This window comes from Pseudomonas sp. AC112, assembly GCF_979253545.1.
In genome coordinates this window covers 3,920,327-3,977,670 of record NZ_CEEDCM010000001.1, presented here as the reverse complement: position 1 = coordinate 3,977,670, position 57,344 = coordinate 3,920,327, and the positions used below count along the sequence as shown (strand labels likewise).

The window sequence follows — 57,344 nt, the reverse complement described above, 5'->3', positions numbered from 1 at the left end:
CGTGATCGCGGTTTCGATGCCGCGCAGTTGCAACGCATGCGCTGCCCCATGGGCCTCACCGAGGTGAAGGGCAAGTTGCCCGTGGAGATCGCCATCTCCATCGCCGGGGAAATCATCGCCACCTATAACGCCAATTTCGGCCAGCACACTGCGAGCGCCGAACCTATTGCCAAACTGCTGCCGGCTTCACGTCGCAGCCAAGCCCTTTGAATTGAGATCACCATGCCTTTGACTCGCAAAGCCTACCGTGCCGCCATCCTGCACAGCATCGCCGACCCTGCTGAAGTGGGGATAGAAGCCTCCTACGAATATTTCGAAGACGGCCTGCTGGTGATCGAAAACGGTCAGATCAGTGCCCTTGGCCATGCCAGCGATTTGCTGCCAACCCTGCCTGCCGACATCGAAATCACCCACTACCAAGACGCGCTGATCACACCCGGCCTGATCGACACCCACATCCACCTGCCGCAAACCGGCATGGTCGGCGCGTATGGCGAGCAGTTGCTGGACTGGCTCAACACCTACACCTTCCCGTGCGAAAGCCAGTTCGCCGACAAGGCCCACGCCGAAGAAGTCGCGGACATTTTCATCAAGGAACTGCTGCGCAACGGCACCACCACCGCGCTGGTGTTTGGCAGCGTGCACCCGCAGTCGGTGAATTCGTTCTTTGAAGCCGCCGAGAAACTCGACCTGCGCATGATCGCCGGCAAGGTGATGATGGACCGCAACGCGCCGGACTACCTGACCGACACCGCCGAATCCGGCTACCAGGAAAGCAAGGCGCTGATCGAGCGCTGGCACGGCAAGGGCCGCCTGCACTACGCGGTGACGCCACGCTTTGCGCCCACCAGCACGCCGGAGCAACTGGCGCTGGCCGGGCAACTGCTGGGCGAATACCCGGACCTGTACATGCAGACGCACATCAGCGAGAACAAGCAGGAAGTCGAGTGGGTGAAGGAGCTGTTTGCGGAGCGCAAGGGCTACCTGGATGTGTACGACCACTACAAACTGCTGGGCGAGCGCTCGGTGTTTGCCCATGGCGTGCATTTGTGTGATGACGAGTGCGCACGGTTGGCAGAGACGGGTTCGGCGGTCGCGTTCTGCCCGACTTCGAACTTCTTCCTCGGCAGCGGCTTGTTCAACCTGCCGATGGCCGAGAAGCACAAGCTGAACGTCGGCCTGGGCACCGACGTGGGCGGCGGCACCAGTTTCTCACTGCTGCAAACCCTGAACGAAGCCTACAAGGTCATGCAGTTGCAGGGTGCGCGGTTGAGCCCGTTCAAGTCGCTGTACCTGGCGACGTTGGGTGGTGCGCGTGCATTGCGCTTGGAAGACAAGATCGGCACGTTGCAACCGGGCACCGATGCGGACTTCCTGGTATTGGACTACAACGCCACGCCGCTGCTGAGCTATCGCTTGAAGCAGGCGAAGAACATTGCCGAGACGTTGTTTGTATTGATGACGCTGGGGGATGATCGAACGGTGTTGCAGACCTATGCAGCCGGGCAGTTGGTGCACCAGCGCTAACCCCAAAAAATCCCCGGCTATCAACCGGGGATTTTTATATGCACCCTCTCTGTAGGAGCCCGGCTTGCCGGCGATGGCGTTATCAGCTTCGGCGCAGGACTTGAGCGCCTCATCGCCGGCAAGCCAGCTCCTACAAGGAAGAGGGTCAGAGTTTGATCGAGGAGCGACCCGGCTTCTTGGTCTGCAACAAATGCGAGAACACCGCATGCAAATCATCCGACGCGCTCTCTTCATCGAGGTTGAGCTTGCTGTCGATATGGTCCATGTGATGCATCATCAGGTTCACCGCCAGCGCCGCGTCCCGTGCTTCGATCGCGTCGATCAACTGGGTGTGCTCATCGTAGGAACAGTGCGAGCGGTTGCCGCTTTCGTACTGGGCGATGATCAATGAGGTCTGGGACACCAGGCTGCGCTGGAAGCTGATCAGCGGGGCGTTCTTCGCCGCTTCGGCCAGCTTGAGGTGGAACTCGCCAGAGAGGCGGATGCCCGCACCGCGATCGCCACGGGAGAAGCTGTCGCGCTCGTCGTTGACCATCTGGCGCAGCTCGGCCAACTGTTCAGCCGTGGCGTGCTGCACCGCCAATTCAGTGATCGCCCGCTCCACCAGACGCCGCGCAAGGAAGACCTGGCGTGCTTCCTCGACGCTGGGGCTGGCCACCACCGCACCGCGATTGGGGCGCAGCAGCACCACGCCTTCATGGGCCAGCCGCGACAGGGCACGGCGAATGATGGTGCGGCTCACGCCAAAGATTTCGCCCAGTGCCTCTTCACTCAACTTGGTACCGGGTGCCAGGCGTTGTTCGAGGATCGCCTCGAAGATATGCGCGTAGACGATATCGTCCTGGGTTCCGCTGCGACCAGCCTTGCCGGCACGCGGTTGTTTCTTGAGAGGTTGCAACTGTTCGTTCATGGGCACTCGGGTTTGGAGAACGGCGGCGAATTAACGGTAATACGGCAACAACGTGTCGCTGGCAAGTATCACCTAAAATCAGGGCACATTGTACACAACCGGATGCGCCAACACACTGTACGGCTGTTTGCGCCGTCGGCTGTATTGCAATGAGTCGTTACGTTTAAGTTTAGGCTTGAATCCGTGCCGACAACGGCAAAAATCCAGGTAAAAGGAACACCTTCCATGAACGACGCCACCCAAGCGCCTTTGCGCCCGCTGGCCGACACGTCTGCGTCGGCCGTAGTCGCCGGCTTCATCGCCATGATGACCGGCTATACCAGCTCCCTGGTCCTGATGTTTCAGGCCGGGCAAGCCGCCGGTTTGACCACGGCGCAGATTTCTTCATGGATCTGGGCGATTTCCATCGGCATGGCGGTGTGCAGTATCGGCCTGTCGTTGCGCTATCGCACCCCCATCACCATTGCCTGGTCGACGCCAGGCGCCGCGCTGCTGATCACCAGCCTGGGCGGTGTGAGTTATGGCGAGGCCATCGGTGCCTACATCACCTGCGCGGTGCTGGTGACGATTTGCGGGTTGACCGGCAGCTTTGAAAAACTGGTCAAGCGCATCCCGGCGTCGCTGGCCGCCGCTTTGCTGGCAGGGATTCTGTTCAAGATCGGCAGCGAGATCTTCGTCGCCGCGCAGCATCGCACCGGGCTGGTGCTGGGGATGTTCTTCACGTACCTGGTGATCAAGCGCCTGTCGCCGCGTTATGCGGTGCTGGCGGCATTGGTGATCGGCACCGTATTGTCCGGTTTGATGGGGTTGCTGGACTTCAGTGGTTTTCACCTGGAAGTGGCGACGCCGGTGTGGACCACGCCGCACTTCTCGCTGGCCGCCACCATCAGCATCGGCATCCCGCTGTTCGTCGTGGCGATGACATCCCAGAACATGCCCGGCGTCGCCGTGCTCAGGGCCGACGGTTACAACGTACCCGCTTCGCCGCTGATCACCGCCACCGGCCTGGCCTCATTGGTGCTGTCGCCCTTCGGCTCCCACGGCATCAACCTGGCAGCGATCAGCGCGGCGATCTGCACCGGGCCTCATGCCCATGAAGACCGTAACAAGCGCTATACCGCAGCGGTGTGGTGCGGGGTGTTCTACGGGATCGCCGGGGTGTTCGGCGCGACCTTGGCGGCGTTGTTCGCAGCCTTGCCCAAGGAACTGGTGCTGTCGATTGCGGCATTGGCACTGTTTGGCTCGATCATCAATGGCCTGAGCATCGCCATGAATGAGCCGAAGGAACGTGAAGCGGCGCTGATCACCTTTATGGTCACGGCGTCTGGCTTGACGCTATTTTCCATCGGCTCGGCGTTCTGGGGAATTGTGGCGGGGGTGTTGACGCTGCTGATTCTGAACGGGCGCAAGGCATAAAAAAACGGCGACCTTCAGGTCGCCGTTTTTTCAGTATCACTTAGCCGCGTTGATCGGCTTTTCCGGATACCACACGTCCAGCAGCGGGCTGACTTCAGCCTTGGTCAGCTCGGAACGGGTTTTCAGCCAGGCTTCAACAGCAGCACGCTGCTCTTCGGAGACCGAGCCGCGCTTCTGCAGGCAAACCAGACCGTAGTCATCGCCGCCGACATAGCCCAGACCGTTGGCTTCCATGGCTTCTTTGATGAATGCTTCGAGGAAAGCGTCGATAGCTTCTTCACTCAGGCCTTCGTTGAAGTCCAGGTTCAGTTCGAAACCCAGCTCTTGAAATTCATCAACGCACAGTTTTTTGCGCAGACGCTGGGAACGGTTAGTCGCCATTGGAACAATCCTCATAAGTAATAACGGGCGGCACTTTAGCAGTTTAAGGCGGCGATTGCCCGACTCTCTGGGACAGGCGGCACAATGGCGCTAAAAAAAACGCGCAATACCAGCTATCGTTCAGCTACAAGTGGATCCACCTTGGGGCATAATGCCGACACTTTCATGACCATTGAGGGATTTTTCTTATTTACCCCTCGCCTTTTTCACCCTCCTCAGCAGTAGGGTTTTACTTCTTATGATCAAATCTTTGCGTTCCGTCTTGCTCGCCGGTCTTCTCCTTCCGCTGGCCTTTTCCACCTCCGCTGCTCCCGTCAACAATACCCTGCCACCGAATGTTCAGCAGGCACTCGCCAAAGCCAAGCTGCAAAACACCGCGCTGTCCCTGGTGATGATCCCCCTGAACGGCCCCGGTACACCGACCGTTTTCAACGCCGATGTCTCAGTGAACCCGGCCTCGACCATGAAGTTGGTCACCACCTATGCGGCCCTGGAAATGCTCGGCCCCAACCACCAGTGGAAAACCGAGTTCTACACCGACGGTACCCTCAGCGGTGGCGTGTTGCACGGCAACCTGTACCTCAAGGGTGGCGGCGACCCCAAGCTGAACATGGAAAAACTCTGGCTGCTGATGCGCGACCTGCGCGCCAACGGTGTGCAGCAAGTCACCGGCGACCTGGTGCTGGACCGCAGTTTCTTCAACCAGCCGCTGTTGCCGGAATTCAACGACGATGGCAACGACGAGAACAAGCCCTTCCTGGTCAAGCCGGACGCGCTGCTGGTCAACCTCAAGGCGCTGCGTTTCGTCACCCGCAATGACTCCGGCCGGGTGCTGGTGTCGGTCGAGCCGCCAATTGCGAGCATCCGCATCGACAATCAGGTCAAGGTGTCCAACGCCAAGCAGTGCACTGGCGATGTGCGCTACAACCCGGTGACCGCCGCCGATGGCAGCGTGACAGTGACGGTCAGCGGCCAGTTGGCCGATGGCTGCAGCTCGCAGACTTATCTGTCCTTGCTTGATCACGCCACCTACACCGCCGGCGCCGTGCGGGCGATCTGGCAGGAGTTGGGCGGTACCATCCAGGGCCGTGACATCCAGGCACCCGTGCCCAAGGATGCCAAGGTGCTGGCCCGGGCGTTCTCACCGGACCTGGCGGAAATCATCCGCGACATCAACAAATACAGTAACAACACCATGGCCCAGCAACTGTTCCTGAGCCTGGGCGCGCAGTTCCGCAACGATGCCGACGGCGATGATGCCAAGGCGGCGCAACGTGTGGTACGCCAGTGGCTGGCGAAAAAAGGCATTACCGCGCCGCACCTGGTGATGGAAAACGGCTCCGGCCTGTCGCGTGCCGAACGGGTCAGCGCCCGCGAGATGGCGGCCATGCTGCAAGCGGCTTGGAAAAGCCCTTACGCTGCCGAGTACATCAGCTCGATGCCGATTGCCGGCACTGACGGCACCATGCGCAAACGCCTGAAGACCACCGCCATGCGCGGCGAAGCCCACGTCAAGACCGGCACCTTGAACACCGTGCGCGCCATCGCTGGGTTCAGCCGCGACAACAATGGCAACACCTGGGCCGTGGTGGCGATCCTCAACGATCCAAAACCCTGGGGCGCTTCGTCGGTGCTGGATCAGGTGCTGCTGGATCTGTATCGCCAGCCTAAGGCAGTGGCGGCCGCTCCCGTCCTTTGAATCTGTACCCTGTAGGAGCCGGCTTGCCGGCGATGACATCCGAAGGAGCACCACTGAACATTCGGTCCACATCGCCGGCAAGCCAGCTCCTACGGGGTTGATCAGGCACGCAGCCTTTCGGCCTCCACCCGGTCCCTGCCCGCCTGCTTGGCGACGTACACCGCCGAGTCTGCGCGCAGCAACAGCCCGTCGATGCCTTCATCCACGCGCCAACTGGCCACGCCAAAGCTGGCGGTGACTACGCCGACCGGCTCCATCGGCGCACTGCGCAGCGACTCCCACAAGTCCATCGCCAGGCGGTAGGCCTGATCACCATCGGTGTGGGGACACAGCACCATGAATTCTTCACCGCCCAGACGGCAGAACACATCGGTACGGCGCAGGCGCTGGCTGATGCGTTTGCACAGTTCCTGCAAGACCCCATCGCCCACCGCATGCCCATGTTGGTCGTTGATGCGCTTGAAGTGATCGATATCAAGCATGATCACCGACAAAGCCCCCGAGGTGCGGTTGAGCCGCACCATCTCGGCCTTGAGACGATCCTGGAAGTAGCGGCGGTTGTGGATCCCGGTCAGGGAATCGGTGATCGAGAGTGCACGCAGCTCCTCTTCCACCCGCTTGAGGTCGGAAATGTCCGACACGTAGCCATGCCACAACGTGCCGCCCGCGGGTAATTCTTCAGGCGTCGCCTCGCCACGAATCCAGCGCAGGCCCCGTTGTGGCAACAGCACGCGGTACTCCTCGCGCCAATGGCTCAACTGCAACGCCGACAAGCGAATCGAGGCGCGCACCCGCTCCGCGTCCAGCGGGTGGATACGCTCGAAGACCTTCTTTGCATCCTGCTGCAGCACGCCGGGCTCGATTTCATAGATATCGCGCATGCCGTCGCTGGCGTAGATGAATTTCCAGTTGTCCTGGGGCTCCAGGGTGAACTGGAAGATCCCCCCGGGCACATGGGCGCTGAGTTTCTTGAGCAGGCGGTCCCGGGCTGCCAGGGCCTCGTAGGCACGCTTTTGTTCGGTGACGTCCAGGTAGATCGCCAGGTGGCCGATCCACAGTCCGTGGTCGTCCAGCAACACCGTGGCCAGCATGTTCACGGTCAGTTGGCTGGCGTCTTCGCGAACCAGGGTCCACTCACGGGCTTCGTGCAGTGTGTCAGGACTTTCCACCAGCATGGCCTGGCTCGCCGGGATGCGCTTGCCCAAGGCCACGCTCAGGCTGGCGGAGCGCGCTTCCAGTTCCGGCGCCAGGTGCAGGCTTTCCAGGGTGTGGGTGCCCACCACCTGCTCGGCCCTGAAACCCAGCATCTGCTCGGCACCGGCGTTGAAGGTGTTGATGACACCGCGCAGGTCGGTGGCGATGATCGCGACCTGGGTCGCGGCATTCAGCACGCTGCGCAATTGGCCATGAGCACCGCGCAACTCCTGCTCGCGCAGACGTAACTGCGCCGTGCGCTGCTCGACCAGTTTCAACGCACGTTGGCGCTGGCTCACCAGCACATAGAGCAAGGCGCTGAGCAACAGGCTGAGCAGGCCACCCATGGTCAGGACCGTAGACAGCGAAGAGTGGTTGGCCTGGTCGAACACCTGGCTTGGGCGCAGTTTCAGCGCATACCCATGGTCGCCTAACGTGAGGCGGCGCGCGCCGACGAGGTCGCTGCTGCCCACCTCATTGCTGGACTCGAAAAGCACGCGTTTCTGCAGGTCAGAGGTGTCGACAATCTGCATCACCAGGTTGTCCCGGTCCGGCTTGGGCAAACCATCGGCCACCAACTGGCGCATGCTGATCACCGCCATCACATAACCATAGGGCTCATTCTGGGATTGCTCGGAAGTGGGCAGATGGCTCACCGGCGCGACCAATAGCACCCCGGTGGCATAGGCCGGCTCTACCCCGACCAATTGCATCGGCTGGGAGACCGCGAGCTTACCGGTCTTCTGCGCGCGCTCAAGCGCTGAACGCCGCAGCGGCTGGGCCAACAAATCGAAGCCCAGTGGTGCGCCAAGCAGGCTCTGGGTCTGGCTGTACAGCACCGGCACGTACTCATCGCGCTCGGGCGCTGGGGCCAGCTCGCCGGCTGAATTCAGTTCACGGATAACAAAGGGTGTGCCGCGCTGTTCGGACACAGTCTGTTCAAATTGACTGCGCTGCTCGCGGTACACCCGTGGCGCCCAAGAATAGGCGCGAGCGCGCAACAACAGGGGCTGGGCAAAGCCGTCGAACTCCTCGCGGGACACATCATCGGAATTGACGAAGAAACGCCGCAAGCTGTTCAGGCGCTGCTCCTGGTCTTCGAAGCGTTCCTGCAGGCGCGTATAGCGCTCGTTGACCAACAACTGGAAGCGTTGGCGCACCTGTTGCTGATAGAGGTCGGAGGCTGCCCAGGCAACGATCGCCGTCAAGGCTAAACCTGCCAGTAACACCACCAATGCCACCAGCCAAGCCGACGCCTGCTCACTGATAAAGCCTAGGATTTTCGGGCGAACGGCTTGTAACGGCATAGGCAACACTCACAACGCCAGCGTGCGGGGGGTGTCACTTTGGCTAGGCCTTAAGTTATAGCCACCGGCCTTGAATTTGACCAGCGCAAAAAAGCCGCAAGCCCGGAATATTCCAGGCTTGCGGCTCTTTTAGTGGCAGCGATCAGCGCGCGGTGATTTTCCACGCCCGGTGGATCTTCGCATTACGCGCGAAATCCGGGTCGATGGTCTTGTCGCTGATTTCCTCGACCACATAGCGCTCGCTGAGGTTGTCCTCCAGCGCGAACTTGCGGAAGTTGTTCGAGAAGTACAACACGCCGCCCGGCGCCAGGCGCGCCATGGCCAGGTCGAGCAATTGCACGTGGTCGCGCTGCACGTCGAAGATGCCTTCCATGCGCTTGGAGTTGGAAAAGGTCGGCGGGTCGATGAAGATCAGGTCGAACTCATCGCGGCTGGCCTCCAGCCACGCCATCACATCACCCTGCTCCAGGCGGTTCTTGTCAGAGAAACCGTTGAGGGAGAAGTTGCGACGCGCCCAGTCCAGGTAAGTCTTGGACAGGTCGACACTGGTGGTGCTGCGCGCACCGCCCTTGGCGGCGTGCACACTGGCGGTGGCGGTGTAGCAATACAAGTTGAGGAAGCGCTTGCCGGCGGCCTCTTTCTGGATACGCAGGCGCATCGGACGGTGGTCGAGGAACAGGCCGGTGTCCAGGTAGTCGGTAAGGTTGACCAGCAGCTTCACGCCGCCTTCGCTGACTTCGGTGAACTTGCCCTGGGCGCTCTGGCGCTCGTACTGCTTGGTGCCGCTCTGACGCTCGCGGCGCTTGACCACCACGCGGCTCTTGTCGATGTTCAGCGCCTGTGGAATGGCTGCCAGGGCATCGAACATGCGCGCGGAGGCTTTTTCAGGGTCGATGGACTTCGGCGCAGCGTACTCCTGCACGTGGACCCAGTCGTGGTACAGGTCGATGGCCATGGAGTATTCCGGCATGTCGGCATCGTACACGCGGTAGCAATCCACGCCTTCGCGCTTGGCCCACTTGCCCAGCAGCTTGAGGTTCTTCTGCAGGCGGTTGGCAAACATCTGCCCGCCTTCGCTCAAGCGCGCCTGCTCGACCACAGGGGCCGGGGCGGGTTTGATCGGGTTGCCGTTCTTGTTGTACTGGCGCTCTTGCGGCTCGGCCGGGGCTTGATCGTAAGCGGCTTGCTCACGCTCGGCCTGGCGCTGTTCGGGGGTACGACGCTCGCCGGTGACGAACTGATCCGGGTTGACCTTGATCAGCAGCAACTTGCACGGCAACGCGCCGTTCCAGAACGAATACTGCTTGTGGCTGCGAATGCCCATGCGCTTGCCCAGGTCCGGCGCGCCGGTAAACACCGCCGCCTCCCAACCCATGCAGGCCTGGCGCAGACGCTCGCCGAGGTTTTGGTAGAGGTACAACAGGCTGGCTTCGTCACCCAGGCGCTCGCCGTACGGCGGGTTGCAGATGACCAGGCCTTTCTGGTTCTGGTCCGGACGCGGCTCGAAGGTGCCGACTTCGCCCTGGTACACCTTGATCCAGTGGCTCAGGCCGGCACGTTCGATGTTGTTGCGCGCGGGTTGGATCAGGCGTGGGTCAGCTTCGTAGCCTCGGATCCACAGTGGCGGCTTGTTCATGCCGATGGCGGCACGTTCAGCAGCTTCTGTGTGCAGCTTCTTCCACAGCGCCGGGACGTGACCCAGCCAGGTGGTGAAGCCCCACAGTTCACGATTCAGGTTCGGCGCCATGTCGGCGGCGATCATCGCGCCTTCTACCAGGAAGGTGCCCACACCGCACATCGGGTCGCTCAGCGCACCGCCTTCAGCGGCGATACGTGGCCAACCGGAACGGATCAAGATCGCGGCCGCCAGGTTTTCCTTCAACGGTGCCGCGCCCTGCTGCAGGCGATAACCGCGCTGGTGCAGGCTGTGGCCGGACAGATCGAGGGACAGGATGGCTTCGCCACGGTCCAGGCGCAGGTGAATGCGCAGGTCCGGGTTGATCTTGTCGATGGACGGCCGTTCACCGGTCGGGGTGCGCAATTTGTCGACGATTGCGTCCTTGACCTTCAGCGCGCCGAAGTGGGTGTTGTCGATACCCGAGCCGTGGCCGCTGAACTCAACGGCCAGGCTGCCGTCGGGCACCATGTGGTCTGCCCACTCGATATCCAATACGCCGTGGTAGAGGTCTTCGGCGTCCTTCATCGGGAAACGCTTGAGTACCAACAGCACGCGGTTGGCCAGTCGCGACCAGAGGCACAGGCGGTAGGCGGTTTCCATGTCGGCCATGCCGCGCACGGCCGAGGTGTGCTCGCGGGCTTCCTCAAGGCCAAGCCCGACGGCTTCCTCGATCAGCAGGCCTTCGAGGCCCTTGGGGCAGGTGAGGAAGAGTTCAAAACGGTCCGACATGGGGCATTCCAGGCTTTTCAGCAATAAATGAACGAGCGACGCATCGCCGGTTCGGTTTTCAATCAAGCACTTTTCTTGAAGAGTGCTCGCGTGGCACGAATGTGCCGTCCCACCCCGTCTAATGAGCCCGTGGGCCTTGATTGACGGGGCAGATAAAGAATTTGCAGCAACAAAAAGAAATATCTCGACCCTTCGTCGAATAATAACCGACTGCAACGGGCGGACATTCTCACTAAAGGATTAAACCCATCCTCTTTGCAGGGTGCATCATAGCTGGCTTTGCCAGATAAATGGGGCTAAAAGCCATCCCAGCTTATGGCTATAGCATCGTTATCGTTACGTGCTTATGACAAAACGATCATTGAATCCATGTGACCTATTGGTTAGAACTCAACACAGGTTGGCGCCGTAACGACGCCGACACATTGGCTCGCCACGCCGGCAGCGAGCCCACCAACGGCAGAAAAACTCTGCCCGGCCTCGGACGAGGCCGAAGGATATCAAGACAGTCAACAAGTGAGGGAAACACCCTATGAGAAGACTTAAGCGTGATCCGTTGGAAAGAGCATTTTTACGCGGATATCAATATGGCGTTCATGGCAAATCCCGTGAGCTTTGCCCATTTACTCTACCGTCGGTACGCCAAGCCTGGATCAACGGCTGGCGAGAAGGACGCGGCGACAACTGGGACGGTATGACTGGCACTGCGGGCATCCACAGACTCAACGAACTTCACGCCGTCGGCTAATCAAGGGCTTTTAATTCCGACACCACCTTTGAATTTGTAACGACTTACCATGCACGCCCCATCCGGGCGGCGGGCTTCGGCCCAGGGGGCTCCTTTTGAGGAGCCCTTTTTATTGCCTGGGCGATGGCGCTTTCGCAATGGCGATTGATCTTTCTTACCCCATCGCCGGCAAGCCAGCGCCTACCGTTTCGGCAGTGCAGCGATTGCATCCACCGACTGGCGGATCAGCGCCGGTCCCTTGTAGATGAAGCCGGAGTACAACTGCACCAGGCTGGCACCCGCGGCAATCTTCTCGGCGGCATGCTTGCCTTCGGTGATACCACCCACCGCGATGATCGGCAAACGCCCAGCCAGCTCAGCAGCCAGCACCTTGACGATGTGGGTGCTCTTATCGCGCACCGGCGCACCCGACAGGCCGCCCGCTTCGTCGCCATGGGACAAGCCTTCGACGCCTGCACGGCTGAGGGTGGTGTTGGTTGCGATCACCGCGTCCATACCCGAATCCACCAGGGCCTGGGCCACCAGCACGGTTTCTTCGTCGCTCATGTCCGGGGCAATCTTGATCGCCAACGGCACGCGCTTGCCATAACGCACGGCCAGGTCTTCCTGGCGCTGGCGCAAGGCTTCGAGCAGTTGCTTGAGGGAGTCGCCAAACTGCAGGCTGCGCAGGCCCGGGGTGTTCGGCGAGCTGACGTTGACCGTGACATAGCTGGCGTGGGCGTAGACCTTGTCCAGGCAGATCAGGTAGTCATCCACCGCACGCTCAACCGGTGTGTCGAAGTTCTTGCCGATATTGATACCCAGGATGCCCTTGTACTTCGCGGCTTGAACCCGCGACAGCAAGTGATCGACGCCCAGGTTGTTGAAGCCCATGCGGTTGATGATCGCCTCGGCTTCCGGCAGGCGAAAAATACGCGGCTTGGGGTTGCCTGGCTGTGGGCGCGGGGTCACGGTTCCGATTTCGACAAAGCCGAAACCCAACTGTGCGAAACCATCGATGGCCGCGCCGTTCTTATCGAGGCCCGCCGCCAGCCCGACCGGGTTGGGGAAATCGAGCCCCATCACCGAGACCGGCATTTTTGCCGGTGCCTTGCATACCAGGCCATTGAGCCCCAGGCGGCCACCGGCACCGATCAGGTCCAGGGACAGATCGTGGGAAGTTTCCGGGGAGAGTTTGAACAACAACTGGCGGGCCAGGGTATACATGGGCGGGCTAGACTCGGATGGCGGCGAAAGGTGGCGGCGATTATAGCCGGGGTCACGGGTAGCGCGCGAGGCGTGAACCTCAATCGTCAGTTGCGATGCGCCACCAATTGCTCGTAGTACGCCCAGATTTTCTCGGCATATTGCCTGCGCAACGCCTCACGCTCTGGCCCGGAACCCGGGCCCACGTTGTAGGCCCCTACCGCCGTCCAGTTGTAGCCAAAGCGCTGTATGAACTCGGCGAGAATCGAAGCGCCCACCTCAACCGACAGGCAGGGCTCATTGAGCAACCGATCCTCGGTTATGCCTTGCTTGAGCAAGCGCGGCAAGTGGATGCTGTTGATCTGCATCAGGCCGATGTCTCGGGTGCCATTGCGGTTGGTGTGATTCATCGCCTGCGCACGGAAGCCCGACTCCACGGCGGCGATCGCTTGCAGCAGTTCTGGCTCGATATTGTGTTGGCTGGCAGCCTGCTCCCAGCAAAATGCCATGGCGTGATTGCTGGCCATCGCCACGCTCAACACCAGGGCCTTGTTCCAGAACCTAGCCATGTTTTACCAAGCCATGCATCACCGAGCCGTGGCTGACCTGGCCGCAGGACGAGCACACATGTTCCATACGATCCAGCGCCTGGCCCGCGCCTCGCACCGGGCAGGTAAAGCGGTAGCCCCGACCGTAGATCGTCTTGATAAACCCCTTGTCGGCTCCCAGGTACTTGCGCAGCGAGTAGATACAGCGAGTCAGCGACTCCTCGGCAACCTCGCCCTGGGGCCAGGCCTGCTCCAGCAGCCGATCCTTGGTCATCAACACGCCGCCAGACACCAACAGCAGCCGCAACACCTGCCACTCCTTGGGCGGTAGCTGAACGTCCGCCCCCGCCCCCGTCAGCCGACCATCGCCATGCAGGGCCCAGCACGCGAAAAACAGGGGAGTCGTCGTCCCTCCGTCACTCACCACAGCCATTAGTACCTCGGCATCCGACTACTGACATTAAAGTCCTCATTTTCATTACTTGGCTCAGGTATCCATGCCACGACTATAAGAACCCGCTTCACGACTCACCCTAGGAAAAAGCCCATACCTCCACCGGCTTTGGACACGCAGATGTAGGACGCTTCACTACCCACCCTCGCCTGGCAGCCAGGCCTCATACACCTCATGCAACTCAACCCCTAGCCGGTCCTCCAATTGCACCAACTCGCCCAAGGCCATCAAGTGCCCATTAACCCGAACCTCCACGCAGTGGATGACCTGCGGCGCCAACGGTAAGACCTTCCCTGGGGCAAAGGCTGCCAGGCGCCTGCGGCTGATCAGTTGTTCCTGTAGAAGTATTTCCAGATGCATGGGTTAAAACCTTGTTCACTGTGAGACATCGCGCTCCTGCCGAACAAATGCACGCTGGACACGCTCGTATTGCGTAGCCGTCAACGGCGGTGGCCCTAAGCCCCCGAACGCGTGATTCAACTCACCGCCCACCGCCTTTGCCTGGATCACAAACAGCCGCACCTGCGTCGAGCCCCCCGTCCGCTCTCGATGAAAGGCGCCCAGCCATAGCCGTCTGCCTTGGGGTACACGCACTACACTGTTGACGTTCACCTGTCCCACCGCCGTGTTTTTTTCCCGCCGCCCCGCCTCACTCACTTGGCGCCCCTCTTCAACCTCAAGGCGCATCTCGATCTGGTTAGCCTCGACAAATCGCGGTAATACGCTGACCTCGGTGCCATAGCGCACAGGTTTCCAATCAGTCCGGTCACTGCCAGGAGTGGGCAGATAGAACGTGTGGTTGTCCTGAAACACCGCAGGCACATTCTCCTGGGTAAGAATGACCGGCAACGTCGCCACCTTCGCTCGCCGTCGACGCTCCAATGCGCCGATCTTGGCCATCAGTTGGCTATCCTCCAGTGGGGTCAGGACTCGCGTGGACGACGCGTTGGTTTCCCCATCCCCTTCCAGGCCCAGCCTCTTCAGTTCAGCGCGCTCCACATCCACCAGCCACAACGAGACTTCGATGGGCCGCTTGGGTATGTCGAGTTCCGCTACCAGTTTCTGGATGAAACTCACCTGCGCCGGCGTGCCCTTGATCAGCAGGCTGTTGCTGTCCGCGTAGGCGATCACGCCCACACGCTTGTCGGCCAACATGCCCTTGTGCTCGCTGGCCAGCAGGGTCTCAACCATCGACGCCATACCCGGTACGGTGACCGGTTTGTCGCGCGTGCCGTACTGGCGGTCAGCTACATCGGTGTTGAACACTTGCATGACGGCAAAGGCCTGCTTGCCCACCCGCAGGTCGGCTCTTTGCCGGTCCATCAATTGGGCCAGGCGCAGTACCTGGTCGACATAATTCGGAGGCCCCGACACATAAAATGTTCGCCCTCCACTTTCGCGCAAGGGATGGCGAGACTCATCGATGCCCGCGCGGCGCATGAGGCTGCGCAATCGGTCGACGGATATATGCCGCAAGGTCACCGCCGAGCTCTTTGCCTCGTCAGCGTCATAGACATAGAGCGCTTGCCCGTCGCCGTACCAGATCAGCCCCTGTTGCCGCGCAAGATGCTCCAGGGCCTGTTGCGGTGCTGCGAAATCCAGCGTGGCGCTGAGGCGTTTACGGGCCACTGCCTGGCTGACAACGATGGGCAAGCCCAGTGGCTCCGAGAGCGCGGTAAATACGGTATGCAGGCTTTCGTCCTGTGCGGGATAGGGCTTGCCCGAGGCAAGCGCACCTGCCGACACCAGCGCGGCAAATAGCGCGGCGAACCATAACCACCGGCAAAACCGTAGGCGGGGCATCGTTGCAGGGACGTCGGCATACACCGTGGGGTTTCCTGGGCGGTCTGGCAGTGAAAGTGTCGCCATACTGAAAGGCCGCCCGGTTTCAATCTTGATGGAAAGTTGACGGCTGCCCGGCCGCGTCGCCCGTGGCATGTGCCTTGCTATGAACTCGGTATCAGAGCCCGCGCCAACGGCGGAGCGTGCTTACGGACAAAGGCGTCGTTACCCGCACTGGCTTGCATCGCCATCTGAGGGAACGACGCTTTTTTTTGAGTGAAAAGGTAGGTGTTGATGAACGATTCGGCAGGCAACAGCCCAATGAGCGACCCGCTGGCCTGGGTCAACGGCAGCGATGCGCCGGAAAAGAGCAGCCTCGACCTGGGTTTCATGGCATTGAGCGACTGCGCCTCGATGGTGGTGGCAGCCACCCAGGGCTTCGCCCAACCCTACGGACTGACCCTGAACCTCAAGCGCCAATCGTCCTGGGCCAACCTGCGCGACAAACTGGTCAGCGGCGAACTGGACGCTGCCCACAGCCTGTACGGGCTGATTTATGCGGTGCACCTGGGCATCGGCGGCGTCGCGCCCACCGACATGGCGGTGCTGATGGGGCTCAACCAGAACGGCCAGAGCATCAACCTGTCCCACGGCTTGCAGCAACAAGGCGTGATCACTCCTGAGGCGCTCGACCGCCACGTGCACCAAAGCCGAACAAAACTGACCTTCGCCCAGACCTTTCCCACCGGTACCCATGCGATGTGGCTGTATTACTGGCTGGCGAGCCAAGGTATCCACCCGTTGCAGGATGTGGACAGCGTGGTGGTCCCGCCGCCGCAAATGGTTGCGCACCTGCAAGCCGGGCGTATCGATGGCTTCTGTGTCGGCGAACCCTGGTGCGCCAGCGCGGTGAAGCAAAACCAGGGCTTCACCCTGGCAACAACCCAAGCGATCTGGCCCGACCATCCGGAAAAGGTGCTCGGCTGCACCCAGGCATTTGTCGACCAGTACCCCAACACGGCGCGCGTGCTGGTGATGGCGATTCTGGAAGCCAGCCGGTTTATCGAAGAAAGCAGCGAAAACCGCCGCTCCACCGCGCAATTGCTCAGTGGCCGCGAGTACCTCGACGCCCCACTCGACTGCATCGAGCCGCGCCTGCTGGGGGTCTATGACGATGGCCTGGGTAACCAGTGGCAGGATCCCCACGCCCTGCGCTTTTTTGCCGGTGGAGAGGTGAACCTGCCGTACCTTTCCGACGGCATGTGGTTCATGACCCAGTTCCGGCGCTGGGGCCTGCTGCGCGAGGACCCCGACTACCTGGGCGTTGCCCGCCAGGTGCAGCAACTGGCGCTTTACCGCCAAGCAGCCGACGCCCTGGGTATGAGCGACAACGGCCAAGACATGCGCAGCAGTCAGCTGATCGACGGCAAGGTCTGGGACGGCTCCGACCCCGACACCTACGCGCGTAGCTTCCGCCTGCATGCCCTGGCTGCCACGTCCAACCGCCATGCCTTGCGCTGACAGGAGGCTCCCGATGCTGCGAATCCTGTTGATCAACGACACCCCGCGCAAGGTCGGCCGCCTCAGGGCGGCGCTGATCGAGGCCGGTTTTGAAGTGATCGATGAGTCCGGCCTGACCATCGACCTGCCCGCGCGCGTCGAAACGGTGCGCCCGGACGTCATCCTGATCGATACCGAGTCACCGGGCCGCGACGTGATGGAGCAAGTGGTCTTGGTCAGCCGCGACCAACCCCGCCCCATCGTGATGTTTACCGACGAACATGACCCGAACGTGATGCGCCAGGCGATCAAGTCTGGCGTCAGCGCCTACATTGTCGAAGGCATCCAGGCCCAGCGCCTGCAGCCGATTCTGGACGTGGCCATGGCCCGCTTCGAAAGCGACCAGGCCTTGCGTGCCCAGCTCCAGGCGCGGGACCAGCAACTGGCCGAGCGCAAGCGTATCGAGCTGGCCAAGGGCATGTTGATGAAAATGAAGGACTGCAACGAGGAAGAGGCCTACACCCTAATGCGCCGCCAGGCCATGAGCCGCCAGCAGAAGCTGATCCAAGTGGCGGAGCAGATCATCGCCATGAGTGAGTTGCTGGGCTGATTTGGCGCAGCTCTTGCTAAGGATTCATCACAGGTAGCCAACGGCGGTTGCCCCTCCACGACAAAGACGTCGCACACCCGGTTTGCCCTCGCGAACCCGGTGGCGGCGTTTTTTCGTTTTGGCCCCGGAGACGGGGCCGGTGGGGCGGCCTTAGCCGGCTGTTCCATCACCAGGCCTTCTTACAAGACTCCCAACCGTTGAGGTGCGTGATGAAATCAAGCTTCTGGAAATCCGGGCACACCCCGACCCTGTTTGCCGCGTTCCTGTATTTCGACCTGAGCTTCATGGTCTGGTACCTGTTGGGCCCGTTGGCGGTGCAAATTGCTGCCGACCTGCACCTGACCACCCAACAGCGCGGCCTGGTGGTGGCGACGCCGATCCTCGCGGGTGCCGTGCTGCGTTTCCTGATGGGCATGCTGGCGGACAAGCTGTCGCCCAAGACCGCCGGCCTGATTGGCCAGGTGATAGTGATCTGCGCCCTGTTCGGCGCCTGGAAACTGGGCATCCACAGTTATGAGCAAGCCTTGCTGCTGGGCATGTTCCTCGGCATGGCCGGCGCATCGTTTGCGGTTGCACTGCCACTGGCGTCCCAATGGTACCCGGCCGAACACCAGGGCAAAGCCATGGGCATCGCCGGCGCGGGCAATTCCGGTACGGTGTTCGCTGCGTTGCTGGCGCCGGTACTGGCTGCGGCATTCGGTTGGAGCAACGTCTTCGGCTTCGCCTTGATCCCGCTGGTGCTGACCCTGATCGTGTTTGCCTGGTTAGCGCGCAATGCGCCTGAACGGCCCAAAGCCAAGTCCATGGCCGACTACTTCAAAGCCCTGGGCGACCGTGACAGCTGGTGGTTCATGTTTTTCTACAGTGTGACGTTCGGCGGCTTTATCGGCCTGGCAAGTGCCCTGCCCGGTTACTTCAACGACCAGTACGGCCTCAGCCCGGTGACTGCCGGCTACTACACCGCCGCCTGTGTGTTCGGCGGCAGCCTGATGCGCCCGTTGGGCGGCGCCCTGGCAGACCGCTTCGGCGGGATTCGTACCCTGTTGGGCATGTACAGCGTGGCGGCGATCTGCATCGCGGCGGTGGGTTTCAACTTGCCGAGTTCCTACGCGGCGCTGGCCCTGTTCGTCTGCACCATGCTCGGCCTGGGTGCCGGCAATGGCGCGGTGTTCCAATTGGTGCCACAGCGTTTCCGCCGCGAGATCGGCGTGATGACCGGCCTGATCGGCATGGCCGGTGGCATCGGCGGCTTCGCCCTGGCGGCCGGCATGGGGGCGATCAAACAAAGCACCGGCAGTTATCAGATGGCGCTTTGGCTGTTTGCCAGCCTGGGCGTGTTGGCCTGGTTCGGCCTGCATGGCGTGAAGCGCCGTTGGAGGACCACCTGGGGCTCGGCCGCCGTGACGGCTGCACGGGTCTGATGAGCCTGCAACTGAGCGTCGCCCATGCCAGTGCCATCGGCCCACGCGCGGAAAACCAGGACGCGCTGCGGGTGGTGACGCCCGTGCCCGAACTGGCAGCGAGCAAAGGCTACCTGTGCGCCATCGCCGACGGCGTGAGCCAGTGCGCCGACGGTGGCCTGGCGGCGCGCTCGACCTTGCAGGCGCTGGCCATGGATTACTACGCCACGCCGCAGACATGGGGCGTGGCCCAGGCGCTGGAACGTTTGCTGCTGGCCCAGAATCGCTGGTTGCAAGCCAACGGCGGCGGCCAGCCCTTGCTGACCACCCTGAGCGCCCTAGTGTTTCGCGGCCAGCGCTTTACCCTGGCGCATGTCGGCGATTGCCGGGCCTATCGCTGGCTGGATGGCGAATTGCAGTGCCTCACCGAAGATCACGTATGGGAACAGCCGGGCATGCAGCATGTGCTCAAGCGCGCCCTTGGCCTGGATCAGCACCTGGTGCTGGATTTTCTCGACGGCCAGCTGCGCGAAGGCGAATGTTTCCTGCTGCTCAGTGATGGCGTGTGGGCAACGTTGGGTGATCACAGCATCCGGGCGATTCTGCGCGAACAAGCGGACTTGGAGCGGGCGGTAAACACCTTGGTGAGCGCCGCACACCTGGCCGGCAGCCAGGACAATGCCAGCGCCCTGTTGGTACGCGTCGACACCCTCGGCGCGGCGACTCTCGGCGATGCCCTGGTGCAGTTGCAGCAATGGCCACTGCCACCGCCCTTGAAAGCCGGGCAACCTTTTGAAGGCTGGCAGGTGGAAAGCGTCTTGGCGCAAAGCCGGCAGTCATTGCTGTACCGGGTGCGGGATGCCCAGCAGCAGCCCTGGCTGCTGAAAACCCTGCCGCTGAGCCGCGACGATGACAGCGACGCCGGCCAGGCCTTGCTGTCGGAGGAATGGTTTCTGCGCCGGGTTGCCGGGCGGGCATTTCCTGAAGTCCACTCCGGCAGCGGGCGCCAACATTTGTACTATGTGATGCGGGAATATACCGGCCAGACCCTGGCCGAACTGTTCCAGCATCAAGGCCCCCTGCCCCTGGCACAATGGCAATCGATAGCCGAACGTTTGCTGCGAGCGGTGGGCATGCTGCATCGGCGGCAGATCCTGCACCGCGATATCAAGCCGGAAAACCTGCTGTTGGCGGACGACGGCGAACTGCGCGTGTTGGACTTCGGCCTGGCGTACTGTCCTGGCCTGTCGGAAGATCGCGCCCATGCGCTGCCGGGCACGCCAAGCTTCATTGCACCCGAGGCGTTCAGTGGCGACCGCCCTACGGCCCAGCAGGATTTATACAGTGTTGGCGTCTGCCTGTATTACCTGCTGACCGGACACTACCCCTACGGCGAAATCGAAGCCTTCCAACGGCCGCGGTTTACCCACCCTGTAAGCGCCAGTCGCTACCGCCCCGACCTGCCGGATTGGCTGCCCCTGAGCCTGGAACGGGCCGTGGCTGCTCAGCCAGCCCACCGCTATGAAACCGCCGAAGAGTGGCTGCGCGTGCTCGAGCAAGCGGATCGCCAGGAACTGAGCATACGCCCCAGGCCTTTGCTGGAGCGGGAACCCCTGAAGGTCTGGCGCACCCTGGCACTGCTGTCGATGCTGATCAACCTGGTGCTGTTGTACTCACTCTTTCACCGCTGACGTCATCCCTGGACGAGGAACACCTTATGAATGCAAAAGTCTGGCTGGTAGGCGCAGGCCCCGGCGACCCGGAACTGTTGACCCTCAAGGCCGTGCGGGCCCTGCGCGAAGCCGATGTGGTACTGATCGATGACCTGGTCAACCCGGCGGTGCTGGGGCACTGCGACGGAGCGCGAGTGATCACCGTGGGCAAACGCGGTGGCTGCCGATCGACCCCGCAGGCATTTATCCATCGCCTGATGTGGCGCTATGTACGCCAGGGCAAATGCGTGGTGCGGCTCAAAGGCGGTGACCCGTGCATTTTCGGGCGCGGCGGTGAAGAAGCCCTGTGGCTGCGTGATCGGGGCGTCGAGGTGGAACTGGTCAACGGAATCACGGCGGGGCTGGCAGGCGCGACGAATTGCGCGGTGCCGCTGACGTTGCGTGGGGTGAGTCGTGGCGTGACCTTGGTCACGGCGCATACCCAGGACGACAGCCGCCTGAATTGGCGGGCCCTGGCCGAGGGCGGGACTACGTTGGTGGTGTACATGGGCGTGGCGAAGCTGGAGGAGATCCGCCAGCAATTGCTGGACGGCGGGATGGCGGCGGATATGCCAGTGGCGATGATCGAAAACGCATCGCTGCCCCAGCAACGCGAATGTCGCAGCGAGCTGGCACGTATGCATGAGGATGCACAGGCATTTGCCTTGAAGAGCCCGGCAATCCTGGTGATCGGCCGTGTCGCCGGCAGCGAACAGGCCGCATACCTTGCAGCGGCCAGCGCCTGAGGCAAATTCCAGGCGAAAAAAAGCCCGGCCTGAGCCGGGCTTTTTTCTACCACTCAGTAATTACTGAGCTTGAGCTTCTACCGACGCTTCTACGCGACGGTTAACAGCACGACCAGCTTCAGTTGCGTTGTCAGCAACTGGGCGGGATTCGCCGTAACCTACTGCGGTGATGCGGCTAGGAGCAACGCCGTCTTTAACCAGGACTTGCTTAACAGCGTCAGCACGACGCTGGGACAGCTTCTGGTTGTAAGCGTCTGGACCTACGGAGTCAGTGTGACCAGCAACTTCTACGTTGGTAGCTGGGTACTGAGCCATGAAGTCGGCCAGGTTTTTCACGTCGCCGTAGCTGTTAGGCTTAACAACCGACTTGTCGAAGTCGAACTTAACGTCCAGCTCAACACGAACAACCTGAGCAACTGGAGCTTCTGGCTCTGGAGTTGGCTCTGGAGCTGGTGCTGGGGTAGGAGCTGGAGCAGCTGCGCCAGCGTTACCGCCGAAGTTCACGCCCAGGCCGACCAGTGCGGAGTAGTCCCACTTGCCGTTGTCCAGACCGTAGTCAGCTTCAACACCGGCACGAGCGTACAGGTTGTTGGTGAAGTAGTACTTCACGCCAGTACCAACGGTAGCGAAGGTAGTCTGGTCGCGACCGCTGTGGCCGTCAGCCTGAACGTTGGTACGGCTCTGGTGACCGAAACCGCCTTCTACGTATGGACGCAGGCTGTCTACGCCAGCTTGACCGAAGTGATACTGGGCAACCAGGCTGCCGGTATCGCCTTTGATCTTCTGGTTACCAGTACCGTCGTTCGAACGGGTGTGGTTGGTCTTGTCGTAGGACAGGTTCAAGGACAGGTCGTCGGTCAGGAAGTAACCGATGCGAGCGCCAGGATTGAAGCCGTCTTCGATGTGCTTGACGCTATCGTTGTACTGCTTCTTGTAGAACAGCTCGCCTTCAACTGCGCCTTGGCCTTGTGCCAGAACGCCGAAAGAAGTAGCGGCAATAAGAGAACCAATGGCCAAGCCCAAGGTGTTTTTCAGTTTCATCCGTTAAATCCCCATCTGGTGATTGTAAAGCAGTCCCACAAACCGGGGGACAACTCGGCGACAAGTCTAACAGAACTTGCCTACACGTAAGAGATATTTGCCACGCACTAAGTTTCAGTCTCGCCCGCAAATTTCTCACGTAATTTATCAAGAGCACGTTTGTAACGCATTTTTGTAGCACTCAAACCCATGTGCATGATGTCAGCGATTTCCTGGAATTCCAGCTCTGCGACAAATCGTAGCACCAGAATTTCCCGGTCAATCGGGTTCACATACACCAACCAGCGATCAAGTCCGCCCTTCTCCTCGGGTGCCGGCGCCTTTTCTTCAGACGCCTCCTCAAGGGGGTCAAGACTCAATGCGTCCATCAAGCGACGCTTTCGCCGTTCCTTCCGATACTGCGTGATGCACTCGTTGTACGTGATGCTGTACAGCCACGTCTTGAACTTCGATTTGCCCTCGAAGTTCTTCAGGCCGTACAGCACCTTGAGCATCACTTCCTGACAGACATCATCCGCATCTCTATCGTTCCCTAAATACCTTGAACAAACGTTGAACAAAGTGCGTTGATATCTGCGCATCAATTCTTCGTACGCGCGAGTTACGTGAAACAGCTCCGTGTGTGCGCGCGCGACCAACTCCTCATCAGAGAGCTCACGGGGGTCATAGCGCGTGGACAGCGTTTGGGCTTTATTCAAAACAAGTCGTGCCGACAGTCAGGTCAATGTCCGCCACAACCCGGTCACCCGGGCCAGCGGCGGCGTACATTAGCAGGGTTTGCCGGATTAGCGGCTACTGACCTGCTGCTCCAGGAGAATCCGATTAGACAGCGACACCAGGTCGCCGTCATCGGTCAGCACCGTCGTCTTGACGGTACCGATCTCCTCGATTTGCCCTTCGACCTCGCCCACACGCACCTGTTGCCCAACCTGATACAACTCACGCACGTAGATTCCCGCAAGAATCTGACCGGCAATTTCCCGGCTTCCCAAGCCCATGGCCAGCGCAACGGCCAGACCAACGGTAATCAAAACGATCACAATCACATGGTTGAGCAGGTCAGTCTTGACCTCCAACTGGCTGATCGCGACCGAAATACTGATGATGATCACCAGGCCCTGGGCAATTCGTCCCAGGCCGGCAGCATAGTCCAGCCCCACGCCTTCGGCGGCGCCGCGCACCAGCCCATTGGCCAGTTGCGCCAGCAAAACGCCTACCAGCAGTACCAGCGCGCCGCCGAAAACCTTCGGCAAATACAGCGCCAGCATGTCGAGCGTAGCTGAAACTCGCTCAAGTCCAAGGGATTGAGCCGCAGAAACCAGAAAAATCAGCAAAACAAACCAATAAACGATCTTGCCGATCAATGTCGAGATCGGTACTTGCAGGCCCGCACGCCCCAGCAGCTTGGTCAGGCCGGTGCCTGCCATCAGGCGATCAAGGCCCAGTTTTGCGAGCAGTTTGGACAGCAGGGTGTCGAGCAGCTTGGCCACGACAAAGCCCAGCAACACCAATACCAGGGCACCAAACAGGTTAGGAATGAAATTCGCCACCTTGGTCCACAATGCGGTCATCGCGGTGACCAGGCTCTGGGTCCAGAGATCAAGTTCCATATTCAATCAGCCTTATCAGCAGTGCGAGCAAGAGGTTTACGACGGGAAACCGGCGATACATGGGCCGAACCGTTGTTCAGGGCCATCATCAGCGCCGGTACCCAGCGGCCGAGCAGACCGAACAGGTCTCCCGCACCGACCTGGCGGTTGGCGGTTTTCAACACGCGGCCCAGGCAGGCATCGTCGTCGCGGTTGGACGGCGAAGCATTGAGCATGTCACGCAAAGACTGTTCGAACGGATCGTGCATAAAGACCTCTCGCAAGTGATTTAAAAGACGAGGGTAAAATTCTTGGGGTCACATAGGACCTTTCCTACGTTCAGGTCATATTCAGCTCAAACCCAGCGCAATCGTCGAAAAAGCCACCATTGTCCCAGCGCGACCGAGACCATCAGCAGGCACGCCACGAGGAATCCATAGGGGCTGGCTGAGAACGGAATACCGCCCACATTTATACCCAGCAGGCCGGTGAGAAAACTCATCGGCAGGAAGATCCCGGTGATGATCCCGAAGCGGTACATGGTGCGGTTCATGCGCACGCTCAAGCGCCGGTCTTCGGCCTCAAGCACAAGCCCCACGCGCTCTCGAGTCAATTCGAGTTCTTCCAGATAGCGCGTCAGGCTGTTGTTCAATTCGTTCCAATAGTCGGCATCGTCATCACAGAACCACGGCAGTTTGATCCGCGTAAGCTGGGCAAAAATATCCCGCTGCGGGGCGAGGAAACGCTTCAGCCCGGCCGCTCGCCGACGGATCTGCAAGACGCTGCCATGTTCCGGAGTATACCGTTCGTCGGTATCGAGTTTTTCTTCCTCTGTATCGACGATTTCAGACAGGTCACTGACCAGATCCTGCACTTTATTGGTCAGGTACTGAGCCATATAAAGGATGAGTTCGGAGGCGGTCTTCGGCCCCTTGCCGTCCGCCAGCTGTACCAGCAATTCATCGGTGGCGCGCAACGGGCGCAGGCGCAGGGATATCACCCGGCTGGCGGCGGCGAAGATGCGCACGGACACCATGTCTTCCGGCTCAGCCCCCGGGTTGAGGTTGACCCCGCGCAGGAACAACAGCAATTCCGCGTCCGGCAGTGGCAACAGGCGCGGGCGGGTGTTTTCCTCCAGCAGCAGGTCACAGGCGAATTCGCTCAAGCCGCTGGATTTGCGCAGCCAGGTCTGGGTCTGCGGGTGGCTGCGATCCCAGTGCAGCCACAGGCTTTCCTGGGGCTGCAGTTGCAAGTCGTCGAACTCTGTCCGGGCAATCGAACGCGCACCGCCTTTACCGTCCAGCACCAGGGCATGCACCAGCCCCCATTGCGCGTTTTCTTCCTCGAACATCCTCACCCCGTCGGTTACAGCAGTTTATTCAGGCATTTTCAGCGGGCTGGGCGACACAATAACGCCGTTATTGTCGGCGTAAATGTACTCACCCGGGCGGAACGTCACGCCTGCAAAGGTGACCACCACGTTCAGGTCGCCGATACCACGCTTGTCGGTCTTCATCGGGTGACTGGCCAGGGCCTGCACGCCAAGGTCGGTCTGGGCGATGACGTCCACATCACGAATGCAGCCGTAGATCACCAGCCCTTCCCAGCCGTTTTTCGCGGCTTTCTCGGCGATCATGTCGCCCAGCAACGCGCGGCGCAGGGAACCCCCACCGTCGACCACCAGCACCTTGCCAGCGCCAGGCTGGTCGGCTTGTTCCTTGACCAGCGAGTTATCTTCGAAGCATTTGACGGTGACAATCTCACCGCCGAAGGAGTCTCGGCCGCCGAAGTTGCTGAACATCGGTTCGAGCACCTGCACCAGGTCCGGGTAGGCGTCGCACAGGTCGGGGGTCACGTAATGGTTCATTGAAAAATTCCTTTCTGTCAAAGAAGTGTCTTTCGAAAGAAGCGCCAGCTCAGGCAGGTGCGAAACATCCCATCCGCCTCGTCGCAACGCAACAGCCATTGCGCGACTGAATATGACCAGAAGCGTTTAACGCGTCATATCTTAGCCGCAACCACACACGAGTGAAACGCCCTTGGCAGAGCACTGCCTCAAACCGTGGCCAACACCTCGGCCTGTGCGCCGAACAGCGGTGTGAGCGGGTCTTTCAGCCATTGCGCCACCAGCGGCCACACTTCGGCCTGGGCAGCTTTGCTGACGAGCATTTCAACGTGCCCGAAATCCTCGGTAAAACCCTGCTGGCGGCCGAGGCACAAGTATTGACGGTGCTCGGAGCCGACCTGCTCGAACAGCTTGCGACACGCCCAATCGGGGTCCTGATGGTCGCCGGCAGCACTGACCGCCAACAACGGCACATCAACGCTTGCCAGGCCTTTCCACCAGTCGTTTTTCCCTTCGCCAAAACGGCCAAACAGGCCATTCCAGCGCATGGCTTCGATCAGCACGCCTGCAGGCTCGTCTTCCGGGCCACGCTTGAACCGCGAGCCGGATAATTCGCCGAAGCGCTTCAGGAGCAAGCGGCCCGTCCATTCCACTGGCGGTACTTTCAACGGCCAGTGGGTGCGACTGACCTGGCAGCCAAACAGGGCCACCGACGCCACGGCAGGCGCGCCAAGGTGCTGCCCGCCCAGTGCCGCAGCCAGGCTCGTGCCGCCCAGGGAATGGCCGATCCAGTGGGGGATCTGCGCGCTTTGTTCACGCACAAATGCGCCGATGGCCGGCAAGTCATAGCGCGCATAGTCGGCGACGCGATTGCGGGCGTAGTCGTGATTGCGCTTGGACAACCCATGGCCACGCATTTCCGGGATCCACACATCAAACCCCTGGCGCGTCAGGTAGGCACCCAGGCCGATCCCTTTGGGCGAATACCAGAAGCGCCGATTGGAAAAACTGCCGTGCAACAAAATAACCGGTATGCCCCGGTTTTCCGGGACATCGGCCAGGCCCAAGCGGGTAACGGCCAGTTCGACGGTGCCGTCGGGGCTGTTACCGGGCTTGAGGCGGTACACATCTTCACTCAGGTCGCCACGACGTTCAGCGCTGATCAGGGCGACGGGAAACAGGTTGCTGCTGCTTTGCATAATGCTCTTGCACAAAAAAGGGCGGCGTCCGGAAGGAGTTCCGCCCTGCACAGATAAGAATGCCGGTCACCCTCGACAGGTGACCGGCACTTTTGACGTCACGATCTTAGGCGGACGCTTGGCCTTCCGCCAGGAAGAACCAGGTTTCCAGCACGGAATCGGGGTTCAGCGAGACGCTTTCGATGCCCTGTTCCATCAGCCATTTGGCCAGGTCAGGGTGGTCGGAAGGGCCTTGGCCGCAGATACCGATGTACTTGCCGGCCTTGTTACAGGCCTGGATGGCGTTGGCCAGCAGCTTCTTGACCGCTGGGTTACGCTCGTCGAACAGGTGCGCAATGATCCCGGAGTCACGGTCCAGGCCCAGGGTGAGCTGGGTCAGGTCGTTGGAGCCGATGGAGAAACCGTCGAAGAACTCCAGGAATTCTTCCGCCAGGATGGCGTTGGACGGCAGTTCGCACATCATGATGACGCGCAGGCCGTTGTCGCCACGGGACAGGCCGTTTTCAGCCAGCAGGTCGACCACTTGGCTCGCCTCGCCCAGGGTGCGCACGAACGGCACCATGATCTCGACGTTGGTCAGGCCCATCTCGTTGCGCACGCGCTTGAGGGCGCGGCATTCAAGCTCAAAGCAGTCGCGGAACGCTTCGCTGATGTAGCGCGAGGCGCCACGGAAGCCCAGCATCGGGTTTTCTTCTTCCGGCTCGTAGAGCTTGCCGCCGATCAGGTTGGCGTATTCGTTGGACTTGAAGTCCGACAGGCGCACGATGACCTTTTTCGGGTAGAACGCCGCCGCCAGGGTGCTGATGCCTTCCACCAGCTTCTCGACGTAGAAGCCCACTGGGTCGTTGTAGCCGGCGATGCGCTTGTCGACGCTTTCCTTGATGTCCAGCGGCAGGCCGTCGTAGTTCAACAGGGCCTTGGGGTGCACGCCGATCATGCGGTTGATGATGAACTCCAGGCGGGCCAGGCCCACGCCGGCGTTCGGCAACTGCGCGAAGTCGAAGGCACGGTCCGGGTTGCCGACGTTCATCATGATCTTGAACGGCAGGTCCGGCATGGCATCGATGGAGTTCTGCTTGATGTCGAAGCCCAGCTCGCCTTCAAAGATGAAGCCGGTGTCGCCTTCGGCACAGGACACGGTCACGCCCTGGCCGTCCTTGAGCAGTTGGGTGGCGTTGCCGCAGCCCACTACCGCAGGGATCCCCAGTTCACGGGCGATGATCGCCGCGTGGCAGGTACGCCCGCCACGGTTGGTGACGATGGCGCTGGCGCGTTTCATCACCGGTTCCCAGTCCGGGTCGGTCATGTCGGAGACCAGCACGTCGCCTGGCTGGACTTTGTCCATTTCGGACACGTCCTTGATGATCCGCACCTTGCCTGCGCCGATGCGCTGGCCAATGGCACGGCCTTCCACCAGCACGGTGCCGGTTTCTTTCAGCAGGTAGCGTTCCATGACATTGGCCGACGTGCGGCTTTTCACGGTTTCCGGACGGGCCTGCACGATGTAGAGCTTGCCGTCGTCACCGTCCTTGGCCCATTCGATGTCCATCGGGCACTTGTAGTGCTTTTCGATGATCATCGCTTGCTTGGCCAACTCGCTGACCTCGGCGTCGGTCAGGCAGAAACGCGCGCGCTCGGCCTTGTCGACTTCGACGGTTTTAACCGAACGACCGGCCTTGGCCTCGTCGCCGTAGATCATCTTGATAGCCTTGCTGCCCAGGTTGCGGCGCAAAATGGCCGGGCGACCGGCTTCAAGGGTGTGTTTGTGCACGTAGAATTCGTCGGGGTTGACCGCACCTTGTACGACGGTTTCACCCAGGCCGTAGGCGCCGGTGATAAACACCACGTCACGGAAGCCCGATTCGGTATCGAGGGTGAACATTACGCCGGCGGTGCCGGTTTCCGAACGCACCATGCGCTGCACGCCGGCAGACAGGGCCACCAGCTTGTGGTCGAAACCCTGGTGCACACGGTAGGAAATTGCACGGTCGTTAAACAGCGAGGCAAACACTTCCTTGGCCGCGCGGATCACGTTTTCCACGCCGCGGATGTTCAGGAAGGTTTCTTGCTGGCCGGCGAAGGAGGCATCCGGCAAGTCTTCGGCAGTGGCCGAAGAGCGCACGGCAACGGCCATGTCCGGGTTGCCGGCCGACAGGGTGGCGAAGGCGGTACGAATTTCTTCGTTGAGCTTCTCGGGGAACTCGGCTTCCATGATCCATTGGCGGATCTGGGCACCGGTCTTGGCCAGGGCATTGACGTCATCGACGTCCAGGGCGTCCAGCGCGGCGTGGATCTGAGCGTTGAGGCCGCTCAGTTCGAGGAAATCGCGGTAAGCCTGGGCAGTGGTGGCGAAACCACCGGGCACCGACACACCAGCGCCTGCAAGATTACTGATCATCTCGCCGAGGGATGCGTTCTTGCCCCCCACGTGCTCTACATCATGGACGCCGAGCTTATCGAGGGAAACTACGTACTCTACCAAGGTGATCTCTCCACTTTCTGTGTTGGAAAAGCTCAGGACGCCGGCTGCTCAGTAGGAGCGTTCGCCAGCGCTTGTGGCCTGGACCTGGAAAATAAGTGAGAATGCGGCCCACTGCGGGACGGCAAAATCGCGCCTATCATATCCAAGATTCGCCATCAGCTTAAGGCCCAGGGCTCAAATGAAACGATCTGCTTTCTTTATCTCCGACGGCACCGGCATCACAGCCGAAACACTGGGTCAAAGCCTGCTCGCGCAGTTCGAAAACATTACCTTCGCCAAATTCACGCGGCCCTATATCGACAGCGTGGATAAAGCGCGGGCCATGGTACAACAAATCAATCTGGCGGCTGAAAAAGACGGTTTTCGACCGATCATTTTCGACACCATCGTCAATCAAGACATCCGTGAGATTCTCGCAACGTCGAATGGTTTCATGATCGACATTTTCTCGACCTTCCTGGCACCGCTGGAGCAGGAGTTGAGTGAACACTCGTCCTATTCGGTCGGAAAGTCCCATTCCATTGGCCATAACTCCAATTATATGGAGCGTATCGAGGCGGTGAACTTCGCCCTCGACAACGACGACGGCGCCCGCACCCACTACTACGACAAGGCCGACTTGATCCTGGTCGGCGTGTCGCGCTGCGGCAAAACGCCCACCTGCCTGTACATGGCCATGCAATTCGGTATCCGCGCGGCCAACTATCCGCTGACCGAGGACGACATGGAGCATTTGACGCTGCCGGCCGCCCTGCGGGCGCATTCGCACAAGCTGTTCGGGCTGACCATTGATCCGGATCGGCTGACGGCGATCCGCAATGAACGCAAGCCCAACAGCCGCTATTCCAGCTATGCGCAGTGCGAGTTCGAAGTGCGTGAGGTAGAAAATCTGTTCCGTCGCGAGAATATTGCGCACATCAATTCCACGCATTTTTCGGTGGAGGAGATTTCGGCGAAGATTCTGGTGGAGAAGGGCGTGGAGCGGCGCTTCAAATAATGTTGTCGCCTATTACTTTGTGGTGAGCGAGCTTGCCTCGCGCGGGGCAAGCCCGCTCACCACAAGGATCAAGGCCTACAACTGAAACCTCCCTCCCCCCTGCCCCAACGCCGTCGCCAACGCATCAAACCCCGCCCGCAACAACTGATCATCCCCCGAGGTGTTGCAGATACTCGCCCGAATAAACTGCGGCACCGCCGTCTGCCCCACGGCAAAGGCTTCAGCAGTGGCGATCAGGTAATTATTCTGCTTGAGCTCCGCCTCGATTTCCGACGCACGCCACGGCTCCGGCACTTCAATCCAGAAATGCGGGCTGTTGAGATGGGTGCGGTACTCCAGCCCTGTCAGCAGGTCGCGCACCAGGGCCTTGCGTCGACTGATCTCATTGATCTGCTGGCGCAGCAGGTATTCCGCCGTGCCGTTTTCGATCCACTGGGTGGCCAACTCAAGGGTGACGGGCGTGGCCATCCAGCAGGTCGAACGCAGGGCCGCCGAAATACGGCTGACTAACGCCGGCGGCGCATGTACATAACCCACGCGCAGCCCGGCGGACACCGCCTTGCTCAGGCTGCTGATCAGAATCGTACGCTCAGGGGCGAAATGGCTGAGGGGCGGCGGCCGGTCTTCCACCAATACACCGTGGGCTTCATCCTCAAGAATCAGCAGGTTGTGTTCGCGACACACTTTGACCAGCGCTTCGCGACGCGCCACCGAGAGCACGGCGGTAGTGGGGTTCTGGATGGTCGGCGTGCAGTACAGCGCTGAAATTCGGTGATTACGACAGACTTCGTCCAGCGCGCTCGGCAGCACGCCCTCCTCGTCCATCTCCAGGCCGATCAGGCGGATGCCCAACATGCGCGCGGCCGTTATCAGGCCAGGGTAAGTCAGTTGCTCGGTGACCACCGTATCGCCCGCCCGCAACAGCGCCATCATCGCGCACAGCAAGCCATGCTGGCCGCCATTGACGCAGATGACCTGCTCGGGAATCGGATGAAAATCGCGCTGCACCAGCCATTGCGCGCCCGCTTCACGGTAGCGCGGCAAACCAGCGTCCGGGGTGTAGGCACTGATGTCCTGGAGGAACTTGGCGTTGGTCGACAGGGTTTGGAAGCTCTGGGCCAGGAATACCGTCTCCTGCCCCGGGATGTGCATGTTTCGGCTCATGTCGAAGTACTGGCGCGGCTCTTCGCTGAAGTTGCGAAAACCTTCATCGCGCTGGCGCTCCATCCCACGCTTGCGCACGAAAGTGCCGTCACCGACCCGCGCCACAACCAACCCCAGGCGTTCCAGTTCGCCGTAGGCCCGGCTGATGGTGCCAATCGTCACACCCAGGTTGTCGGAAAGCACCCGATGAGGCGGCAGTTTTCTTCCCGGTTCAATCAAGCCTTCGAGGATGCCCCGTTCCATGACATCGGACAGGCGCTTGTACTTCACGCCCTGCCCGTTGGACAACCCCTCACGCATAATTGACACCATGTCAATATTTGTTTTGACAGCCATCTTTCGCCCTAATAGTGTGCTTTTACGGGTTCAATCGCCGAATTTTACAACTCATTACAAGCTCAATATAGAGTTCAATTCCGGCTCAGGGAAGCAATAAACGATGCCAATGTCCGCCGTTCTCGAAAATACCGCCAAGACAAAAACCCAAAAACAGTGGCTGGCCGGGCTGATCACCAGTGTGATGTTCCTGATCGTGTGCCTGAGTTGGGGCACCACGTGGCTGGGGATCAAGATTGCCGTGGAAAGCGTGCCGCCCTTGACGTCCGCTGGCCTGCGCTTCCTCATCGCCTTCCCGCTGTTCCTGTGTTTTGCCATGGTGCGCCGCGAGCCGATCCTGTTTCCCCGCGAGAGCCGCTGGTTCTTCGTGTTCGTGACCCTGTCCTACTTCAGCGTGCCCTACTACCTGCTCAACTATGGCGAGATGCATGTCTCGTCCGGCCTGACCGCACTGCTGTTCAGCTGTATGCCGGTATTCATCCTGATTTTCTCCGCGCTGTTCCTGCGCGAACGCATCTACTTTTCCCAAGTGGTTGGCATCGGTATCGGCTTCGGCAGCCTCTACATGATCATCAGGAGCCAGGGCCTGCACCTGGACCACGCCGAGTTCTTCGGGGTGCTGGCGATTCTGACCGCCGCGATCATGCATGCCTTGTGCTATGTCATTACCAAGCAGAAAGGCAGCGCCATCAGTGTGATCACCTACAACACCCTGCCCATCGGCATTGCCGGGCTGATGCTGTTCGTCGCCGGGCTGTGGTTTGAAGCGCCAACCTTCGACGCCATCACCCTGCGCTCCTGGGGCGCACTGTTCTACCTGGGGCTGGTGGCCTCTGTGGGCGGGTTCATCGTGTACTTCATGCTGCTCAAGCGCTTGAGCCCGATCATCCTGTCATTCGTGTTCATCATCTTCCCGGTGTTCGCGGTGATCATTGGCGCCTGGTACGAAGGCGTATCGATTTCCCGCGACCTGATGCTGTACTCGGCCATCCTGCTGGCCGGCTTTGCGATCACCAAGTTGCCGGTTGAAAAACTCCTGGCGAAGAAAAATTGACCTCTTTACAACAACGCGAGAGCCACATGGACGTCCTCCGCCCCTCCGCCCTAGAACAGATCTACGCCCACGCCAGCCGCAGCTACCCCGAGGAATGCTGCGGTTTTATCTTCGCCGACGGCAGCGTGTACCTGGGCAGCAATATCCAGAATGAACTGCACCGCAAGAACCCCGAGATGTACCCGCGCAGCGCGGCCAACGGCTACACGTTCTCGGTGGCCGACACCCTGCTGATGAACAAGGCGTTTCGCAGCGACAACCCGGTGGTGGTGATCTACCACTCCCACCCGGATGTCGGTGCCTATTTCAGCGACGAAGACCAGGACAAGGCGCTGTTCATGGGCGAGCCGATCTACCCCGTCAGCTACCTGGTGGTAGACGTTCGCCAGGGCCAGGCCCTGGGCTCCAAGCTGTTTGCCTGGGATGGCAAGCATTTCGCCCTTAACCCTTTCAACGACCTGCACACGGAGTTGTCCATGAACGCTGTCTCTTTCCCCGACATTCTGGTTCGCGTGGCCAAGCTGCCGGAATCGACCCTCGAGGGCACCGGATCGACATTGCGCGAAGTCATTGAAAACCTCTGCAGCAGCCACCCGCAATTGCGCCCGCACCTGTTCCACGAGAAGAACAACCAGCTCAAGGAACACTTCCTGTTTACCGCCGAGGAAGCGCTGATCGACGCCGACGAACCCTTGCCGCAAAAAGCCAGAATCGAAGTTTTGCTCGCTACCTCCGGCGGCATGGATGTCGACACATTGAGCAATGAAGAAGTACAACGCTACGTGCGCCACATCACCCTCCCCGGGGTGGGTCGCGAAGGTCAGCTGAACCTCAAGAAAGCCAAGGTGCTGATCATCGGCACTGGCGGTCTGGGCTCGCCGATCAGCCTGTATCTGGCGGCTGCCGGGGTGGGCACCCTGGGGCTGGTGGACTTTGACGTGGTGGAAAGCAGCAACCTGCAACGCCAGATCGTCCACGGCAACAGCACCCTCGGCATGCCCAAGGTAGAGTCCGCCAAGCAGCGCCTGCAAGACCTCAACCGACATATCCAGATCAACGCCCACGACACCGCGCTGAATGCCGACAACGCCTTGGAACTGGTAGGCGCCTACGACCTGGTGATCGACGGCACCGACAATTTCGATACTCGCTACCTGGTCAACGATGCTTGCGTGCAACTCGGCAAGCCCTTGGTGTACGGCGCCATCTACCGCTTCGACGGGCAGATCAGCGTGCTCAACTATCAAGGTGGGCCGTGCTACCGCTGCCTGTTTCCGAGCGCGCCGCCCGCCGAGCTGGCGCCCAATTGCAGCGCCGGTGGCGTGATCGGCGTGCTGCCCGGTGTGGTCGGGATGATCCAGGCCACCGAGGCGATCAAGTTGCTGATTGGCATCGGCGAACCGCTGTCAGGCCGCTTGATGCGCTTCGATGCACTGGCGATGAAGTTCAGCGAGATCCGCTTCAAGCGCCGCGCCGATTGCCCCTGCTGTTCTGAAGCGCGCCACGACGAGACCCTGGCGCCCGCCGTGTGCGCAGATGCCGTGCCGACCCAACCGTCCCTGGCCGAAGAGCGCTACATCAAGCCCCGGGTGCTCAAGCAGGTTCTGGAACACCACAGCAGCGCCGATGTGCTGCTGGATGTGCGCGACGCCAGCGAACTGGAAGTGTGCAAATTACCGGGCGTCGTGCATATCCCCCTCGCCGAACTGGACGGCCACCTCGACAGCCTCAGCCGGGACAACACCCACTACCTGATCTGCTACGCCGGCACCCGCGCCGAGCAAGCCGCCAGTACCTTGCTGGCGGCCGGGTTCGCCAACACCAAAGTCCTGCAAGGCGGCATGAAGCATTGGGTACGCGACGTTGAACCCGACATGCCTTTGTATTGAGCCGAGGACTGAATGATGTTGCATAACTCCATTCTCGAGGTGATCGGCCAAACGCCGATCGTGCGCCTGGCGCAGTTCTCCGAAGACCTCGGCATCGAGGTCTACGCCAAGCTCGAATCCCTCAACCCGGGCGGCAGCCACAAGGCGCGCATCGCCTTGGGCATGATCCTCGACGCCGAGCGCCGGGGCGTGCTGATCCGTGATTCCGGGCAAACCATCATCGAGCCCAGCGGCGGCAACACCGGCATCGGCCTGGTGATGGCGGGCAATGTGTTGGGCTACAAGGTGGTGCTGGTGATCCCCGACAACTACAGCCCCGAAAAACAGAAACTGCTGCGTCTGTACGGTGCCAGGGTGGTGCTGTCGGACAGCCGACTGGGCAACAACTCCCACGGTGAAAAGTGCATGGAGCTGCAGCTGGAAAACCCCAGCTACGTGATGCTCAACCAGCAGCGCAATGGCGCCAATCCGCAGACCCACCGCGATACCACCGCCCCGGAAATCCTGCGTGCCTTCGGTGATCGCCGGGCGGATTACTTCGTCAGCGGCATCGGCACCGGCGGGCATATCACCGGCATCGGCGAAACCCTGAAAGCGGCCTGGCCTGGCCTGCGCGTCATGGGCGTGGAACCGGAAGAATGCGACCTGCTGAAAGACCAGCACGCGCCCCATCATATCCAGGGCCTGTCGATCGGTTTGATCCCGAGCATCCTCAACCTGGATGTGATCGACGGCATGCTCAAGGTCTCGCGCCAGGACTGCATCGACATGATGAAACGCATCATGCGCACTGACGCCATCAGCCTGGGCTTGTCGTCCGCCGCCAACATGGTGGCCATCGCCCAGCTCGCCCCGGAACTACCGCCCGAAACGGTGGTGTTGACCATGGTCTACGACAATGCCGACAGCTACCTGCCCAGTTTCGAATAAGCGGTTTTCCAACCAACCACATTACGGGGGTGCCTTCATGGGTGGCTTTATCGACATGCAACAATTGCACGATGAGTTGCTCACTCACCTCATCAAGACCCTCACACCCGTGCAGATGAAGCAGTTGGAGCCGCACCTGGCGCCGCTGATCCAGAATGCCGCACAAGCGGTGGCCGAGGACCTGATCGCCTACGCCTATCGCGACCCGGCATCGCGCGGGCGCGGCGAGCTGATCCTGGACTCCTACGCCTCATTCAAGGCGGTGCTGTATTACCGGCTGGCGCATCTGGTGTGGAACTTCCCCGACCAGACCAACGGGACGTTCTCGCGCATCGCCCTCAAGCTGAGCAACCAGGGCAAGGTGCTTTCAGGGGCCGAGATCCACCCGGCGGCGCGTATCGGTCGCCGTTTCGTGCTGGACCACGGCTACGGCACGGTGATCGGCGAAACCTGCGAGATCGGCAACGACTGCTACATCCTCTGCGGCGTCACCCTGGGGGCCCGCGGCATCGCCAACAACCCTGACGGCAAGCGTCACCCGCGCCTGGGCAATAACGTCGAGGTCGGTTCCGGTGCCCGCGTGCTTGGCTATGTGTTGATCGGCGACAACGTGTTCATCAGCCCATCCTGCGTGATCACCCAGGATGTACCCGCCGGCACCAAAGTGAAGGTGGTGAACCAGATCCAGCTGCAAAAAAATGACGAGTCGGACCACAGTAACTACCTCGGCGCCTTCGCATTGGATGAGCGTCTGCACGTGGTCGGCGAGGTCAATACCAGCCACAAGGTCACGGTACTGGATGCCGACTTCCACCCCCTGCCCGGGCTGATGCTGGAGCCCACGGTGAAGGAACGTCACCACCTGCAATTTCGCCTGCACCGTGTCGAGTCGGGCGACCACCTGCCGCGCCTGCCACTGAACCTGAAGGTGTGCGGCCCGGAGTTTGAAATCACATTGCTTTCCCCCCCTGGCTTGAGTGCGATGGTGCGTTCCCTGTTGCAAGCCAGCCCACTGATTGTCGGAGGTTGAACATGTCCGTGCATACCATGGAAACCCTGGCGCTGTTCGACAGCGCGCCCTACCAGAACGCCTTCAGCGCCCGGGTGATTGCAGTCAGCGAACAGGGTGTTGCCCTGGAACACACGCTGTTCTACCCCACTGGCGGAGGACAGCCGGGAGATACCGGTCACCTCACCCTGGCCGACGGTACGCGCATCGAAGTGACGGGTACGGTGCGCGACCCGGTGTTACGTTCCATCATCTGGCACCAGGTGGACCACTGCCCACCGCAGTTGACTGCCGGCGTGCAGGTGGACGCCGGTCTCGATTGGGACCGGCGCTACCAGCACATGAAGATGCACACCTGCCTGCATTTGCTGTGCTCGATCATCGACGCACCGGTGACGGGATGCAGCATCAGTGCAGACAAGGGCCGCCTGGATTTCGACTTGCCGGAAATGACCCTCGACAAAGACAGCATCACTCGCGACCTCAACGCGTTGATCGAGCAGGCCCACCCGGTGAAAACCCTGTCGATGCCGGCCACCGAGTATTCCACCCTGCTGCAGATAACGCGCACCCAGGCGGTGGCGCCGCCGGTGATCCAGGGCTCGGTACGGGTGATTGAAATTGCCGGCATTGATATCCAGCCATGCGGGGGCACCCATGTGATCAACACCGAAGAAATCGGACGGGTGTTCTGCGAGAAGATCGAGAAGAAGAGCAAGCACAACCGCCGGGTGATCCTGCGGTTTGAGTGAACACGATTCAATGTGGGAGCTGGCTTGCCTGCGATGCAGGCAAGCCAGCTCCCACATTGACCCTGTAACGGCTTAGATCACGAACAGGTCCACAAACCGATTGACTGGGGTGGCCTCAAGCCGTGCCTGGTCCTTGCACAGCGCAAAAATCTCGGCACTGCGCTGCCCGGTAAACCGCGTCGCCAGGTTGGCCTTGAACTTGTCTTCGAGCAATGGAATGCCGTCCACCCGGCGGCGGCGATGGCCGATCGGGTATTCCACCGCCACCTGTTCGGTATGCGTGCCATCCTTGAAGAACACCTGAACCGCGTTGGCAATGGAGCGCTTGTCGGCCTCCAGGTATTCACGGCTGTAGCGTGGGTCTTCGACGATGACCATCTTGTCCCGCAGTTCATCGATGATCGGATGCGCGGCGTGGAATTCATCCTCGTACTGCTCGGCCACCAGGTTGCCGAATGCCAACGGCACGGCGGTCATGTATTGCAGGCAATGGTCGCGGTCGGCGGCATTGGCCAGTTGGCCGACTTTGGAAATGATACGAATCGCCGATTCATGGGTGGTGATCACGATGCGCTCAATTGCATGCAGGCGATCTTTCACCAACGGGTGCAACGTCACCGCCGCTTCGCAGGCAGTTTGTGCGTGAAACTCGGCGGGGAAGCTGATCTTGAACAGCACGTTTTCCATCACATAGGTGCCGTAGGATTGGGCCAGGCTGAACGTGCGTTTGTCCTGCGGCTTGAGCGCCAGGTCCTTGTTGGTGTGGCTGAACAGCACGTCGTAGAAACCCCACTGCGGCGCGCTCAAGACACCCGGAATACCCATCTCGCCACGCATGGCGATATCCGCCAGGCGTACGCCCCGGCTCGACGCATCCCCCGCTGCCCAGGATTTGCGCGAGCCGGCATTCGGTGCATGCCGGTAAGTACGCAATGCCTGCCCATCGACAAACGCATGGGACAGCGCCGCCAACAACTGCTCACGGTTGGCACCCATCAGCTTGGCGGTAACAGCCGTAGAAGCGACTTTCACCAACAGCACATGGTCAAGGCCGACGCGGTTGAAGGAGTTTTCCAGGGCAATCACGCCTTGGATTTCGTGGGCCATGATCATCGCTTCCAGCACTGCGCGCATGGTCAACGGTGCGTCGCCATTGGCCACGCGTTTTTGCGACAGGTGATCGGCCACGGCGAGGATGCCGCCGAGGTTGTCCGAGGGGTGACCCCATTCGGCGGCAAGCCAGGTGTCGTTGTAGTCGAGCCACCGCACGATACAGCCGATGTCCCACGCGGCCTTGACCGGATCCAACCGGAACGACGTGCCCGGCACCCGCGCGCCAAACGGCACCACCGTGCCCTCGACGATCGGTCCCAGGTGCTTGGTGCATTCGGGGAAACGCAGGGCCAGCAGGCCACAGCCCAAGGTGTCCATCAGGCAGTTGCGGGCAGTGTCCAGTGCGTCCTGGGAATCGATCCGGTATGTGAGGACATAGTCGGCGATGTCCTGCAGGACCTGGTCATAGTCGGGACGGTTGTTCTGGTCAACGTTGGCGCTCATGACAGTACTCCAAAGTGGGTTAGGTTGTTTCATCCTCAGGGTCAGGGTTGATGTGTTGCGGAGGGTCTGATTGCCCACCTTTTGTGTAGGAGCCGGCTTGCCGGCGATGGGGCCCTTGAGGCTTGCGCCCCATTCAAAGCCGCCATCGTCGACAAGCCGGCTCCTACAGGGTTAAAACGCGTCGCCAGGGACGCGGACGAAACCTTCCATCAGCACGCGCGCGCTGCGGCTCATGATGGCTTTCTTCACCACCCATTCGCCGTTCACCTGAGTGGCTTCAGCGCCCACGCGCAAGGTGCCGGACGGGTGCCCGAAGCGCACCGCATTGCGTTCAATACCACCCGCTGCCAGGTTGACCAACGTCCCGGAAATCGCCGCCGCCGTGCCAATCGCCACCGCCGCCGTGCCCATCATCGCGTGGTGCAGCTTGCCCATGGACAGCGCGCGTACCAGCAGGTCCACATCACCGGCCTTGATCGCTTTGCCACTGGACGCCACGTAATCCGCCGGCTTGGCCACGAATGCCACTTTCGGCGTGTGCTGGCGCTGGGCGGCTTCGTCCAGGTGCTTGATCAGCCCCATGCGCAAGGCGCCGTGGGCCCGCACGGTTTCGAACATCGCGAGGGCCTTGGAGTCGCTGTTGATCGCGCCTTGCAGCTCGGTGCCGGTGTAGCCGAGGTCTTCGGCGTTAATGAAAATCGTCGGAATGCCGGCGTTGATCAGCGTGGCCTTGAAGGTGCCGACGCCGGGCACTTCCAGGTCGTCGACCAGGTTGCCGGTGGGGAACATCGAGCCGCCACCGCCCTCTTCTTCTGCCGCCGGGTCCATGAATTCCAACTGCACTTCGGCGGCCGGGAAGGTCACGCCGTCGAGTTCGAAGTCGCCGGTTTCCTGCACCGCCCCATCAGTGATTGGCACGTGGGCGATGATGGTCTTGCCGATATTGGCCTGCCACACCCGCACCACGGCCACGCCGTTGTGGGGCACACGGGCCGGGTCGACCAGGCCTGCGCTGATGGCGAAAGAGCCAACCGCGGCCGACAGGTTGCCGCAATTGCCGCTCCAGTCCACAAACGGTTTGTCGATGGAGACCTGGCCAAACAGGTAGTCCACGTCGTGATCGGCGCGGGTACTTTTAGCCAGGATCACGGTTTTGCTGGTGCTCGATGTAGCGCCACCCATGCCGTCGATTTGCTTGTCGTAGGGATCGGGACTGCCGATCACCCGCAACAGCAACGCGTCGCGCGCGGCACCCGGCACCTGCGCCGATGCGGGCAGGTCCTTGAGGCTGAAAAATACGCCCTTGCTGGTGCCGCCACGCATGTAGGTGGCGGGGATCTTGATTTGCGCTGCGTGTGCCATGGTTACCTCTCAGGCCGTCGCCGCCGATTCCAGGAAGTCCTGGGCAAAACGTTGCAACACGCCGCCCGCCTCGTAGATCGACACTTCTTCGGCGGTGTCCAGGCGGCAGGTCACCGGCACTTCGACACGTTCGCCATTCTTGCGGTTGATCACCAGGGTCAACTGCGCACGCGGGGTGCGCGCACCGACCACGTCGTAAGTCTCGCTGCCATCGATCTTCAGGGTGTTGCGGTCGGTGCCCGGCAGGAACTCCAGCGGCAACACGCCCATGCCCACCAGGTTGGTGCGGTGGATGCGCTCGAAACCTTCTGCGGCAATCGCTTCCACACCCGCCAGACGCACGCCCTTGGCGGCCCAGTCGCGGGACGAACCCTGGCCGTAGTCGGCGCCGGCGATGATGATCAGCGGCTGCTTGCGTTCCATGTAGGTCTCGATGGCTTCCCACATCCGCGTGACCTGGCCTTCGGGCTCGATACGCGCCAGGGAGCCCTGCTTGACCTTGCCGTTTTCAACCACCATTTCGTTGAACAGTTTCGGGTTGGCGAAGGTCGCGCGCTGCGCAGTCAGATGGTCGCCGCGATGCGTTGCGTACGAGTTGAAGTCCACTTCCGGCAGGCCCATTTTCGCCAGGTATTCGCCGGCGGCGCTGTCGAGCATGATCGCGTTGGACGGCGACAGGTGATCGGTGGTGATGTTGTCCGGCAGCACCGCCAGCGGGCGCATGCCCTTGAGCGGACGTGCGCCGGCCAGCGCGCCTTCCCAGTAGGGTGGACGGCGGATATAGGTACTTTGCGGGCGCCAGTCGTACAGCGGCGCGACTTTCGGGCCGGTGTCTTCGTGGATGGCGAACATCGGGATATACACCGCGCGGAACTGCTCAGGTTTCACCGAAGCCTTGACCACTGCGTCGATCTCTTCGTCGCTCGGCCAGATGTCCTGCAGGCGGATTTCCTTGCCGTTGGCATCGAGGCCGAGCACGTCTTTCTCGATGTCGAAACGGATGGTGCCGGCAATCGCATACGCCACCACCAGCGGCGGCGAGGCGAGGAAGGCTTGCTTGGCGTACGGGTGAATGCGCCCGTCGAAGTTGCGGTTGCCCGAAAGCACGGCGGTGGCGTACAGGTCGCGGTCGATGATTTCCTGCTGGATCACCGGGTCCAGCGCACCGGACATACCGTTGCAGGTGGTGCAGGCGAAGGCCACCACGCCAAAACCGAGCTTCTCCAACTCGTGGTCCAGGCCCGCGTCTTCGAGGTACATGGCCACGGTTTTCGAACCGGGGGCGAGGGACGATTTGACCCATGGCTTGCGGGTCAGCCCCAGCTTGTTGGCATTGCGCGCCAGCAGGCCTGCAGCAATCACGTTGCGCGGGTTGCTGGTGTTGGTGCAGCTGGTGATGGCCGCGATGATCACCGCGCCGTCGGGCATTTGCCCCGGCACGTCATCCCACTGGCCGGAGATGCCTTTGGAGGCCAGGTCGCTGGTGGCCACGCGGGCGTGCGGGTTGCTCGGGCCGGCCATGTTGCGCACGACGCTGGACAGGTCGAAGGTGAGACCACGCTCGTATTGCGCGCCCTTGAGGTCATCGGCCCACAAGCCGGTGTGGCGAGCGTATTGCTCCACCAGGGTGACCTGTTCGTCTTCACGGCCAGTGAGTTTCAGGTAGGCGATGGTCTGCTGGTCGATGTAGAACATCGCCGCGGTGGCGCCGTATTCCGGGGCCATGTTGGAGATGGTCGCACGGTCGCCCAGGGTCAGTGCCGAAGCGCCTTCGCCGAAGAATTCCAGCCAGGCGCCCACCACTTTCTGTTTACGCAGGAACTCGGTCAGCGCCAGTACCATGTCGGTGGCGGTGATACCCGGCAGCAGCTTGCCGGTGAGTTCCACGCCGACGCTTTCCGGCAGGCGCATCCACGACGCGCGCCCGAGCATCACGCTCTCGGCTTCCAGGCCGCCGACGCCGATGGCGATCACGCCCAAGGCATCTACATGGGGGGTGTGACTGTCGGTGCCGACGCAGGTGTCCGGGAAGGCCACGCCGTCGCGCACCTGGATCACCGGGGACATTTTCTCCAGGTTGATCTGGTGCATGATGCCGTTGCCAGGCGGGATCACATCGACGTTCTTGAAAGCTTTTTTGGTCCACTCGATAAAGTGGAAACGGTCTTCATTGCGACGGTCTTCGATGGCACGGTTTTTCTCGAACGCGTCCGGGTCAAAACCACCGGCTTCGACGGCCAGGGAGTGGTCGACGATCAGTTGGGTCGGCACCACCGGGTTGACCTGCGCCGGGTCACCGCCTTGCAGGGCGATGGCATCGCGCAGGCCGGCGAGGTCGACCAGCGCGGTCTGGCCGAGAATGTCATGGCACACCACGCGCGCCGGGAACCACGGGAAGTCGAGGTCGCGCTTGCGCTCGATCAACTGGCTCAGGGACGCATTGAGGGTGGCCGGGTCACAGCGACGCACCAGGTTTTCCGCGAGCACGCGGGAGGTGTAGGGCAAGGTGGCGTAGGCGCCGGGGGTGATTGCTTCAACGGCCGCACGGGCGTCGAAATAATCCAGGCGGCTGCCGGGGAGCGGTTTGCGGAATTCAGTGTTCATCGGTCAGGACTCGGTCACGGTGGTTGCAAAAGGAGCCCACGGATCCTGGGATAGAATGCGATCAAAAGGTGGGAGCGGGCTTGCTCGCGAAGGCGGTTTAACAATCGCCATGTGTGTTGAAAGACACACCGCTTTCGCGAGCAAGCCCGCTCCCACATTTTTGATCCGGTTTCACCCCGGGTTCAGCGGTTTCTCCATTCAGCGACGTTCGATTGGCACGAACTTGCGCTGCTCAACGCCGGTGTATTCGGCGCTTGGACGGATGATGCGGTTGTTGGCGCGCTGCTCGAACACGTGGGCAGCCCAGCCAGTCAGGCGCGAGCACACGAAAATCGGCGTGAACAGCTTGGTCGGGATGCCCATGAAGTGGTACGCCGAGGCATGGTAGAAGTCGGCGTTGGGGAACAGTTTCTTCTGCTCCCACATGGTCTTGTCGATGGCTTCGGAGACCGGGAACAGCACCGTGTCGCCTACTTCGTCAGCGAGTTTTTTCGACCAGCCCTTGATCACTTCATTACGCGGGTCGTTGTCTTTGTAGATCGCGTGGCCGAAGCCCATGATCTTGTCCTTGCGCGCCAGCATACCGAGGGTGCCTTCGACCGCTTCTTCAGCGGACGAGAAGCGCTCGATCATCTCCATCGCCGCTTCGTTGGCACCACCGTGCAGCGGGCCACGCAGCGAGCCGATGGCGGCGGTGACGCAGGAATACAGGTCGGACAGGGTCGAGGCACACACCCGTGCAGTGAAGGTCGAGGCGTTGAATTCGTGTTCCGCGTAGAGGATCAACGAAACGTTCATCACCTTGACGTGCAACTCGCTCGGCTGCTTGCCGTGCAGCAGGTGCAGGAAGTGGCCGCCAATGGAGGGCTCATCGGTCACGCAGTCGATGCGTTTGCCGTCGTGGCTGAAGCGGTACCAGTAGCACATGATCGCCGGGAAGGCGGCGAGCAGGCGGTCGGTGACATCGCGCTGCACGCTGAAGTCTTTTTCTGGCTCGATATTGCCTAGGAACGAGCAACCGGTGCGCATCACGTCCATCGGGTGGGCGTCGGCGGGAATGCGTTCCAGCACTTCTTTCAGCGCTTGCGGCAGGTCGCGCAGCTTGCTCAGCTTGGCGCTGTAGGCCGCCAGCTCGGCTTTGGTCGGCAGTTCGCCGTACAGCAGCAAGTACGCGACTTCTTCAAATTGCGCATCGGCGGCGAGGTCGCGTACGTCGTAGCCGCGATAGGTCAGGCCAGCACCGGCCTGGCCCACGGTGGACAGTGCGGTCTGCCCGGCCACCTGGCCACGCAGGCCGGCGCCACTCAATACTTTTGCTTCAGCCATTTCTCTTCTCCAATCTTGTATTTATAAGGAGGCCTTGGTTAATCGCGGCCCTGTAGGAGCCGGCTTTCCGGCGATAGGCCCTTGAGGCTTGCGCCAGGTTCGAAGGCGCAATCGCCGGCAAGCCGACTCCTACAGTTGTTCGTCAGGCATTTATTTCTTGGCGGCAAACAGCGCGTCGAGCTTCTGCTCGAAGGTGTGGTAGTCGATGCGATCGTAAAGCTCCATGCGGGTCTGCATGGTGTCGATCACGTTCTGTTGGGTACCGTCGCGACGGATCGCGGTGTAGACGTTTTCGGCCGCCTTGTTCATGGCGCGGAAAGCCGAGAGCGGGTACAGCACGATGGAAACATCGGCAGATTTCAACTGTTCGGTGGTGTACAGCGGCGTGGCGCCGAACTCGGTGATGTTGGCCAGGATCGGCGCTTTCACACGAGAGGCGAACAGCTTGTACATGTCCAACTCGGTGATGGCTTCCGGGAATACCATGTCGGCGCCGGCCTCGATGCAGGCGGCTGCACGTTCAAGGGCAGATTCCAGGCCTTCGACGGCCAGGGCATCGGTACGGGCCATGATCACGAAGCTGTCATCGGTGCGCGCGTCCACGGCGGCCTTGATGCGGTCGACCATTTCCTGTTGGGACACGATTTCCTTGTTCGGGCGGTGACCGCAGCGCTTGGCGCCGACCTGGTCTTCGATATGGATTGCGGCCGCGCCGAACTTGATCATCGACTTGACGGTGCGCGCCACGTTGAACGCCGAGGAACCAAAACCGGTGTCGACGTCCACCAGCAGCGGCAGGTCGCAGACGTCGGTGATGCGGCGCACGTCGGTCAGCACGTCATCCAGGCCGGTGATGCCCAGGTCCGGCACGCCGAGGGAGCCGGCCGCTACACCGCCGCCCGACAGGTAGATCGCCTTGAACCCAGCGCGCTTGGCCAGCAGCGCATGGTTGGCGTTGATGGCGCCCACCACCTGCAAGGGGTGTTCATTGGCGACGGCGTCACGGAAACGCTGGCCTGGGGTGCTCTTGTTATTGGAAGTCATCATTCACCTCGTGATTGGGCAGCACCGTCCGGGAAGTGACGGGCAATGTTGCGTTTGGACGCGCCGATATGCCGGCGCATCAACAGTTCGGCCAGTTCACCGTCGCGATCGGCAATCGCGTCAAGAATGCGGTGGTGCTCGGCGAAGGCCTGGCGTGGACGATTGGGGGTGGCGGAAAACTGGATGCGGTACATGCGCACCAATTGGTACAGCTCGCCGCAGAGCATTTGAGTGAGGGTGCGATTACCGGCGCCTTGAATTATCCGGTAATGAAAATCGAAGTCGCCTTCCTGCTGGTAATAGCCGACGCCGGCCTGGAAGGCTTCGTCGCGTTCGTGGGTGTGCAGCACCTGGCGCAGCTCTTCGATTTCCGCGTCCGTCATGCGCTCGGCTGCCAGGCGGCACGCCATGCCTTCGAGGGATTCGCGGATTTCATAGAGTTCGATCAGCTCGGCGTGGGTCAAGGACACCACGCGCGCGCCGACATGCGGCACGCGCACCAGCAGGCGCTGGCCTTCCAGGCGGTGGATCGCCTCGCGCAGCGGGCCGCGGCTGATGCCGTAGGTGCGCGCCAGTTCCGGCTCGGATATCTTGCTGCCGGGGGCGATCTCACCCTTGACGATGGCGGCCTGGATACGCCGGAAGACGTTCTCGGACATGGTCTGCGAATCGTCTTGCGCCACCACTGGGGATTCCAGCTGATCCAGCATATTGTCGACACCTTTAAAAGCAATGCCGCAAAAACTAGCCAATCAGCCCCGGATAGTCAAAGAATAAATCCACATTGTCGACAATCGTCTAATAACCGCTGTTGCACCCTATCGGGGCATGGCCGGCTGCCAGCGCTGGCGCCAAAAAAGCATCATGTTAGAATGCCCGCCACTTTTGCCTGACATCATTGGATGAAACGGCGTACGAGGGAGTTTGCGCAGCAATGCCAGTCGCCTTGAATTGAACATCGCACTGCCGCCTCGGGATCTATGAGACTCAAACCCTTCCTTCTATTGATGTGCCTGTTGACCGCACCCAGCCTCGGCGCTGCCGCCGAGAAGACCGTGTATGGCCTCAACGAATACGCCCAACTGGCCGGAATCGACCTGGAAGTCGCCGCCAAACTGGACACCGGTGCCAAGACCGCGTCCCTCAGTGCCCGTGATATCAAGCGCTTCAAGCGCAACGGCGAATCCTGGGTGCGCTTCTACCTGGCCATCGACACCGCCCATTCCCACCCCATCGAACGCCCCCTGGCCCGCGTGAGCAAGATCAAGCGCCGCGCCGGTGACTACGACCCCGATGAGGACAAGAACTACACCGCCCGTCCTGTGATTGCCCTGGATATCTGCATGGGCACCGCTTTACGCAGCATCGAAGTGAACTTGACTGACCGCAGCGCATTCCAATATCCGCTGCTGATTGGCTCCGAAGCGCTGAAGCGCTTTGATGCGCTGGTCGACCCCAGTCTTAAATACGCAGCAGGCAAACCTGCCTGCGCCGCCGACGCTCATACCGCCGAGTAAACCGAATGCGCTCTCTGACCCTGCACCTGAGAATCCTGATCACCATCCTGGTGGTCCTGGGTATTTCGGTCACCGCCTACCAGATTTTCGTGCAGGGGATCCCCGTGACCGAGAATGCCACCGATGACTTGTGGAACGTCGACGCCAAGGTCGAGTTCGTTGCCAGCGCCAAGGATCCGGTGAAGATCCAGATGTTCGTGCCGCCCCTGAACCGCGACTACGTGAGCCTGAACGAAAGTTTTATCTCCAATAACTACGGGGTCAGCGTCAACCGGACCGACGGCAACCGCAAAGTCACCTGGTCTGCACGCCGGGCCAAGGGCAACCAGACGCTGTATTACCGCGTGGTGTTGATCAAGCGAGACCGAGCCGACAAGGTCAAGCTGAAGGGGCCGACCTTTCGCGACAGCATTGCGGTAGAAGGCCCGGAGAAAATCGCCGCCGAGGCTCTGCTGGCACCGATTCGCCAGCACTCGGCCGACGTCGAAACCTTCGTCAGCGAAGCCATCAAGCGCACCAACAACCTCAATGACGACAGCGTCAAACTGCTGCTGGGCGCCGACACCTCGGTTGCCAAGCGCGCCAAGATCGTCGAGTTGGTGCTGTCTATCGCCCACGTGCCGGTCGAAAAGGTCCACACCATCCGCCTGGTAGCCGACCAACCGCAAGCCCCGGAATTGTGGCTGCGCAGCTTTAATGGCAGCGACTGGTTGTACTTCAACCCGGAAACCGGCGAACAGGGCCTGCCGGCCGACCGCCTGCTGTGGTGGACCGGTGATGAGAACCTGATCACCGTCGATGGCGGTAAGAAAGCCGTGGTCACCTTCAGCCTGAACAACAGCGAGATGAACGCGATTCGCCTAGCCAAGCTGACTGACGAGAACACCGACGCCAACTTCCTCGAATACTCGCTGTACGGCCTGCCGCTGCAGACCCAGCAGACCTTCATGATCATGGTGATGATCCCGATTGGCGTGCTGGTGATCCTGATCCTGCGCAACCTGATCGGCCTGCAGACCCTGGGCACGTTCACCCCGGTGTTGATCGCCCTGGCATTCCGCGAGACGCAGCTGGGCTTCGGGATTGTGCTGTTTACGATTATCACGGCGCTGGGGCTGTCCCTCAGGTCGTACCTGGAGCACTTGAAGCTGCAGATGCTGCCGAGGCTGTCGGTGGTGCTCACCTTTGTGGTGGTGCTGATCGCGGCCATCAGCCTGTTCAGCCATAAATTGGGCCTGGAGCGTGGCTTGTCGGTGGCATTGTTCCCGATGGTGATCCTGACCATGACCATCGAACGCCTGTCGATCACCTGGGAAGAACGCGGCGCCAACCATGCGCTGAAAGTGGCGATTGGTACGCTGTTCGCTGCATCCCTGGCGCACCTGATCATGAGCGTGCCGGAGCTGGTCTACTTCGTGTTTACCTTCCCGGCGGTCCTGCTGATCCTGGTGGGCTTCATGCTGGCCATGGGTCGTTATCGCGGCTACCGCCTGACCGAGCTGGTGCGTTTCAAGGCCTTCCTCAAGGCTGATTCGTAATGTTCGGCTTCTGGAAGACCTGGAAGGCCCTGGAAGCGCGGGGGATCATGGGCATCAACCGGCGTAACGCCGACTACGTGCTCAAGTACAACAAGCGCAGCCTGTACCCGATTGTGGATGACAAGATCATCACCAAGGAACGTGCGCTGGCCGCCGGCATCCACGTGCCGGAAATGTACGGGGTGATCTCCACCGAGAAGGAAATCGACAAGCTCGACGACATCATCGGCGGGCGCAGCGACTTCGTGATTAAGCCGGCCCAGGGCGCCGGCGGTGACGGCATCCTGGTGGTGGCAGACCGTTTTGAAGGGCGCTATCGCACGGTGTCCGGCAAGATCATCAGCCATGAAGAGATCGAGCACCAGATCTCCAGCATCCTCACCGGCCTGTACTCGCTGGGCGGCCACCGTGATCGCGCGCTGATCGAGTATCGCGTGGTGCCCGACCAGATCTTCAAGAGCATCAGTTATGAAGGCGTGCCGGACATCCGTATCATCGTGCTGATGGGCTACCCGGTGATGGCCATGCTGCGTTTGCCGACACGCCAGTCGGGCGGCAAGGCCAACCTGCACCAAGGGGCGATTGGCGTGGGTGTCGACCTCGCGACCGGCCTGACCCTGCGGGGCACCTGGCTGAACAACATCATCACCAAACACCCCGACACCACCAACGCGGTGGATGGCGTGCAACTGCCCAACTGGGACGGTTTCATGAAGCTTGCGGCCGGCTGCTATGAGCTGTGCGGCTTGGGCTATATCGGCGTGGACATGGTGCTCGACCAGGAAAAAGGCCCGCTGATCCTGGAGCTGAATGCGCGGCCTGGGCTGAATATCCAGATCGCCAACGACTGTGGCCTGACCCTGCGCACTCATGCGGTGGAAGCGCGGCTGGAAGAACTGAAAGCCGCTGGCGTAACGGAAACGCCGGAGGAGCGGGTGAGGTTCGTGCAGGAAATGTTTGGGCATATTCCACCTGTGGAAGGCTGAAGATCGCATCGCCGGCAAGCCGGCTCCTACAGTGGAATGCGGTACAATTGCCGCCCCTTCCATGCCCATAGCTGATTCGCCTCGCATGTCGACCTGCTCTGTATACCCACTGCCTTACCAGGCCAACCCCGCTGCGTATTTTGCGGCGATTCGCCATGCGCCTGGTGCCGTGCTGCTGGACAGTGGCCGACCGGCAGCCGAGCGCGGGCGTTATGACCTGCTGAGCGCCTGGCCGCACGCAACCCTGACGGTTTCACCGGACGAGAGCGGTAGTGATTTCCTGCAGCGCTTGCGCGAAAATCTGACCCAGTTGGGTAAAGCGGATCTACCCGCCGGCTATGAGTTGCCGTTTGCCGGCGGCCTGATCGGCTACCTGAGCTATGACTTCGGCCGGCACCTGGAGCACATGCCGCACGTGGCCGCAGACGACCTGCACCTGCCGGATGCGCGCTTCGGGTTGTATGCCTGGGCATTGATCAGTGATCACCAGGCGCGAACCAGTCAATTGGTGTTTCACCCGACATTGGCCGATAGCGAGCGGCAACGGCTGATCGCCTTGTTCAGCCAGGTACGTGTCGACACCTTGGCCACCTTCACACTTCGGGGCCCGATGGCGCCTGACCTCACCGCCGAGGCTTACCGCCAGGCCATCGTGCGTATCCAGGACTACATCCAGGCCGGCGATTGCTACCAAGTCAACTTCGCCCAGCGTTTTCGAGCGCCGTGCAGCGGCGATCCTTGGGTGGCTTATTGCGCCCTGCGCGAAGCCTGCCCCACGCCCTTCTCCGGGTTCCAGAGCCTGCCGGACGACGGTGCGGTGCTGAGCCTGTCGCCTGAGCGTTTCGTGCATATCAGCGAGGGTCGCGTCGAAACCCGCCCCATCAAAGGCACGCGCCCACGTGGGCTGACCCCCGAAGAAGACGCTGCCAACGCCGCCGAACTGCTGGCCAGCCCCAAGGATCGCGCCGAAAACCTGATGATCGTCGACCTGCTGCGCAACGACCTTGGCCGCACCTGTCGCATCGGCTCGGTCAGCGTGCCGGAGCTGTTCAGCCTGGAAAGCTACCCCAACGTGCATCACCTGGTGAGCAGCGTGACGGGTGAGTTGGCCGACGACAAAGACGCCCTCGACTTGATCGCCGGCAGCTTCCCCGGTGGCTCCATCACTGGCGCGCCGAAGATCCGCGCCATGCAGATCATCGACGAACTGGAACCGACCCGACGCGGGCTGTACTGCGGCTCGCTGGTGTACCTGGACGTGCGCGGCGAGATGGACAGCTCGATCGCCATCCGCAGCCTGCTGGTGAAGGATGGCCAAATATGCTGCTGGGGCGGCGGTGGGATCGTGGCGGATTCGCAGTGGGAAGCGGAGTATCAGGAGTCGCTGACCAAGGTGCGCGTGTTGTTACACACGCTGGAAAACCTGTAGCAGCCAAGCCTCTCCTGGCTCTCGTCGACAGCGCCGGCCGACAGGAAAAAACCTGAATCAGAACGTTTATGGACTGTATTCGGGCCGGACGATAGCGTCCGGCTCGGACCGTCCATTAGCCGTCTGTGAGGGATCACATGGACCGACTGCTTACTCGTCAGAAATTGTTTCCGGGATTGCATCTCCATCCAACCGCGCCTATATTCTCCCAAATTGGGAGGTCAGCGCGATGCGCATAATCGCTCTCTCAACCCTACGAATATTCTGGGAAAGCCATCCAGCCTATTCCGACGCCAAGACACCCCTGGTCGAGCTGTACCGTCAATATGGAAAGAGCGACTTACCCAACGCCACAAGCGCTCAAAGCAGAGCTAAGAACGGCAAGCATCCTTAAAAGTGGCAGGGTTGCCTTCAACGTGGGCGGTAACAAGTACCGGGTCATCATGGCCATCGATTATCAGCGCCAGCTTGGGTTCATACGTTTCGTAGGAACTCACGCGCAGTACGACCAGATCAACGCGGAGACCGTGTGATGAACATCAAACCTATACATTCCCAGGAAGACCTTACCGCGGCACTTGCGCGCGTGGAGCAGCTATGGGGAGCGGAAATCGGCTCACCTGAGGGTGATGAGCTGGAAATTCTTGCTGTCCTCATTGAGAAGTACGAGGCAGAGCATTTTCCGATGCCGCCCTCGGATCCTGTGGAAGCGATCAAATTTCGCATGGAGCAACTGGGCATGACCGCCCGGGATCTTGAGCCATTTATCGGCACCAGCGGGCGGGTGTCCGAAGTGCTCAACCACAAGCGTAAGTTGAGCTTGTCGATGATCAAGCGCTTGCATGAAGGCTTGCGTATTCCTTATGAGCGCTTACTGGCTGGCATCTGAGATTTGCGGCGTCTGTGAAGGCCCCATCGCGGGCAAGCCCGGCTCCCACAATTGATCGGGTTCACACCACCCAAAGGTGGGAGCTGGCTTGCCTGCGAAGAGGCCATCCGCCGCACTGAAAAACTTACAGGCTCAACGCCCGATTCGACGCCTTGATGAACTCTTTCTTCAAGTCCTCAAAGGTGTGCACCGCAGGGAACTGCGGGAACTCGCGAATCACATTCTCCGGCGCATGGAACAGAATCCCACGGTCGGCTTCGCCCAGCATGGTGGTGTCATTGTAGGAATCACCCGCGGCAATCACGCGGTAGTACAGGCTCTTGAAGGCCAATACCGATTGGCGCTTGGGGTCTTTCTGGCGCAGTTGGTAACTCACCACGCGGTCGGTTTCGTCGGTGATGAGGCGATGGCACAGCAGGGTCGGGAAACCCAGTTGGCGCATCAGCGGCTGGGAGAACTCGTAGAAGGTGTCCGACAGGATCACCACCTGGAAGCGCTCGCGCAGCCAGTTGACGAACTCGATCGCGCCGTCCAGGGGCTTGAGGGTGGCGATCACTTCCTGGATGTCGGCCAGCTTGAGCCCGTGCTCATCGAGGATGCGCAGGCGCTGCTTCATCAGCACGTCGTAGTCGGGAATGTCCCGAGTGGTGGCCCGCAGGGATTCAATACCGGTTTTTTCGGCGAAGGCGATCCAGATTTCCGGAACCAGCACCCCTTCCAGGTCGAGACAGGCAATTTCCACAAGACACTCCCATTTGTATGTTGTTGGTTGAGCGAGCAAAAGGACTGCCGAACTCTAGCGATTCAAGCTCGCCGCCGCAACGCAGAGCGGATTTTGATACCATCGCTTCCCTATAGAGCGCTCAGCGCCACTGACCTGTAGGAACCGTCCTGATGAACCAAGCCTTCGACGTCGCTGAACTCGCCGCGACTTATGCCAACAAATCCGCCCAGGATATTCTCAAGCTGGCGTTCAGCCAGTTCGGTGATGACCTGTGGATTTCCTTCAGCGGCGCCGAGGACGTGGTGCTGGTGGACATGGCCTGGAAGCTGAACAAGAACGTCAAGGTGTTCAGCCTCGACACCGGCCGCCTGCACCCGGAGACCTACCGGTTTATCGAGCAGGTGCGTGACTTCTACAAGATCGACATCGAGCTGATCTCGCCGGACCAGAGCAAGCTGGAACCCTTCGTCAAAGAGAAGGGGCTGTTCAGCTTCTATAAGGACGGCCACGGCGAATGCTGCGGTGTGCGCAAGATCGAGCCGTTGCGCCGTAAACTTGCAGGCGTGAATGCCTGGGCCACCGGCCAGCGCCGCGACCAGAGCCCCGGCACCCGCAGCCAAGTGGCGGCGCTGGAAATCGACACAGCCTTCTCCACACCGGAACGCACCCTGTACAAATTCAACCCCCTGGCGCAGATGACCAGTGAGGAAGTCTGGGGTTACATCCGCATGTTGGAGCTGCCGTACAACAGCCTGCATGAGCGCGGCTTCATCAGCATCGGCTGCGAGCCCTGCACCCGCCCGGTGCTGCCGAACCAGCACGAGCGCGAAGGCCGCTGGTGGTGGGAGGAAGCCACGCAGAAGGAATGCGGGCTACATGCGGGGAATATCATCAGCAAGGCATGATCCTCAATCTGTACACAGGAATGTCACCATTAGTGCCATTCTTGTGTGCACTTATAAAATTACGCACCGAAAAGTTACATTCTTCCCCGCATCAACACCCTAGCGATTTTGCACACACTTCACCCAACAAAATAAATAGCTGTTCAAACGGTCAATTTATATCGCTTTGAATTCAGCTAGTTATTTCCTGTGCCTATAAAAACGAAATTACCCACAGTTTTCATAGATCTAAAACTGGCACGCAAGTGGCTTAAGGTGAAATGCGCTTTGTATACAATAAATACAAAACCTACATACACTTTGCCATCTGCGGCTTGGCTGCCGATGTGCTGGAGCCTGCCGGAATGCGTACAAGCCTCTCGAATAACATCGCACTGGATCTGCCCTCCTCCCTGAAGCCCGAAGCCATCGAGCCAGGCCCGCTGGTGCTCAGCCCACGCCTGCACAACAAGGACTTGGCGCCCACCAAAGTCGAAGGCCGGCGCTGGGGGCGCTACAGCATCTTTGCGCTGTGGACCAATGACGTGCACAACATCGCCAACTATTCCTTCGCCATTGGCCTGTATGCCCTGGGCCTGGGCGGCTGGCAGATTCTGTTGTCACTCGGTATCGGCGCGGCGCTGGTGTACTTCTTCATGAACCTTTCGGGATACATGGGGCAGAAGACCGGCGTGCCCTTTCCAGTGATCAGCCGTATCAGCTTCGGCATTCATGGCGCGCAGATTCCGGCGTTGATCCGCGCAGTGATTGCGATTGCGTGGTTCGGTATCCAGACCTACCTGGCTTCGGTAGTTTTCCGAGTGCTTTTAACGGCAATTCATCCGGGTTTTGCCGACTACGACCACAACTCGATCCTGGGCCTGTCGTCGCTCGGCTGGGCCTGTTTCGTGGCGATCTGGTTGGTGCAATTGGTGATCCTGGCCTACGGCATGGAGATGGTGCGCCGCTACGAGGGCTTCGCCGGGCCGGTGATTCTGCTGACGGTGGCGTCGTTGGCTGGTTGGATGTATTTCCAAACCGCTGGGAACATCGCCTGGTCGATCCGCGAACCCCTGAGCGGCGGCGAGATGTGGCGCAATATCTTTGCCGGTGGCGCGCTGTGGCTGGCGATCTACGGCACGCTGATCCTCAATTTCTGCGACTTCGCTCGCTCCTCGCCCTGCCGCAAGACCATCCAGGTCGGCAACTTCTGGGGCCTGCCGGTGAATATCCTGGTGTTTGCCGCGATCACCGTGTTGCTGTGCGGCGGGCAGTTCCAGCTCAATGGCCGGGTGATCGAAAGCCCTACCGAGATCATCGCCGCGATCCCGAATACCTTCTTCCTGGTGCTGGGCTGCCTGGCCTTCCTGATCGTCACCGTGGCGGTGAACATCATGGCCAACTTCGTTGCGCCGGCCTTTGTGCTGAGCAACCTGGCGCCCAAGTACCTGAACTTCCGTCGCGCCGGGTTGATCAGCGCCACCGTGGCGGTGTTGATCCTGCCGTGGAATCTCTACAACAGCCCGCTGGTGATCGTGTATTTCCTTTCTGGCCTGGGCGCGCTGCTGGGGCCGTTGTACGGGGTGATCATGGTCGATTACTGGCTGATTCGTAAAAGCCGGGTGGACGTATTGCAGCTGTATAGCGAAGACCCGAATGGCGTTTATTACTACAGCCGTGGCGTCAATCTGCGGGCGGTGGCGGCGTTCATTCCGGCGGCCGTGATCGCCATTCTCCTGGCCCTGCTACCCGGCTTCGCCAGCGTTTCACCGTTTTCCTGGATGTTTGGCGCCGGTATTGCAGGGTTGCTGTACGGGCTGATCGCCAAGCGTCAGCCGTTCTACGCCGATGTCAGCGGCGAAAGCATTGCAGTCGATAACGTCAGTCATTAATCAAGGACATTCCATGCGTATCCTCGTGGTCAACGTCAACACCACCGAATCCATCACTGAAACCATCGCCCAGCAGGCACGGGCGGTGGCTGCGCCCGGCACCGAAATTGTCGGGCTCACGCCCTACTTCGGCGCGGAGTCGGTGGAAGGCAACTTTGAAAGCTACCTGGCGGCCATCGCGGTGATGGACCGGGTGATGGCCTACGACCAGCCATTCGACGCGGTGATCCAGGCCGGCTACGGCGAGCATGGCCGCGAAGGCTTGCAGGAACTGCTCAACGTGCCGGTGGTGGACATCACCGAAGCCGCTGCCAGCACGGCCATGTTCCTGGGCCACGCCTATTCGGTGGTGACCACCCTGGACCGCACCGTGCCGCTGATTGAAGACCGCCTGAAACTGGCCGGCCTCTACCAGCGCTGCGCCTCGGTGCGCGCCAGCGGGATGGCGGTGCTGGAGCTGGAAGAAGACCCGCTGGCGGCCATGGAAGCGATCGTGCGCCAGGCAGAACTGGCCATCAGCGAAGACAAGGCCGAGGTAATCTGCCTGGGCTGTGGTGGCATGGCTGGGCTGGATGAACAGATCCGCTACCGTACCGGCGTGCCGGTGGTGGATGGCGTGACCGCAGCGGTGACCATTGCCGAGTCGCTGGTGCGGTTGGGGCTGTCGACGTCGAAGATCAGGACCTATGCAACGCCGAGGCCGAAAAAAGTCATCGGTTGGCCGGGCCAGTTCGGACGGTAGACCGAGGTGTGGCCATCGCGGGCAAGCCCGGCTCCCACAGGGGAATGCATTCCAAGGTGGGAGCTGGCTTGCCTGCGATGGCCGCGATGCGGTGTGAGCGTGCAATCAAATGGCACTGACTCGCTGCCCCAACCGCTGCTCGGCAAACTGCTCGATGATGAAATCCACAAACGCCCGGGTCTTGCCGGGCAGCAGTTTGTGCTCGGCGTAATAGATGGAGATGTTGCCGTCGTCGACATACCAGTCGGGCAGCACACGCACGACTGCACCACTGTCCAGAAATGGCACGGCCATCGGCATGCTCACCAGCGCAATGCCCAAGCCTTGGGCACTGGCGCAGCAGGCGGCTTCGGAGTCGCTCATGGTCATGCTCGGCTTGAGTACCAGCGGGCTGTGTTCACGCTCGATACTGGTCAATTGCCAGGAACGGATGCGACCGGTCTGCGGTGAACGGATGAGAATGCCTGTGCAGTGCGCCAAGTCTTCTGGGGTTAACACCGGCGCGCGTTGCGCCAGGTAGTCCGGTGACGCCACCAGCACGCGATGAGCCGGCGTCAACTTGCGCGCCACCACGCCCTGGGGCAGCTCGAAACCACCACCAATGGCGGCATCGAAGCCCTGCCCGATCAGGTCGACCTGGCGGTTATCGAAATGCCAGTCCGGGCTGATATCCGGAAACCGCTGCATAAACGTCCCCAGCAGCGGCACCACATAGCGATTACCAAACACCGTCCCCATGCTGACCTTGAGCGTGCCCACGGGCCGTCCTTCGGCACTGGCCAGGTTGGCCACGGCGTTCTGGATGGTGGTGAGGCTGCCACTGACTTCGTCGAGAAACAGTTTGCCAGCCTCGGTCAGCGTCAGGCGCCGAGTGCTGCGCTGGAACAAGCGCACACCCAGGCGCGCCTCCAGCTTGGCGACACTTTTGCCGACGGCTGCCGGGGTCAGGCTCAGGTGCCGGGCCGCCTCGGCAAAGCTGCCACCCTCGGCGCTGCGCACGAAGCATTCGATACTGCCAAAGCTTTCCATACCCACC

50 protein-coding genes and 1 pseudogene (1 of these 51 cut by a window edge) are annotated in these 57,344 nt (G+C 60.9%); 25 read left to right on the top strand and 26 right to left on the bottom strand.

Features of this window, described 5'->3' with window-relative positions; all coding sequences use genetic code 11:
• A protein-coding gene (xdhC, locus tag AC0IYN_RS18410; RefSeq protein WP_457248235.1) for a xanthine dehydrogenase accessory protein XdhC crosses the window boundary here: on the top strand, positions 1-210 show its 3' portion. 630 nt of this gene lie to the left of the window's left edge; 210 of the gene's 840 nt are visible here — the last part of the coding sequence; its start codon lies beyond the left edge, outside the window; it ends in the stop codon at positions 208-210.
• A gap of 12 nt (positions 211-222) precedes the next feature.
• Entirely contained in the window at positions 223-1,527 is a 1,305-nt protein-coding gene (gene guaD, locus AC0IYN_RS18405) for a guanine deaminase (protein WP_406597962.1), read from the top strand.
• A 145-nt stretch (positions 1,528-1,672) separates the two neighbouring features.
• Here the strand turns inward: guaD and AC0IYN_RS18400 are convergent, their stop codons facing one another.
• Positions 1,673-2,437 (bottom strand): GntR family transcriptional regulator, encoded by a 765-nt coding sequence (locus AC0IYN_RS18400; protein ID WP_015885332.1) that lies wholly within the window; start codon positions 2,435-2,437, stop codon positions 1,673-1,675.
• Positions 2,438-2,662: 225 nt separating this feature from the next.
• On the opposite strand from AC0IYN_RS18400, the gene AC0IYN_RS18395 reads away from it, so the two are divergent.
• Positions 2,663-3,853, top strand: a complete 1,191-nt coding sequence (locus AC0IYN_RS18395) for a benzoate/H(+) symporter BenE family transporter (protein ID WP_406597961.1) — start codon at positions 2,663-2,665, stop codon at positions 3,851-3,853.
• 36 nt (positions 3,854-3,889) lie between these two features.
• On the opposite strand, the gene AC0IYN_RS18390 is transcribed toward AC0IYN_RS18395, so the two are convergent.
• Positions 3,890-4,234, bottom strand: coding sequence for a YggL family protein (locus AC0IYN_RS18390; RefSeq protein WP_003193255.1), 345 nt, complete (start codon positions 4,232-4,234; stop codon positions 3,890-3,892).
• Between the two features lie 238 nt (positions 4,235-4,472).
• Between AC0IYN_RS18390 and dacB the strand changes: the two genes are divergently transcribed.
• Positions 4,473-5,933 carry a D-alanyl-D-alanine carboxypeptidase/D-alanyl-D-alanine endopeptidase gene (gene dacB / locus AC0IYN_RS18385; RefSeq protein WP_406597960.1) on the top strand — a complete coding sequence of 487 codons (1,461 nt, stop codon included), beginning with the start codon at positions 4,473-4,475 and terminating at the stop codon, positions 5,931-5,933.
• Between the two features lie 101 nt (positions 5,934-6,034).
• On the opposite strand, the gene AC0IYN_RS18380 is transcribed toward dacB, so the two are convergent.
• On the bottom strand, positions 6,035-8,434 hold the full coding sequence (locus tag AC0IYN_RS18380; protein WP_471842410.1) for a sensor domain-containing diguanylate cyclase: 2,400 nt from the start codon (positions 8,432-8,434) through the stop codon (positions 6,035-6,037).
• Positions 8,435-8,576: 142 nt separating this feature from the next.
• The gene (gene rlmKL / locus AC0IYN_RS18375; RefSeq protein WP_406597958.1) at positions 8,577-10,841 is read right to left on the bottom strand and encodes a bifunctional 23S rRNA (guanine(2069)-N(7))-methyltransferase RlmK/23S rRNA (guanine(2445)-N(2))-methyltransferase RlmL; all 2,265 of its coding nucleotides are present in this window, start codon (positions 10,839-10,841) and stop codon (positions 8,577-8,579) included.
• A 532-nt stretch (positions 10,842-11,373) separates the two neighbouring features.
• Here rlmKL and rmf point away from each other — a divergent pair.
• Complete coding sequence (rmf, locus tag AC0IYN_RS18370; protein ID WP_002553055.1) at positions 11,374-11,589, top strand: ribosome modulation factor; 216 nt, start codon at positions 11,374-11,376, stop codon at positions 11,587-11,589.
• A gap of 180 nt (positions 11,590-11,769) precedes the next feature.
• Here rmf and AC0IYN_RS18365 read toward each other — a convergent pair whose 3' ends face one another.
• The 5 genes from AC0IYN_RS18365 to sctC form a co-directional block, all read right to left on the bottom strand.
• Positions 11,770-12,795: a quinone-dependent dihydroorotate dehydrogenase gene (locus AC0IYN_RS18365; protein ID WP_406597957.1), complete on the bottom strand. Its 1,026-nt coding sequence runs from the start codon at positions 12,793-12,795 to the stop codon at positions 11,770-11,772.
• Positions 12,796-12,881: 86 nt separating this feature from the next.
• Positions 12,882-13,343: a transglycosylase SLT domain-containing protein gene (locus AC0IYN_RS18360; RefSeq protein ID WP_406597956.1), complete on the bottom strand. Its 462-nt coding sequence runs from the start codon at positions 13,341-13,343 to the stop codon at positions 12,882-12,884.
• Positions 13,336-13,755, bottom strand: coding sequence for a winged helix-turn-helix domain-containing protein (locus tag AC0IYN_RS18355; RefSeq protein WP_406597955.1), 420 nt, complete (start codon positions 13,753-13,755; stop codon positions 13,336-13,338). The genes AC0IYN_RS18360 and AC0IYN_RS18355 overlap by 8 nt, the downstream gene beginning before the upstream one ends.
• A gap of 156 nt (positions 13,756-13,911) precedes the next feature.
• The gene (locus tag AC0IYN_RS18350; protein WP_099493606.1) at positions 13,912-14,136 is read right to left on the bottom strand and encodes a FliM/FliN family flagellar motor switch protein; all 225 of its coding nucleotides are present in this window, start codon (positions 14,134-14,136) and stop codon (positions 13,912-13,914) included.
• A 15-nt stretch (positions 14,137-14,151) separates the two neighbouring features.
• Positions 14,152-15,579, bottom strand: a complete 1,428-nt coding sequence (gene sctC, locus AC0IYN_RS18345) for a type III secretion system outer membrane ring subunit SctC (protein ID WP_457239139.1) — start codon at positions 15,577-15,579, stop codon at positions 14,152-14,154.
• A gap of 273 nt (positions 15,580-15,852) precedes the next feature.
• Here sctC and AC0IYN_RS18340 point away from each other — a divergent pair, with 273 nt between their 5' ends.
• From AC0IYN_RS18340 to cobA, 5 genes are all read left to right on the top strand, one after another.
• The gene (locus AC0IYN_RS18340) at positions 15,853-17,079 is read left to right on the top strand and encodes a CmpA/NrtA family ABC transporter substrate-binding protein (RefSeq protein ID WP_471842409.1); all 1,227 of its coding nucleotides are present in this window, start codon (positions 15,853-15,855) and stop codon (positions 17,077-17,079) included.
• A 13-nt stretch (positions 17,080-17,092) separates the two neighbouring features.
• Positions 17,093-17,668 (top strand): ANTAR domain-containing response regulator, encoded by a 576-nt coding sequence (locus AC0IYN_RS18335; RefSeq protein ID WP_015885342.1) that lies wholly within the window; start codon positions 17,093-17,095, stop codon positions 17,666-17,668.
• Positions 17,669-17,877: 209 nt separating this feature from the next.
• A complete protein-coding gene (locus tag AC0IYN_RS18330; RefSeq protein ID WP_406597952.1) occupies positions 17,878-19,089 on the top strand; it encodes a nitrate/nitrite transporter in 1,212 nt (403 codons plus the stop codon).
• Positions 19,089-20,759 (top strand): protein kinase domain-containing protein, encoded by a 1,671-nt coding sequence (locus tag AC0IYN_RS18325; protein ID WP_471842408.1) that lies wholly within the window; start codon positions 19,089-19,091, stop codon positions 20,757-20,759. The genes AC0IYN_RS18330 and AC0IYN_RS18325 overlap by 1 nt, the downstream gene beginning before the upstream one ends.
• Before the next feature lie 26 nt (positions 20,760-20,785).
• Positions 20,786-21,526: a uroporphyrinogen-III C-methyltransferase gene (gene cobA, locus AC0IYN_RS18320; protein WP_458375763.1), complete on the top strand. Its 741-nt coding sequence runs from the start codon at positions 20,786-20,788 to the stop codon at positions 21,524-21,526.
• Between the two features lie 60 nt (positions 21,527-21,586).
• On the opposite strand, the gene AC0IYN_RS18315 is transcribed toward cobA, so the two are convergent.
• The 8 genes from AC0IYN_RS18315 to ppsA form a co-directional block, all read right to left on the bottom strand.
• Positions 21,587-22,567: an OmpA family protein gene (locus tag AC0IYN_RS18315; RefSeq protein ID WP_015885346.1), complete on the bottom strand. Its 981-nt coding sequence runs from the start codon at positions 22,565-22,567 to the stop codon at positions 21,587-21,589.
• Positions 22,568-22,674: 107 nt separating this feature from the next.
• On the bottom strand, positions 22,675-23,265 hold the full coding sequence (gene sigX, locus AC0IYN_RS18310; RefSeq protein ID WP_003175518.1) for an RNA polymerase sigma factor SigX: 591 nt from the start codon (positions 23,263-23,265) through the stop codon (positions 22,675-22,677).
• Between the two features lie 87 nt (positions 23,266-23,352).
• Positions 23,353-24,177 carry a mechanosensitive ion channel family protein gene (locus tag AC0IYN_RS18305; RefSeq protein WP_003175519.1) on the bottom strand — a complete coding sequence of 275 codons (825 nt, stop codon included), beginning with the start codon at positions 24,175-24,177 and terminating at the stop codon, positions 23,353-23,355.
• A gap of 2 nt (positions 24,178-24,179) precedes the next feature.
• A complete protein-coding gene (locus AC0IYN_RS18300) occupies positions 24,180-24,425 on the bottom strand; it encodes a hypothetical protein (RefSeq protein ID WP_025854229.1) in 246 nt (81 codons plus the stop codon).
• An 86-nt stretch (positions 24,426-24,511) separates the two neighbouring features.
• The gene (locus tag AC0IYN_RS18295) at positions 24,512-25,507 is read right to left on the bottom strand and encodes a zinc transporter ZntB (protein ID WP_471842407.1); all 996 of its coding nucleotides are present in this window, start codon (positions 25,505-25,507) and stop codon (positions 24,512-24,514) included.
• Positions 25,508-25,531: 24 nt separating this feature from the next.
• A complete protein-coding gene (gene rraA, locus AC0IYN_RS18290; protein WP_028617513.1) occupies positions 25,532-26,023 on the bottom strand; it encodes a ribonuclease E activity regulator RraA in 492 nt (163 codons plus the stop codon).
• Positions 26,024-26,211: 188 nt separating this feature from the next.
• Complete coding sequence (locus tag AC0IYN_RS18285; protein WP_471842406.1) at positions 26,212-27,201, bottom strand: alpha/beta fold hydrolase; 990 nt, start codon at positions 27,199-27,201, stop codon at positions 26,212-26,214.
• A 106-nt stretch (positions 27,202-27,307) separates the two neighbouring features.
• Entirely contained in the window at positions 27,308-29,683 is a 2,376-nt protein-coding gene (ppsA, locus tag AC0IYN_RS18280) for a phosphoenolpyruvate synthase (RefSeq protein WP_078049750.1), read from the bottom strand.
• 178 nt (positions 29,684-29,861) lie between these two features.
• On the opposite strand from ppsA, the gene ppsR reads away from it, so the two are divergent.
• Positions 29,862-30,680 (top strand): posphoenolpyruvate synthetase regulatory kinase/phosphorylase PpsR, encoded by an 819-nt coding sequence (gene ppsR, locus AC0IYN_RS18275; RefSeq protein WP_003193298.1) that lies wholly within the window; start codon positions 29,862-29,864, stop codon positions 30,678-30,680.
• 75 nt (positions 30,681-30,755) lie between these two features.
• Here the strand turns inward: ppsR and AC0IYN_RS18270 are convergent, their stop codons facing one another.
• Complete coding sequence (locus AC0IYN_RS18270; protein ID WP_406597948.1) at positions 30,756-32,180, bottom strand: aminotransferase-like domain-containing protein; 1,425 nt, start codon at positions 32,178-32,180, stop codon at positions 30,756-30,758.
• Positions 32,181-32,340: 160 nt separating this feature from the next.
• Here AC0IYN_RS18270 and AC0IYN_RS18265 point away from each other — a divergent pair, with 160 nt between their 5' ends.
• The 5 genes from AC0IYN_RS18265 to AC0IYN_RS18245 are packed head-to-tail and all read left to right on the top strand — an operon-like array spanning position 32,341 to position 37,814.
• Entirely contained in the window at positions 32,341-33,234 is an 894-nt protein-coding gene (locus AC0IYN_RS18265) for a DMT family transporter (protein ID WP_164673174.1), read from the top strand.
• A 26-nt stretch (positions 33,235-33,260) separates the two neighbouring features.
• Positions 33,261-35,123 carry a molybdopterin-synthase adenylyltransferase MoeB gene (gene moeB, locus AC0IYN_RS18260; RefSeq protein ID WP_471842405.1) on the top strand — a complete coding sequence of 621 codons (1,863 nt, stop codon included), beginning with the start codon at positions 33,261-33,263 and terminating at the stop codon, positions 35,121-35,123.
• A gap of 15 nt (positions 35,124-35,138) precedes the next feature.
• Positions 35,139-36,053 carry a PLP-dependent cysteine synthase family protein gene (locus AC0IYN_RS18255; protein ID WP_406597946.1) on the top strand — a complete coding sequence of 305 codons (915 nt, stop codon included), beginning with the start codon at positions 35,139-35,141 and terminating at the stop codon, positions 36,051-36,053.
• Between the two features lie 37 nt (positions 36,054-36,090).
• A complete protein-coding gene (locus AC0IYN_RS18250) occupies positions 36,091-37,083 on the top strand; it encodes a serine O-acetyltransferase (protein ID WP_406597945.1) in 993 nt (330 codons plus the stop codon).
• A 2-nt stretch (positions 37,084-37,085) separates the two neighbouring features.
• Positions 37,086-37,814: an alanyl-tRNA editing protein gene (locus AC0IYN_RS18245; protein WP_457239119.1), complete on the top strand. Its 729-nt coding sequence runs from the start codon at positions 37,086-37,088 to the stop codon at positions 37,812-37,814.
• A gap of 72 nt (positions 37,815-37,886) precedes the next feature.
• Here the strand turns inward: AC0IYN_RS18245 and prpD are convergent, their stop codons facing one another.
• The 6 genes from prpD to AC0IYN_RS18215 form a co-directional block, all read right to left on the bottom strand.
• Positions 37,887-39,371, bottom strand: coding sequence for a 2-methylcitrate dehydratase (gene prpD, locus AC0IYN_RS18240; protein WP_457240215.1), 1,485 nt, complete (start codon positions 39,369-39,371; stop codon positions 37,887-37,889).
• A gap of 171 nt (positions 39,372-39,542) precedes the next feature.
• Positions 39,543-40,733, bottom strand: coding sequence for a 2-methylaconitate cis-trans isomerase PrpF (gene prpF, locus AC0IYN_RS18235; protein WP_471842404.1), 1,191 nt, complete (start codon positions 40,731-40,733; stop codon positions 39,543-39,545).
• 9 nt (positions 40,734-40,742) lie between these two features.
• The gene (acnD, locus tag AC0IYN_RS18230) at positions 40,743-43,337 is read right to left on the bottom strand and encodes a Fe/S-dependent 2-methylisocitrate dehydratase AcnD (protein WP_406599815.1); all 2,595 of its coding nucleotides are present in this window, start codon (positions 43,335-43,337) and stop codon (positions 40,743-40,745) included.
• A gap of 198 nt (positions 43,338-43,535) precedes the next feature.
• Complete coding sequence (gene prpC / locus AC0IYN_RS18225) at positions 43,536-44,663, bottom strand: bifunctional 2-methylcitrate synthase/citrate synthase (RefSeq protein ID WP_457249072.1); 1,128 nt, start codon at positions 44,661-44,663, stop codon at positions 43,536-43,538.
• A 150-nt stretch (positions 44,664-44,813) separates the two neighbouring features.
• Positions 44,814-45,707: a methylisocitrate lyase gene (prpB, locus tag AC0IYN_RS18220; protein WP_457240218.1), complete on the bottom strand. Its 894-nt coding sequence runs from the start codon at positions 45,705-45,707 to the stop codon at positions 44,814-44,816.
• Positions 45,707-46,417: a GntR family transcriptional regulator gene (locus AC0IYN_RS18215; RefSeq protein WP_406599818.1), complete on the bottom strand. Its 711-nt coding sequence runs from the start codon at positions 46,415-46,417 to the stop codon at positions 45,707-45,709. The genes prpB and AC0IYN_RS18215 overlap by 1 nt, the downstream gene beginning before the upstream one ends.
• A gap of 270 nt (positions 46,418-46,687) precedes the next feature.
• On the opposite strand from AC0IYN_RS18215, the gene rloA reads away from it, so the two are divergent.
• From rloA to AC0IYN_RS18185, 6 genes and pseudogenes are all read left to right on the top strand, one after another.
• Complete coding sequence (gene rloA / locus AC0IYN_RS18210) at positions 46,688-47,224, top strand: retropepsin-like aspartic peptidase RloA (RefSeq protein ID WP_058427391.1); 537 nt, start codon at positions 46,688-46,690, stop codon at positions 47,222-47,224.
• Between the two features lie 5 nt (positions 47,225-47,229).
• On the top strand, positions 47,230-48,762 hold the full coding sequence (gene rloB / locus AC0IYN_RS18205) for an osmotic stress tolerance membrane protein RloB (RefSeq protein ID WP_078049762.1): 1,533 nt from the start codon (positions 47,230-47,232) through the stop codon (positions 48,760-48,762).
• On the top strand, positions 48,762-49,748 hold the full coding sequence (locus tag AC0IYN_RS18200) for an alpha-L-glutamate ligase-like protein (protein WP_123474544.1): 987 nt from the start codon (positions 48,762-48,764) through the stop codon (positions 49,746-49,748). Before rloB ends, AC0IYN_RS18200 begins: the two co-directional genes overlap by 1 nt.
• 85 nt (positions 49,749-49,833) lie before the next feature.
• Positions 49,834-51,177: an aminodeoxychorismate synthase component I gene (pabB, locus tag AC0IYN_RS18195; RefSeq protein ID WP_471842403.1), complete on the top strand. Its 1,344-nt coding sequence runs from the start codon at positions 49,834-49,836 to the stop codon at positions 51,175-51,177.
• Between the two features lie 229 nt (positions 51,178-51,406).
• Positions 51,407-51,710, top strand: a pseudogene (locus tag AC0IYN_RS18190) (type II toxin-antitoxin system HigB family toxin).
• Positions 51,710-52,066, top strand: a complete 357-nt coding sequence (locus AC0IYN_RS18185) for a helix-turn-helix domain-containing protein (protein ID WP_025854208.1) — start codon at positions 51,710-51,712, stop codon at positions 52,064-52,066. The pseudogene AC0IYN_RS18190 and the gene AC0IYN_RS18185 overlap by 1 nt, the downstream one beginning before the upstream one ends.
• A gap of 124 nt (positions 52,067-52,190) precedes the next feature.
• On the opposite strand, the gene thrH is transcribed toward AC0IYN_RS18185, so the two are convergent.
• Positions 52,191-52,808, bottom strand: a complete 618-nt coding sequence (gene thrH / locus AC0IYN_RS18180; protein WP_025854207.1) for a bifunctional phosphoserine phosphatase/homoserine phosphotransferase ThrH — start codon at positions 52,806-52,808, stop codon at positions 52,191-52,193.
• 152 nt (positions 52,809-52,960) lie between these two features.
• On the opposite strand from thrH, the gene AC0IYN_RS18175 reads away from it, so the two are divergent.
• From AC0IYN_RS18175 to AC0IYN_RS18165, 3 genes are all read left to right on the top strand, one after another.
• Positions 52,961-53,695 (top strand): phosphoadenylyl-sulfate reductase, encoded by a 735-nt coding sequence (locus AC0IYN_RS18175; RefSeq protein WP_406599820.1) that lies wholly within the window; start codon positions 52,961-52,963, stop codon positions 53,693-53,695.
• 344 nt (positions 53,696-54,039) lie between these two features.
• The gene (locus tag AC0IYN_RS18170) at positions 54,040-55,566 is read left to right on the top strand and encodes an NCS1 family nucleobase:cation symporter-1 (RefSeq protein ID WP_471842402.1); all 1,527 of its coding nucleotides are present in this window, start codon (positions 54,040-54,042) and stop codon (positions 55,564-55,566) included.
• Between the two features lie 13 nt (positions 55,567-55,579).
• Positions 55,580-56,308, top strand: coding sequence for an aspartate/glutamate racemase family protein (locus AC0IYN_RS18165; RefSeq protein WP_078049768.1), 729 nt, complete (start codon positions 55,580-55,582; stop codon positions 56,306-56,308).
• Positions 56,309-56,413: 105 nt separating this feature from the next.
• Here AC0IYN_RS18165 and AC0IYN_RS18160 read toward each other — a convergent pair whose 3' ends face one another.
• Entirely contained in the window at positions 56,414-57,337 is a 924-nt protein-coding gene (locus AC0IYN_RS18160; RefSeq protein ID WP_471842401.1) for a LysR family transcriptional regulator, read from the bottom strand.
• Between the last annotated feature and the right edge of the window lie 7 nt (positions 57,338-57,344).

Bases quoted from the DNA above. Each gene is read 5' to 3' on its own strand.
- AC0IYN_RS18295 (WP_471842407.1), bottom strand. From the start codon at position 25,507: ATGTTCGAGGAAGAAAACGCGCAATGGGGGCTGGTGCATGCCCTGGTG.
- acnD (WP_406599815.1), bottom strand. From the start codon at position 43,337: ATGAACACTGAATTCCGCAAACCGCTCCCCGGCAGCCGCCTGGATTAT.
- prpF (WP_471842404.1), bottom strand. From the start codon at position 40,733: ATGGCACACGCAGCGCAAATCAAGATCCCCGCCACCTACATGCGTGGC.
- guaD (WP_406597962.1), top strand. From the start codon at position 223: ATGCCTTTGACTCGCAAAGCCTACCGTGCCGCCATCCTGCACAGCATC.
- AC0IYN_RS18300 (WP_025854229.1), bottom strand. From the start codon at position 24,425: ATGCACGATCCGTTCGAACAGTCTTTGCGTGACATGCTCAATGCTTCG.
- AC0IYN_RS18355 (WP_406597955.1), bottom strand. From the start codon at position 13,755: ATGGCTGTGGTGAGTGACGGAGGGACGACGACTCCCCTGTTTTTCGCG.
- AC0IYN_RS18380 (WP_471842410.1), bottom strand. From the start codon at position 8,434: ATGCCGTTACAAGCCGTTCGCCCGAAAATCCTAGGCTTTATCAGTGAG.
- AC0IYN_RS18250 (WP_406597945.1), top strand. From the start codon at position 36,091: ATGGGTGGCTTTATCGACATGCAACAATTGCACGATGAGTTGCTCACT.
- AC0IYN_RS18255 (WP_406597946.1), top strand. From the start codon at position 35,139: ATGTTGCATAACTCCATTCTCGAGGTGATCGGCCAAACGCCGATCGTG.
- rmf (WP_002553055.1), top strand. From the start codon at position 11,374: ATGAGAAGACTTAAGCGTGATCCGTTGGAAAGAGCATTTTTACGCGGA.
- ppsR (WP_003193298.1), top strand. From the start codon at position 29,862: ATGAAACGATCTGCTTTCTTTATCTCCGACGGCACCGGCATCACAGCC.
- AC0IYN_RS18270 (WP_406597948.1), bottom strand. From the start codon at position 32,180: ATGGCTGTCAAAACAAATATTGACATGGTGTCAATTATGCGTGAGGGG.
- AC0IYN_RS18160 (WP_471842401.1), bottom strand. From the start codon at position 57,337: ATGGAAAGCTTTGGCAGTATCGAATGCTTCGTGCGCAGCGCCGAGGGT.
- AC0IYN_RS18285 (WP_471842406.1), bottom strand. From the start codon at position 27,201: ATGCAAAGCAGCAGCAACCTGTTTCCCGTCGCCCTGATCAGCGCTGAA.
- prpB (WP_457240218.1), bottom strand. From the start codon at position 45,707: ATGACTTCCAATAACAAGAGCACCCCAGGCCAGCGTTTCCGTGACGCC.
- dacB (WP_406597960.1), top strand. From the start codon at position 4,473: ATGATCAAATCTTTGCGTTCCGTCTTGCTCGCCGGTCTTCTCCTTCCG.
- rraA (WP_028617513.1), bottom strand. From the start codon at position 26,023: ATGAACCATTACGTGACCCCCGACCTGTGCGACGCCTACCCGGACCTG.
- AC0IYN_RS18325 (WP_471842408.1), top strand. From the start codon at position 19,089: ATGAGCCTGCAACTGAGCGTCGCCCATGCCAGTGCCATCGGCCCACGC.
- sctC (WP_457239139.1), bottom strand. From the start codon at position 15,579: ATGCCCCGCCTACGGTTTTGCCGGTGGTTATGGTTCGCCGCGCTATTT.
- AC0IYN_RS18215 (WP_406599818.1), bottom strand. From the start codon at position 46,417: ATGCTGGATCAGCTGGAATCCCCAGTGGTGGCGCAAGACGATTCGCAG.
- AC0IYN_RS18165 (WP_078049768.1), top strand. From the start codon at position 55,580: ATGCGTATCCTCGTGGTCAACGTCAACACCACCGAATCCATCACTGAA.
- moeB (WP_471842405.1), top strand. From the start codon at position 33,261: ATGGACGTCCTCCGCCCCTCCGCCCTAGAACAGATCTACGCCCACGCC.
- AC0IYN_RS18395 (WP_406597961.1), top strand. From the start codon at position 2,663: ATGAACGACGCCACCCAAGCGCCTTTGCGCCCGCTGGCCGACACGTCT.
- AC0IYN_RS18360 (WP_406597956.1), bottom strand. From the start codon at position 13,343: ATGGCTAGGTTCTGGAACAAGGCCCTGGTGTTGAGCGTGGCGATGGCC.
- AC0IYN_RS18390 (WP_003193255.1), bottom strand. From the start codon at position 4,234: ATGGCGACTAACCGTTCCCAGCGTCTGCGCAAAAAACTGTGCGTTGAT.
- prpD (WP_457240215.1), bottom strand. From the start codon at position 39,371: ATGAGCGCCAACGTTGACCAGAACAACCGTCCCGACTATGACCAGGTC.
- pabB (WP_471842403.1), top strand. From the start codon at position 49,834: ATGTCGACCTGCTCTGTATACCCACTGCCTTACCAGGCCAACCCCGCT.
- AC0IYN_RS18335 (WP_015885342.1), top strand. From the start codon at position 17,093: ATGCTGCGAATCCTGTTGATCAACGACACCCCGCGCAAGGTCGGCCGC.
- AC0IYN_RS18305 (WP_003175519.1), bottom strand. From the start codon at position 24,177: ATGGAACTTGATCTCTGGACCCAGAGCCTGGTCACCGCGATGACCGCA.
- AC0IYN_RS18200 (WP_123474544.1), top strand. From the start codon at position 48,762: ATGTTCGGCTTCTGGAAGACCTGGAAGGCCCTGGAAGCGCGGGGGATC.
- AC0IYN_RS18330 (WP_406597952.1), top strand. From the start codon at position 17,878: ATGAAATCAAGCTTCTGGAAATCCGGGCACACCCCGACCCTGTTTGCC.
- AC0IYN_RS18340 (WP_471842409.1), top strand. From the start codon at position 15,853: ATGAACGATTCGGCAGGCAACAGCCCAATGAGCGACCCGCTGGCCTGG.
- rlmKL (WP_406597958.1), bottom strand. From the start codon at position 10,841: ATGTCGGACCGTTTTGAACTCTTCCTCACCTGCCCCAAGGGCCTCGAA.
- cobA (WP_458375763.1), top strand. From the start codon at position 20,786: ATGAATGCAAAAGTCTGGCTGGTAGGCGCAGGCCCCGGCGACCCGGAA.
- prpC (WP_457249072.1), bottom strand. From the start codon at position 44,663: ATGGCTGAAGCAAAAGTATTGAGTGGCGCCGGCCTGCGTGGCCAGGTG.
- AC0IYN_RS18315 (WP_015885346.1), bottom strand. From the start codon at position 22,567: ATGAAACTGAAAAACACCTTGGGCTTGGCCATTGGTTCTCTTATTGCC.
- AC0IYN_RS18350 (WP_099493606.1), bottom strand. From the start codon at position 14,136: ATGCATCTGGAAATACTTCTACAGGAACAACTGATCAGCCGCAGGCGC.
- AC0IYN_RS18185 (WP_025854208.1), top strand. From the start codon at position 51,710: ATGAACATCAAACCTATACATTCCCAGGAAGACCTTACCGCGGCACTT.
- rloB (WP_078049762.1), top strand. From the start codon at position 47,230: ATGCGCTCTCTGACCCTGCACCTGAGAATCCTGATCACCATCCTGGTG.
- AC0IYN_RS18365 (WP_406597957.1), bottom strand. From the start codon at position 12,795: ATGTATACCCTGGCCCGCCAGTTGTTGTTCAAACTCTCCCCGGAAACT.
- rloA (WP_058427391.1), top strand. From the start codon at position 46,688: ATGAGACTCAAACCCTTCCTTCTATTGATGTGCCTGTTGACCGCACCC.
- AC0IYN_RS18175 (WP_406599820.1), top strand. From the start codon at position 52,961: ATGAACCAAGCCTTCGACGTCGCTGAACTCGCCGCGACTTATGCCAAC.
- AC0IYN_RS18400 (WP_015885332.1), bottom strand. From the start codon at position 2,437: ATGAACGAACAGTTGCAACCTCTCAAGAAACAACCGCGTGCCGGCAAG.
- AC0IYN_RS18170 (WP_471842402.1), top strand. From the start codon at position 54,040: ATGCGTACAAGCCTCTCGAATAACATCGCACTGGATCTGCCCTCCTCC.
- AC0IYN_RS18245 (WP_457239119.1), top strand. From the start codon at position 37,086: ATGTCCGTGCATACCATGGAAACCCTGGCGCTGTTCGACAGCGCGCCC.